Source organism: Roseofilum capinflatum BLCC-M114 (assembly GCF_030068505.1).
Lineage (GTDB): Bacteria > Cyanobacteriota > Cyanobacteriia > Cyanobacteriales > Desertifilaceae > Roseofilum > Roseofilum capinflatum.
On sequence record NZ_JAQOSO010000109.1, the window covers coordinates 1 to 57,671 of the forward strand.

The 57,671-nt window shown below is 47.3% G+C and carries 54 protein-coding genes (1 of these 54 running past the window's edge); 32 read left to right on the forward strand and 22 right to left on the reverse strand.

The genetic code is table 11. The features are described 5' to 3' along the window. Positions 1-272 precede the first annotated feature (272 nt). Together PMG25_RS20880 and PMG25_RS20885 are read left to right on the forward strand one after the other, a co-directional pair. Entirely contained in the window at positions 273-986 is a 714-nt protein-coding gene (locus tag PMG25_RS20880) for a PEP-CTERM sorting domain-containing protein (RefSeq protein WP_283768829.1), read from the forward strand. Positions 987-1,204: 218 nt separating this feature from the next. Beyond that, entirely contained in the window at positions 1,205-2,350 is a 1,146-nt protein-coding gene (locus tag PMG25_RS20885) for a Fic family protein (protein WP_283768830.1), read from the forward strand. Positions 2,351-2,598: 248 nt separating this feature from the next. Here the strand turns inward: PMG25_RS20885 and PMG25_RS20890 are convergent, their stop codons facing one another. From PMG25_RS20890 to PMG25_RS20910, 5 genes are all read right to left on the reverse strand, one after another. Further along, the gene (locus PMG25_RS20890; protein ID WP_283768831.1) at positions 2,599-3,072 is read right to left on the reverse strand and encodes a type II toxin-antitoxin system VapC family toxin; all 474 of its coding nucleotides are present in this window, start codon (positions 3,070-3,072) and stop codon (positions 2,599-2,601) included. Positions 3,073-3,195: 123 nt separating this feature from the next. After that, positions 3,196-3,579, reverse strand: coding sequence for a type II toxin-antitoxin system VapC family toxin (locus PMG25_RS20895; protein WP_283768832.1), 384 nt, complete (start codon positions 3,577-3,579; stop codon positions 3,196-3,198). After that, positions 3,576-3,815, reverse strand: a complete 240-nt coding sequence (locus PMG25_RS20900; RefSeq protein ID WP_283768833.1) for a type II toxin-antitoxin system Phd/YefM family antitoxin — start codon at positions 3,813-3,815, stop codon at positions 3,576-3,578. Before PMG25_RS20900 ends, PMG25_RS20895 begins: the two co-directional genes overlap by 4 nt. A 111-nt stretch (positions 3,816-3,926) precedes the next feature. Further along, a complete protein-coding gene (locus tag PMG25_RS20905; protein WP_347178899.1) occupies positions 3,927-4,310 on the reverse strand; it encodes a type II toxin-antitoxin system VapC family toxin in 384 nt (127 codons plus the stop codon). After that, a complete protein-coding gene (locus PMG25_RS20910) occupies positions 4,303-4,605 on the reverse strand; it encodes a hypothetical protein (RefSeq protein WP_283768834.1) in 303 nt (100 codons plus the stop codon). Before PMG25_RS20910 ends, PMG25_RS20905 begins: the two co-directional genes overlap by 8 nt. A gap of 181 nt (positions 4,606-4,786) precedes the next feature. Between PMG25_RS20910 and PMG25_RS20915 the strand changes: the two genes are divergently transcribed. Continuing rightward, positions 4,787-5,140 carry a DUF433 domain-containing protein gene (locus PMG25_RS20915; RefSeq protein WP_347178902.1) on the forward strand — a complete coding sequence of 118 codons (354 nt, stop codon included), beginning with the start codon at positions 4,787-4,789 and terminating at the stop codon, positions 5,138-5,140. 172 nt (positions 5,141-5,312) lie between these two features. Here PMG25_RS20915 and PMG25_RS20920 read toward each other — a convergent pair whose 3' ends face one another. Together PMG25_RS20920 and panB are read right to left on the reverse strand one after the other, a co-directional pair. Beyond that, the gene (locus PMG25_RS20920) at positions 5,313-6,221 is read right to left on the reverse strand and encodes a glycosyltransferase (protein WP_283768836.1); all 909 of its coding nucleotides are present in this window, start codon (positions 6,219-6,221) and stop codon (positions 5,313-5,315) included. Between the two features lie 128 nt (positions 6,222-6,349). Next, positions 6,350-7,123, reverse strand: a complete 774-nt coding sequence (gene panB, locus PMG25_RS20925) for a 3-methyl-2-oxobutanoate hydroxymethyltransferase (protein WP_283768837.1) — start codon at positions 7,121-7,123, stop codon at positions 6,350-6,352. A gap of 300 nt (positions 7,124-7,423) precedes the next feature. Between panB and PMG25_RS20930 the strand changes: the two genes are divergently transcribed. The 7 genes from PMG25_RS20930 (at position 7,424) to PMG25_RS20960 (ending at position 12,930) form a co-directional block, all read left to right on the forward strand. Further along, positions 7,424-8,221, forward strand: a complete 798-nt coding sequence (locus PMG25_RS20930; RefSeq protein WP_283768838.1) for a DUF928 domain-containing protein — start codon at positions 7,424-7,426, stop codon at positions 8,219-8,221. Positions 8,222-8,455: 234 nt separating this feature from the next. After that, entirely contained in the window at positions 8,456-8,608 is a 153-nt protein-coding gene (pirA, locus tag PMG25_RS20935) for an arginine synthesis PII-interacting regulator PirA (RefSeq protein ID WP_283768839.1), read from the forward strand. A 288-nt stretch (positions 8,609-8,896) separates the two neighbouring features. Then, the gene (locus PMG25_RS20940) at positions 8,897-9,595 is read left to right on the forward strand and encodes a hypothetical protein (protein ID WP_283768840.1); all 699 of its coding nucleotides are present in this window, start codon (positions 8,897-8,899) and stop codon (positions 9,593-9,595) included. A gap of 1 nt (position 9,596) precedes the next feature. Then, positions 9,597-9,803, forward strand: a complete 207-nt coding sequence (locus PMG25_RS20945) for a hypothetical protein (RefSeq protein ID WP_283768841.1) — start codon at positions 9,597-9,599, stop codon at positions 9,801-9,803. 51 nt (positions 9,804-9,854) lie between these two features. Next, positions 9,855-10,424 (forward strand): GNAT family N-acetyltransferase, encoded by a 570-nt coding sequence (locus PMG25_RS20950; RefSeq protein WP_283768842.1) that lies wholly within the window; start codon positions 9,855-9,857, stop codon positions 10,422-10,424. A 12-nt stretch (positions 10,425-10,436) separates the two neighbouring features. After that, complete coding sequence (locus tag PMG25_RS20955; RefSeq protein WP_283768843.1) at positions 10,437-11,564, forward strand: HetZ-related protein 2; 1,128 nt, start codon at positions 10,437-10,439, stop codon at positions 11,562-11,564. Positions 11,565-11,760: 196 nt separating this feature from the next. Beyond that, positions 11,761-12,930, forward strand: coding sequence for a GspE/PulE/PilB domain-containing protein (locus PMG25_RS20960; protein ID WP_283768844.1), 1,170 nt, complete (start codon positions 11,761-11,763; stop codon positions 12,928-12,930). Positions 12,931-13,266: 336 nt separating this feature from the next. Here the strand turns inward: PMG25_RS20960 and PMG25_RS20965 are convergent, their stop codons facing one another. Further along, a complete protein-coding gene (locus PMG25_RS20965; protein ID WP_283768845.1) occupies positions 13,267-14,898 on the reverse strand; it encodes a CocE/NonD family hydrolase in 1,632 nt (543 codons plus the stop codon). Between the two features lie 414 nt (positions 14,899-15,312). Between PMG25_RS20965 and PMG25_RS20970 the strand changes: the two genes are divergently transcribed. The 4 genes from PMG25_RS20970 to PMG25_RS20985 all read left to right on the forward strand — a co-directional run bounded on the left by PMG25_RS20970 (position 15,313) and on the right by PMG25_RS20985 (position 19,353). After that, on the forward strand, positions 15,313-15,990 hold the full coding sequence (locus PMG25_RS20970) for a response regulator transcription factor (RefSeq protein ID WP_283768846.1): 678 nt from the start codon (positions 15,313-15,315) through the stop codon (positions 15,988-15,990). Beyond that, the gene (locus PMG25_RS20975) at positions 15,956-17,311 is read left to right on the forward strand and encodes a sensor histidine kinase (protein WP_283768847.1); all 1,356 of its coding nucleotides are present in this window, start codon (positions 15,956-15,958) and stop codon (positions 17,309-17,311) included. The genes PMG25_RS20970 and PMG25_RS20975 overlap by 35 nt, the downstream gene beginning before the upstream one ends. A 69-nt stretch (positions 17,312-17,380) precedes the next feature. Further along, the gene (locus PMG25_RS20980) at positions 17,381-17,950 is read left to right on the forward strand and encodes a hypothetical protein (protein ID WP_283768848.1); all 570 of its coding nucleotides are present in this window, start codon (positions 17,381-17,383) and stop codon (positions 17,948-17,950) included. 149 nt (positions 17,951-18,099) lie between these two features. Further along, entirely contained in the window at positions 18,100-19,353 is a 1,254-nt protein-coding gene (locus PMG25_RS20985) for an adenylate/guanylate cyclase domain-containing protein (RefSeq protein WP_283768849.1), read from the forward strand. Between the two features lie 50 nt (positions 19,354-19,403). Here the strand turns inward: PMG25_RS20985 and PMG25_RS20990 are convergent, their stop codons facing one another. Then, positions 19,404-20,261, reverse strand: a complete 858-nt coding sequence (locus PMG25_RS20990) for an NAD(P)-dependent oxidoreductase (RefSeq protein ID WP_283768850.1) — start codon at positions 20,259-20,261, stop codon at positions 19,404-19,406. A gap of 46 nt (positions 20,262-20,307) precedes the next feature. Here PMG25_RS20990 and PMG25_RS20995 point away from each other — a divergent pair, with 46 nt between their 5' ends. Genes PMG25_RS20995 through PMG25_RS21005 form a run of 3 tightly spaced genes read left to right on the forward strand, consistent with a single transcriptional unit; the run spans position 20,308 to position 23,663 of the window. Continuing rightward, positions 20,308-21,627, forward strand: coding sequence for a TMEM143 family protein (locus tag PMG25_RS20995; protein WP_283768851.1), 1,320 nt, complete (start codon positions 20,308-20,310; stop codon positions 21,625-21,627). Between the two features lie 44 nt (positions 21,628-21,671). Then, positions 21,672-22,331 (forward strand): ABC transporter ATP-binding protein, encoded by a 660-nt coding sequence (locus PMG25_RS21000; protein ID WP_283768852.1) that lies wholly within the window; start codon positions 21,672-21,674, stop codon positions 22,329-22,331. A 48-nt stretch (positions 22,332-22,379) separates the two neighbouring features. Beyond that, complete coding sequence (locus PMG25_RS21005) at positions 22,380-23,663, forward strand: hypothetical protein (RefSeq protein ID WP_283768853.1); 1,284 nt, start codon at positions 22,380-22,382, stop codon at positions 23,661-23,663. A 60-nt stretch (positions 23,664-23,723) separates the two neighbouring features. Here the strand turns inward: PMG25_RS21005 and PMG25_RS21010 are convergent, their stop codons facing one another. Further along, a complete protein-coding gene (locus PMG25_RS21010; RefSeq protein ID WP_283768854.1) occupies positions 23,724-24,914 on the reverse strand; it encodes a murein hydrolase activator EnvC family protein in 1,191 nt (396 codons plus the stop codon). Positions 24,915-25,040: 126 nt separating this feature from the next. Here PMG25_RS21010 and PMG25_RS21015 point away from each other — a divergent pair, with 126 nt between their 5' ends. Then, a complete protein-coding gene (locus PMG25_RS21015; protein ID WP_283763224.1) occupies positions 25,041-25,490 on the forward strand; it encodes a tellurite resistance TerB family protein in 450 nt (149 codons plus the stop codon). Between the two features lie 284 nt (positions 25,491-25,774). Here PMG25_RS21015 and PMG25_RS21020 read toward each other — a convergent pair whose 3' ends face one another. Further along, positions 25,775-25,900, reverse strand: coding sequence for a hypothetical protein (locus PMG25_RS21020; protein WP_283768855.1), 126 nt, complete (start codon positions 25,898-25,900; stop codon positions 25,775-25,777). A 661-nt stretch (positions 25,901-26,561) separates the two neighbouring features. On the opposite strand from PMG25_RS21020, the gene sds reads away from it, so the two are divergent. Beyond that, positions 26,562-27,533 (forward strand): solanesyl diphosphate synthase, encoded by a 972-nt coding sequence (gene sds, locus PMG25_RS21025; RefSeq protein WP_283768856.1) that lies wholly within the window; start codon positions 26,562-26,564, stop codon positions 27,531-27,533. 92 nt (positions 27,534-27,625) lie between these two features. On the opposite strand, the gene PMG25_RS21030 is transcribed toward sds, so the two are convergent. Then, positions 27,626-28,111 (reverse strand): hypothetical protein, encoded by a 486-nt coding sequence (locus PMG25_RS21030; RefSeq protein WP_283768857.1) that lies wholly within the window; start codon positions 28,109-28,111, stop codon positions 27,626-27,628. 181 nt (positions 28,112-28,292) lie between these two features. Here PMG25_RS21030 and PMG25_RS21035 point away from each other — a divergent pair, with 181 nt between their 5' ends. The 5 genes from PMG25_RS21035 (at position 28,293) to PMG25_RS21055 (ending at position 38,262) form a co-directional block, all read left to right on the forward strand. Continuing rightward, on the forward strand, positions 28,293-29,414 hold the full coding sequence (locus PMG25_RS21035) for a hypothetical protein (protein WP_283768858.1): 1,122 nt from the start codon (positions 28,293-28,295) through the stop codon (positions 29,412-29,414). A gap of 27 nt (positions 29,415-29,441) precedes the next feature. Further along, complete coding sequence (locus tag PMG25_RS21040) at positions 29,442-30,488, forward strand: hypothetical protein (RefSeq protein ID WP_283768859.1); 1,047 nt, start codon at positions 29,442-29,444, stop codon at positions 30,486-30,488. 102 nt (positions 30,489-30,590) lie between these two features. Then, the gene (locus PMG25_RS21045; protein WP_283768860.1) at positions 30,591-32,933 is read left to right on the forward strand and encodes a transglutaminase TgpA family protein; all 2,343 of its coding nucleotides are present in this window, start codon (positions 30,591-30,593) and stop codon (positions 32,931-32,933) included. A gap of 177 nt (positions 32,934-33,110) precedes the next feature. Then, positions 33,111-34,559, forward strand: coding sequence for an efflux RND transporter periplasmic adaptor subunit (locus tag PMG25_RS21050; protein WP_283768861.1), 1,449 nt, complete (start codon positions 33,111-33,113; stop codon positions 34,557-34,559). A 349-nt stretch (positions 34,560-34,908) separates the two neighbouring features. Continuing rightward, positions 34,909-38,262, forward strand: coding sequence for an efflux RND transporter permease subunit (locus PMG25_RS21055; RefSeq protein ID WP_283768862.1), 3,354 nt, complete (start codon positions 34,909-34,911; stop codon positions 38,260-38,262). Here PMG25_RS21055 and csaB read toward each other — a convergent pair. The 3 genes from csaB to PMG25_RS21070 form a co-directional block, all read right to left on the reverse strand. Further along, positions 38,259-39,326, reverse strand: a complete 1,068-nt coding sequence (gene csaB, locus PMG25_RS21060; RefSeq protein ID WP_283768863.1) for a polysaccharide pyruvyl transferase CsaB — start codon at positions 39,324-39,326, stop codon at positions 38,259-38,261. The two genes, PMG25_RS21055 and csaB, sit on opposite strands and share 4 nt — an antisense overlap. A gap of 69 nt (positions 39,327-39,395) precedes the next feature. Continuing rightward, positions 39,396-41,366, reverse strand: a complete 1,971-nt coding sequence (gene acs, locus PMG25_RS21065) for an acetate--CoA ligase (RefSeq protein ID WP_283768864.1) — start codon at positions 41,364-41,366, stop codon at positions 39,396-39,398. Between the two features lie 153 nt (positions 41,367-41,519). Next, positions 41,520-42,200, reverse strand: coding sequence for a PleD family two-component system response regulator (locus tag PMG25_RS21070; protein ID WP_283768865.1), 681 nt, complete (start codon positions 42,198-42,200; stop codon positions 41,520-41,522). A gap of 267 nt (positions 42,201-42,467) precedes the next feature. Here PMG25_RS21070 and PMG25_RS21075 point away from each other — a divergent pair, with 267 nt between their 5' ends. From PMG25_RS21075 to PMG25_RS21085, 3 genes are all read left to right on the forward strand, one after another. Then, positions 42,468-44,003, forward strand: coding sequence for an ammonium transporter (locus PMG25_RS21075; RefSeq protein WP_283768866.1), 1,536 nt, complete (start codon positions 42,468-42,470; stop codon positions 44,001-44,003). A gap of 64 nt (positions 44,004-44,067) precedes the next feature. Further along, positions 44,068-45,114 carry a M42 family metallopeptidase gene (locus PMG25_RS21080; RefSeq protein WP_283768867.1) on the forward strand — a complete coding sequence of 349 codons (1,047 nt, stop codon included), beginning with the start codon at positions 44,068-44,070 and terminating at the stop codon, positions 45,112-45,114. 230 nt (positions 45,115-45,344) lie between these two features. Continuing rightward, positions 45,345-45,644 (forward strand): hypothetical protein, encoded by a 300-nt coding sequence (locus tag PMG25_RS21085; protein ID WP_283768868.1) that lies wholly within the window; start codon positions 45,345-45,347, stop codon positions 45,642-45,644. A 7-nt stretch (positions 45,645-45,651) separates the two neighbouring features. Here PMG25_RS21085 and PMG25_RS21090 read toward each other — a convergent pair whose 3' ends face one another. The 4 genes from PMG25_RS21090 to PMG25_RS21105 form a co-directional block, all read right to left on the reverse strand. Further along, positions 45,652-47,547 (reverse strand): ArsA family ATPase, encoded by a 1,896-nt coding sequence (locus PMG25_RS21090; protein WP_283768869.1) that lies wholly within the window; start codon positions 47,545-47,547, stop codon positions 45,652-45,654. Positions 47,548-47,589: 42 nt separating this feature from the next. Further along, positions 47,590-48,150, reverse strand: a complete 561-nt coding sequence (pyrR, locus tag PMG25_RS21095; RefSeq protein WP_283768870.1) for a bifunctional pyr operon transcriptional regulator/uracil phosphoribosyltransferase PyrR — start codon at positions 48,148-48,150, stop codon at positions 47,590-47,592. 126 nt (positions 48,151-48,276) lie between these two features. Then, complete coding sequence (gene cbiB / locus PMG25_RS21100; RefSeq protein WP_283768871.1) at positions 48,277-49,245, reverse strand: adenosylcobinamide-phosphate synthase CbiB; 969 nt, start codon at positions 49,243-49,245, stop codon at positions 48,277-48,279. Between the two features lie 11 nt (positions 49,246-49,256). Continuing rightward, positions 49,257-49,700 (reverse strand): Rrf2 family transcriptional regulator, encoded by a 444-nt coding sequence (locus PMG25_RS21105; protein ID WP_283768872.1) that lies wholly within the window; start codon positions 49,698-49,700, stop codon positions 49,257-49,259. Positions 49,701-49,927: 227 nt separating this feature from the next. Here PMG25_RS21105 and PMG25_RS21110 point away from each other — a divergent pair, with 227 nt between their 5' ends. Both PMG25_RS21110 and PMG25_RS21115 read left to right on the forward strand, forming a co-directional pair. Then, positions 49,928-50,320 (forward strand): AbrB family transcriptional regulator, encoded by a 393-nt coding sequence (locus tag PMG25_RS21110; RefSeq protein WP_347178901.1) that lies wholly within the window; start codon positions 49,928-49,930, stop codon positions 50,318-50,320. Between the two features lie 205 nt (positions 50,321-50,525). Further along, positions 50,526-50,924, forward strand: a complete 399-nt coding sequence (locus PMG25_RS21115) for a hypothetical protein (RefSeq protein ID WP_283768874.1) — start codon at positions 50,526-50,528, stop codon at positions 50,922-50,924. Here PMG25_RS21115 and PMG25_RS21120 read toward each other — a convergent pair. Next, positions 50,913-52,586, reverse strand: a complete 1,674-nt coding sequence (locus PMG25_RS21120; RefSeq protein WP_283768875.1) for an ArnT family glycosyltransferase — start codon at positions 52,584-52,586, stop codon at positions 50,913-50,915. The two genes, PMG25_RS21115 and PMG25_RS21120, sit on opposite strands and share 12 nt — an antisense overlap. A gap of 142 nt (positions 52,587-52,728) precedes the next feature. Here PMG25_RS21120 and PMG25_RS21125 point away from each other — a divergent pair, with 142 nt between their 5' ends. Together PMG25_RS21125 and PMG25_RS21130 are read left to right on the forward strand one after the other, a co-directional pair. Beyond that, positions 52,729-53,130, forward strand: a complete 402-nt coding sequence (locus PMG25_RS21125) for a hypothetical protein (protein WP_283768876.1) — start codon at positions 52,729-52,731, stop codon at positions 53,128-53,130. A gap of 93 nt (positions 53,131-53,223) precedes the next feature. Then, on the forward strand, positions 53,224-53,967 hold the full coding sequence (locus tag PMG25_RS21130; protein WP_283768877.1) for a DUF561 domain-containing protein: 744 nt from the start codon (positions 53,224-53,226) through the stop codon (positions 53,965-53,967). Between the two features lie 188 nt (positions 53,968-54,155). Here the strand turns inward: PMG25_RS21130 and PMG25_RS21135 are convergent, their stop codons facing one another. Continuing rightward, complete coding sequence (locus PMG25_RS21135) at positions 54,156-55,508, reverse strand: hypothetical protein (protein WP_283768878.1); 1,353 nt, start codon at positions 55,506-55,508, stop codon at positions 54,156-54,158. 52 nt (positions 55,509-55,560) lie between these two features. Further along, positions 55,561-56,781, reverse strand: coding sequence for a glycosyltransferase family 4 protein (locus PMG25_RS21140; protein ID WP_283768879.1), 1,221 nt, complete (start codon positions 56,779-56,781; stop codon positions 55,561-55,563). A gap of 110 nt (positions 56,782-56,891) precedes the next feature. Here PMG25_RS21140 and PMG25_RS21145 point away from each other — a divergent pair, with 110 nt between their 5' ends. After that, positions 56,892-57,671, forward strand: partial view of a metallophosphoesterase family protein gene (locus PMG25_RS21145; protein WP_283768880.1) — the 5' portion only. 471 nt of this gene lie beyond the right edge of the window; 780 of the gene's 1,251 nt are visible here — the first part of the coding sequence; its start codon is at positions 56,892-56,894; its stop codon lies beyond the right edge, outside the window.

Genomic DNA, 57,671 nt, shown 5'->3' on the forward strand with positions numbered 1-57,671 from the left:
CGGTTTTGAAGTAGAGGTGGGGTAGGTGACTACCTCATCGACTATAACGAATGGAGCGAAGCGGAATGAAGCAATCTCCCCTATCCCGGTAAACTCGGCGATTGCTTCCCTGCGGTCGCAATGACAACGGTTTAAACGGACATGATATTACGACGGCGTTTAGATCCGAATAAAGCAATACCCGCTAATCCAAAATTGAGTCAAAGTGAGTCATTCTGCATAAAAATATAGATTATGATGATCTTGATATCTCACAAGAGAACATAAACATGATGAAACGACCTTCAGTGGTCTCATTTTTGACCTTTATTCCAGCCTTAACCCTGATGAGTCTGGTAAGTCAACCGGTTAATTCCGCCTATGCTGCTAGTCTTGGTGCTGAACTGATTCAAAATGGTAATGCAGAAACCGGAGATACCAGTGGATGGCTCACCACAGGAATTGAGATAATACCCGCTCAAAATTTTGGTTTCTTGGGATTGTCAGAAAGTACAGACCTTGGCAATTTCTCGTTTACTGGAGGGCTAGGGCCTGCTCACTCTCAATCTTTAACTCAATCGATTGATGTTAGTAATCTTGCTGAAAAGATTGATAGCAGCCAGATATTTTCTACTTTCAGTCTTTTTATCCAATCCCGATTAGTTGCGCCCTTATCTGACTTGGGTACAGCAACCTTATCGTTTTTAGATGAGAGTGATAATCTTCTCATGTCTGAGGAATTTCTAGATATTCCTGTAAACAATGTATTTGATTGGAATTACTTTGGCGACGAAAGGATACTACCGGTGGGCACTCGCCAAATTCAAGTCGTTCTTGATGCCAGTCGTAACGGAGGCGGTTCTTCCGATAGTGCATTCGATCAAGTTTCGCTGACTCTAAACACTGTTCCTGATGCAAAATCTGTACCTGAACCTTCTTCTATACTTGGTTTACTGGCTTTGGGTAGTGTCTGCGCGACTTACCGGTTACTCAAGCATCGAAACTAATATCAATGCAGGGATGTTAGTCCTGTAGATTACCAAATGGCGATCGCCTCTTTCTGAGCTGTGGGGGAGCGATCGCTAGTGTCACAATTTATCTTAATACACTACATATAGCGTGTTACTTGGGATAAAACGTCCTGAAACTCCCCTTATTAACGAAAATCGACTCTTTTCGTTAATATAGAAGTGAAATCAATGCAGTATTAACGAAACTGATAATAATGGTTCACTTAACCAGAGCAGGTCAATATGTACACCAGATAGAAGGATACCAAGCCTTTATACCTAATCCTCTACCACCTCAGCCAGAAATTTTGATGGATCAGGAGATGTGGCATCTTTTATCTCAAGCCGATCGCGCTCTGGGTCGTTTAGACGGAGCAACTGATGCTCTCCCGAACCCAGATTTGTTTGTCTTTATGTATGTCCGTAAAGAAGCCGTTCTCTCCAGTCAAATCGAAGGTACACAAGCATCTTTAATGGATGTTCTAGAATTTGAATCCAAGGCATTAGAACCACAGAATCCACAAGATATTGCTGAAGTAGTCAACTACATTGATGCAATTAATTATGGTCTTGAGCGACTCAAAGACCTACCAGTTTCTTTACGATTAATTCGAGAAATTCATGAAAAATTAATGCGAGGAGTCAGAGGTGCTGAACGCGATCCAGGTGAGTTTCGTCGTAGCCAAAATTGGATTGGTACAGGAGGATGTTCTTTAAAAGATGCAACTTATGTACCACCACCTCCCCATGAAATGCTCAAAGCTTTAGATAATTTAGAAAAGTTTTTGCATAGCTCTCAACCCATGCCTACGCTGATCAAAGTTGGATTAGCTCATGCTCAATTTGAAACGATTCATCCTTTTTTGGATGGTAATGGCAGAACAGGACGGCTTTTAATTACTTTTCTATTGTGTGAACAAAATATCCTTCAGCGTCCACTACTTTATATTTCTTACTACTTTAAGAAATACCGATCTCAATATTACAATTACCTTCAGGACATTAGAGATCGTGGAAACTGGGAAAATTGGCTCAAGTTTTTCCTGCGTGGAATTTATGAAGTAGCTCAAGAAGCTGCTGCTACTGCTCGAAAAATAGTTAACTTGAAAGAAGAACATCGCCAGTTGGTACTCGCGCAAATGGGGCGTAGAGCTGCTAATGCGATCGCATTGCTTGAGAGTCTTTACTTCAAACCTATTTTTACTGTAGAGAGCGTCATAGAAATTACTAATATAAAATATCAAAATGCTAATGCTTTAATCAAGGAGCTTTGTGGTATTGGAATTCTGCAAGAAATTACTGGAAAAAAACGAAATCGAGCCTTTTCCTATGCTCCCTATCTAGATGTTTTTCGAGACTAGAAGTTATAAGCAGTAACAGTGGCGATCGCCTCTTTCTGAGCTGTGGGGGAGCGATCGCTATGATTCTGCTGTAGAATGAGCAACATTAAGATTCTTGGTTGATTCCAAAGAAACCAACTCCTTACCGCTACTCTCCTGTCTCTTCTGCCAGTCAGCAAAGATAGCATTAAAATCATAGTTGAACGCTTTAGAATGTTCTTCTCGAATTTTGTACAATTCTTCTAAAACTTCATCTTCCCACATAAATTCTACTCTGCCATTAACTCATAGGGTGTACAAACTACAGGTAGCTGATATCCAAAATCGCTACAAATTTCCGCCAGTTTTCTCTGAATCTGGGCATTTGCAATGTGTTTACAATTCCAGGTTAGCATATAATCCAATTGGTGAACCGTAGCCACTGCAATATGTATGGCATCATCAGATGCTTTAGCTGGTAAATTACTTCTCGTTAAAAATTGTATTCCTAATTCCCGTGCTGTTTCGGTAATGTTGAGTAATGGAATATCCTGTATAATTTCTAGTCTCCTTTTTACCATTTCACTATCCCCTTGACTCGCTTCATCCCAAACCACCTGCGAAATATAAAGGTTAAACTTCTCTCGACGTTCCTCCCACCACCTTCGGGTAATTTCCATATTTGCCATAACAATCAGATTATTGCTGGGTCTGACGGTTAGATAACCCACACAACTGGTTTCAATATATACAGTTTTAGCCATATCAATCTAAATGTATTAGTCAAACTATAGCATTGTATGATGTGGACAAGGAGCGATCGCCACTCTCAGACCTGCAAGGGAGCGATCGCCTATACTAGAAGCAGCGAATGACGTGCGATCGCCTTAAATTGTATTGATTGGGTAAGGATAAAGTGTTGCATCGATGGTCAAAAGAGTTAAATTGTGGTGTAGAGCTTGACAAATTAGCATCCGATCAAAAGGATCGCGATGTAGAGGAGGTAAGTTAACCAGTTGAACAACACTCGCTTGATCCAGATCGAGGTTAATGATTTGATGCCGATCACGTTGTTTGGGAAGATAGATAGCAGGATTTTCTGGAAAGGGTAGCTTTCCCAACTGGTACTTGACAATTGCCTCCCAAATAGACACGACACTTAAGTAAATCTGATTATCGAGATTGCGAATAATTTCTAGGTGCTGTATGGATAATCGGCGATCGCCACTAATAAACCACAAGAAAATATGAGTATCGAGTAGAACTCTCATTTTCCCTCAAAAGCACTTAGGATATCTTCAGGTAAGGGTGCATCAAAGTCATCGGGTACAACAAACTCTCCAGCACATAAACCAAAGGGTCGTAACTCTCCCTTTTGCGGTTTAATCGGTTTAAGCTCGGCAATAGGTCGATCGCCACGAACAATAACTAATGCTTCACCAGCTTCCACTTGGTGTAAGTATTTTAAAGGATCTTGCTGGATTTGCTCGACAGTGACACTGACCATAATCTCGGTAGTCTAAGTGTGGGTAACCCAATTCTAGCATCATCTGTGGGCATCATCAGCAAGCCAGGCGATCGCCTATACTAGAAGCAGCGAATAACGTGCGAGAGTCCACTAACGCACGAGCTGAACGTCAACATTGAGATTTAGATGACTCCATTGGCGATCGCTCGTCAGAACGGGTTGATGAAGAGAAATACCCAGTGCCAGACAAGCGCGGTCTCCTAATGATAAACCCAGTGACTTCGTAACGGGACGCAGCATACCCGCTTGTAACGCTTGTTCTTCACTAAACGGAATCACTTCAAGCCTTAAATTCGACAAAATTTTGGTAATTACATCTTCAGGAATATTCAATTCTGCTAACTTAGCAATTACTTCAGATAAATTCACGCTACTAATGGCTGCCTTACCGATAAATCGCGTAACTTCTTCACTACCCTTTTCTTGATTGAGCAACGCTAAAATAGCCGAAGCATCAACCACCACTTCACTCAACGCTCTTCTCCTGTTTCCGTTCAGCAATCAACTCTTCAGAAAGAGTTCGACCTTCAGGAACATACTGTCTAAACAGAGCTTGAGCTTTTTCTACAGAAGTCAGCATCTTAAAGATTTCATCGCGACTGACGACTTCACTGTTCTCTCCTTCCTTAATGGCCTTTTCCATGGCAATATCTTCTAGCGCTTCTACCAGCAGTTCAGAAAACATCTCTCTTTCTTCTTGGATTAATTCCCGAATGGTAGCTTTCAGGAGTTGCTTGAATTCCGGTTTGTCTAAGGTAAGTTCAGTCATTCTTCCACTTAGTGTAAGTATTTTAAAGGATCTTGCTGGATTTGCTCGACAGTGACACTGACCATAATCTCGGTAGTCTAAGTGTGGGTAACCCAATTCTAGCATCATCTGTGGGCATCATCAGCAAGCCAGGCGATCGCCTATACTAGAAGCAGCGAATGACGTGCGATCGCCCAATACCATGCAACTAGAAGACTTTTTTAACATCCTTACCCCCAACGATATCCGCATTAAAGGCTCCCGTATCGGAATTGAAAGCGTACTCTACGAATATATCTATCGTCATCGGACAGCAGAGCAAATTGCTAAAACCTATCCCACTTTAACCCTTGACCAAGTTTATGCCACGATCTTGTACTATTTGTGCGATCGCGAAAAGATTAGCCAATATATGTCAGATTGGCTCGATTATTGTGCAAAATCAGAACGGGAACAAGACGAAAATCCCCCAGACTTTATCCTCAAGCTTCGCCAATTGAGAGAAGAACAAAAACGCCAACTCAAGAGAAACCATGACTATTCAGTATCTCCTTGATGAAACTTTAGATGATCTGGTTCTAATCGCTCTAGCTGGAGATCCTGCCGATTATGAAAACCGTATTGTTCATGTTCCACTGTAGCTGGGGGAGCGATCGCCCCAAAGGTTCATGATCGCACAAGCCGAACTTCAACATTGAGATTTAGATGACTCCATTGGCGATCGCTCGTCAGAATAGGTTGATGAAGATAAATACCCAACTTGATCTCAAAAATTGCTGTAATCCTTGCCAACGTCCTTGGTATTGATCGCCATTTTGCTTCATCCAATCAGCGATCAGTTTTAGGCTCAGGTATCCTAAATTTAAGAGTAAGGCTAAAGCGGTTCCATGTTGCTGTAAGAAGTAGAGTTTGCTATAGGTGGCGTGATGGAGTTTGGCTTTGATATTTTTTTGGCTCGTAGCAGAGACTTGATGAGTGACTAAAATGGCTTGAGTGACGGCGATCGCGTATCCTTGCTGAAAATAGCGCTCGCATAGATCATTATCTTCATAGTAGAGGAAGTAATGGCGATCGAATTGGGGACAAGAGGGAAATCGAGCTAAATTGAGAATTAGGCTACATCCAGATACCCAGCGCGAGGGGAAGATTTTAGAAGTCGGGTGTTCTGAGGGGGAAATAGGGTGTTGATGGGGGAGCGAGCCAAGCCATCGATTAAATTGTCCTTGGGTGAACCAGGGGTTGCCGTGGCTGTCTTGAATTTGAGTGCCTAAAATGGCTAGGTTCGGATGCTCTTGAAAGCAGGTTTGAATGTAGTCAATGGCAGCATCGGCTAGGGTGGTATCAGGATTAATTAACCACACTAAGCTCTGGCGATCGCGTTCATAGATCCAATTTAAGCCTAAATTACAACCGCCCCCAAAGCCCAGGTTTTCCGGAGCAGTGAGCAGGGTTAAGTTGGGGTAGGTTTGGCTGAGGGGGTGCAGGGTGCGATCGCCAGGAGAGTTGTTGACGATGATCATTTTCAGGTTAGCGCGATCGGCTTCTGGAATAGACTGGAGTAGCGCCAGAATTAAGTCGCTGGAGTAATAGTTAACGATCAGTAGATAGAGCATTTTGATAGATTGGTCAATCAGCAAAATCTTGCCCTCTCCCTATATCCCTCTCCCACTGGGAGAGGGACTTTCCCCCTTCTCCTGCGGGAGAAGGGGTTAGGGGATGAGGGGCCATGGTTGATAACTGATTTAAAAATGCTATACAGGATAGGTTAAGGGAACTGCCGATCGCGCACCTCCTGACTAAAGGTTTTCACCGCATCAGTAATGGTCTTTTGGAGATTCGTATAGACTTTAGCAAACGGCGGTTGCCAACTGGAGAGTCCTAAAACATCGCTGGTGACCAAAACTTGGCCATCACAGTGGGGCCCTGCGCCAATGCCAATGGTGGGAATAGGAACAGTTTGAGTAATTTTTTTTGCTAACTCATAAGTGATATTTTCCAGGATAACCGTAAAGGCTCCAGCTTCCGCAAGGGCGATCGCCTCCTGTAAAATCCTTTCCCCTTCCGCTTCTTCCTTTCCCTGTCTTCGATAACCCTGTCGATGGACAGATTGAGGCGTTACCCCCACATGACCCACCACCGGAATACCACTTAAACTCAAACGGTGAACCACCTCGATCATTTCCGGATAGCCCCCCTCCAGTTTCACCGCCCCCGCTTCAGTTTCCTTCAACACCCGACCCGCCGACCTTAAGGCCTGAATGGGGCCTTCCTGATAGCTCATAAACGGCAGATCGCAGACCACCAAAGCCTGTTTTACCCCTCGACAGACCGCTTGAGTATGATAAATCATCTGGTCTAGGGTCACCGGTAAGGTAGTCGGGTGACCTAAAGCCACCATCGCTAGAGAATCTCCCACTAAAATCAAATCCACTCCAGCTTGATCCAGCAATTGGGCAAATGGATAATCCCAGGCCGTCAGCATCACAAGGGGATGACCTTGATGTTTACGTTTTACTAATTGGCTGGTTGCGATCGCCATTTACGATTACCCTTATGTCACAATTAAAGAAAGGAACCCTGGGCCAGTCTATGGAGTTTTCCCAGAAGCCCTTCTTATTTTAGAAGTTTTTGCCCCTCCTGGGAAAAAGGCTTGACTCTCTTGCCCTCCAATTCTAAAGAGATCCTTAACTTTCTGAGAAAATCCTGTAATTTTCCGGGCAAGTGCTGTAGTTAGCAATTAAAGACGCTTCAGTGCTGACACGGGGAATGATAAGATCTCCAGGGTTAGCAGGGTTTATGCGCTTCAATTGTCTTTCTTTTGCTCAGTGGAAATCTACCTATGTTTGACTTCCTTTCTTTATCCTCAACCTTATGCCGACGGTGTATGGCGATCGCCACTATTTCCTCCTTAGTTGGTTTATCCTTAAACTTGGATGGATCGCCCACATTCGCCCAGCCCTCTTCAGAAGGTGAACAAGTGGTCTATGTTCCCCAACAGCAAAACTGGGAAGAGCCACCTCCGGGTCTCCCAGGCCGTCGCGGTGCTGCGGGGAGTCGTACCGGCTGCGTGGGAACTGCCAATCATGACTATCAACCCTTGACTTCCTTAGTGCCCATTAATGTCTTTGGTCTGACCACTCAAGCTTCTCCTACCCTGTATTTCTATGTTCCTCCCAATCAAGTAGACCTTGCGGAGTTGGTTTTGGAGGATGAAATGGGTAATCGGATTGATAAAGCAAAATTAGCTCTAAAACAACAGTCCGGATTGGTCGCGGTTAATCTCGCTGACTTACCCAATTCACCGACCTTGGAGGTTAATCAGGTCTATGCTGTCTCTTTCCAATTGAACTGCCATGGACAATGGGTTGATTATGTGACGACAGGGATCAAACGGATTCCGCTAGAGGCAACCCAACAACAAGAAGTAGGAGAAGGGGCGATCGCCGATAAAATTCGCTTCTATACCCAAAATGGCATCTGGTATGACCTCCTACAAACCCTCATCGAAGCTTATCCCCATAACCCTAACATTCCCCTGAACTTAAATACCCTATTTGCGGCTCAGGAAATCGAACTTCAACATCTATTACCCGTTATTAATCCTTCCCAGCCAAAAGTTCTCAGTTTAAGCCAATAGTTCAACTCCCCCCATTCAACTCTTAATCTGATAGTGGGTATATATCCGACTGAGGCTCGAATCAGGCCAGCGATCGCCCCATTCATAGGTCGGCTGAATAGCATTTTTTGTCTATTTAGTCAAGACTGGGAGACTTTTATTAAATTTTTGTAACTTAGGCTACGGTTTAACCTTAAATCAGTTATCTTAAAAGAAAGCACCTTTACCTTATCGAAGCTAAAAAAAATGTTTACCATGAACAAAAAACGTCAAAAACTCCAAGAAGCGGCACAAGCCCATAAAGACAACCTACGGAAAAACTTACAGCACAGATTAGAAGTTGCTCGCACGAAAGGCGATATGTCTTTAGTCCGTCAGCTAGAAGCTGAAGCTGACTATCTAGGTTAAAGCTCGATTGTTAGCAATCCCCTGATTCACAATCAAAACTTAATCAACACTGACGCATAACACCTGTAGCTTGTAGGGGCGCTTCCTGTCTAGATATGATAGGAAGCGCCTCTTTAGTTCGCCAATGGATTACCAATCCTGAGTTCTCAGCGATACAATAAACCATGAGTTTATCCTAACCACCAAAAACGTGACAACATGGCTTAATCAAAGAAATATAGCTACCATAGTTTATTGCCTATTCCCCATTCCCCATTCCCTATTTGCAAGCTTGAGAGCAACAAAGCAATGGATTTGCCCCAGTTTCCTGAAACCCAGCATCCCCTAATTGAGTCCCTGGCTCACTACAGCGATCAAGAATTGCTCACCTTATTTCAGCGCCATCCGGAGTCAGGGCGATACTTTACAGCCATCTTTTGTCGCTATAACCCCATTGTTTATACTCTAATTTCCCATTGGGCGCGATCGCCCGTACAAGCAGATTATCTATTTGCTTGCACCTGGCGACATATCTACTATGAACTCGGAGGACTCCATTTACATGGAGCCACCCCTCAACCGGGTGAGTCGCCCCTCACCTTACAAAATGCGCTGATTAACTTCACTGCCTTCTGTATAAACAATATGGAGCTACCTCCAGTTGAATCTATTTATTACAACCTCCAAGAGTGTTCCCCCCCCCTCTGGTGTTATGTCGAGCAAGCGATGGATCAATTAGAACCCATCATGCGGTTAATGATTCTGCTCTCTCAGACCTTCCACTGGAGTGAAACCCGGATAGCCGCTTATTTACAAGCAGAAGGAGAATCCATTTCTCCCTTCCAGGTAAAAACCCAATTACAACAAGGACTAGCTTCCCTAGAAGCCACCTTACCCACCGATATCCGAACCATATACTTCAACGTAAACCCTCAAGCGTCAGGAGCTACTGATGAATCCTTCTCCCCTAACTTTTCACCCACCCCTGAACCGATGCAAACCTTTTAGGATGCCATCTTCTGCTCGGCTAGAATTTACGCCCCTCTTGTGGGTGATGGTGATCGGATTACTCCTACCCTATTATGGTAGTCTTCCTTTAGGATTACCTGGTCGGCCGGTCGGGCAGTCCCTCGAAGAACAACTTCAGGAGAGTTTACCCCTGCGTTGTCATATGCAGGCGATCGCCTTGGAACAAGATCGATCCCCTCACTCCTGACCTTCCCTTCTCCTGAAACTCGGTCACAATGCCATAAAATCCTAATTCTGAATGCCTGATCCCTATGCCATCCGTATGGCTCAAATCCAAGATCTTAAAGGTCTCAGTGACCTCTTAGCTGAATGTTTCCACACTTTCAAAGGGTGGAAAATTTGGTTTCGTTGGTTGAGCCTGTTGGTTCGTTGGGGAATTTATGAAGATTTGAAACAACGATGGCGCACCGCTTCTCCCTACTATGGTTGTTGGGTAGCTGTGTATCAAGGACACTCAGGCAAACCCGAAGTCAGTCGAGAGCAACCAGAGCGGTTAGCGGGAATGGTAGAAGTTTCCTTGCGGTCTTGGTCAGATTGGAGTCAATGGTCTCAATATCCTTATATTTCCAATTTAGCGGTCAAACCAGAAGACCGCCATCAAGGGTTAGCTCAACAACTGCTGGAGCATTGTGAACAAACGGCGTTGAAATGGGGATGTGAAGAAATTTATCTTCATGTTTTGGAGAATAACCATCCTGCGCGGTGTCTCTACTATAAGGTGGGTTATCGTCTGCACCAGGTGGAACTCAGTTGGAGTACCCTGCTGCTGGGGAAACCGAAACGTCTATTTTTGCAAAAACGTCTCTAAGCGGTGAGTCTGATGAGCGTTCTGAAACAATTAACAGATGATTGGCGATCGCGTCTTCAAGTTGAATGTTCTGATTATTCTCAGGAGGTTCATCAGAGCATTATTGATTGGTTAATCGGAGAAAATCCCGATCGCTTGCTGGATCTTAATTCAGAAGATTGGGAGATTGCCGTAGCAGCCATGGATTATCGTTATCGAATTTTACAAAAAAGATATTTAGGAGTGCCCCCGGAAGTCGCTTACAAAAAGCTGATGAAGCGGTTAGCCAGCTTATTTTTAATTCGTAACAAAATTCGCACCTGGGTTGCCTTAAGTCGCGATCGCCAGCGCAGCGTCGTAGATGTGCTTCAAGAAGTAATTCAGGAATTATTACAGAGCGATCACTACCTCAAACAACAAATGGGATTAATCCAACAGATTACCCCCCAGCGATGGCTCCAAAACACCCTCATTTTAGCCACCTTAGAAGAATATTGCCTGCGCCCGATCCGCAATCAACCCCTGCTGCTCTATCGGTTTCTGAACTATCTGCGGCGTACCCAGCGCGGAGGAATGACCAATATTCCCACGGGTAACTTAGTGCGGCTCATTTCCGAAGAACTGACCTCAGAAGACAGTGACGATCCCATTAGTCTCTTAGATCGGCAGGCGATCGCCGAATACAAAGACACCCAAGCCTATCTACAACAACAACGTTATCGAAAAGCCGTCGCCAAAGAATTTCAAGCCTACCTCTATGAAACCCTAGGAGAAAAAGCCGCGAATTGGCTGCAATTCTATCTTCAAGGACGCACCCAAGAAGAAATTTCTACCCTCCTGGATCTCTCAGTTAAACAAGTCTATCGCCTGCGAGAAAAAGTCAGCTATCATGCCATTCGCATCTTCGCCCTTAAACAGCAACCCGAATTAGTCAGCCATTGGCTAGAAATTTCCTTAGAAGACCACAGTCTAGGCTTAACCCCCAGCCAATGGCAAACCTATTGGGACAGCCTTACCCCCACCCAAAAACAGTTACTCGAACTGCTCAAAGAGCAAACCCCACCCCATGAAATTGGCGAAATCTTAAACTGGAAAACCACTCAAGTCATAGCAGAATGGAGTAAGCTATACTTAGCCGCCCAATCTCTCCGGAATCCCTAAGTGTTTTTACCTTAAATCTCTCAGTTATGCGATCGGGGTGCAAGTTCTCAAGGGTGCGTCACAATCCTATTAACTAGCCATTAAGCAGCCCTTGGATCGGGAAAATCAGGGCATCGATCCCAGTTGTGCGATCTACTTGAATAGATAACTGTCAACACTCAACTATCCCTTACCCTTGCCCAGCGTCCTCATCATTATGCCAGCACCGATCATGAGCTTACCCTCTCCTTCCTTTCATTCTTCTTCCACTTCTCATCTGAATATTGACAGCGATCGCATTTTTCCCCTACTCGATCGCGCCCTGTCCTTTGAAGCCTGTTTGTATCATCAAGTGCTTCCCCTAGCCTTAGAAGGAAGTCGGCTCAGATTAGGGATGGTCGATCCAGAAGATAACAGCGCCCTCAATTATTGCCGTCAAATTCTATCTTACCTGCGATGCTCCATTGTGACGCAGAAAATTTCCTCAGATCTACATCAATCGATCCTCAAAGCCTATCTCAATCATATTAGCTCCCAACAACAACCGCCTCCTGCCCTGCCAGAACTCTCTTCATCCCCAGCTCCCCCCTCTAGATACCAGGGAAATGCGGAATCAGACCATTGGCAAAATCGACCGACGTTAGTCTTAGATGCAGACGAGGGACTCAATTTAGTACAGAATGAGGCTCCTGAGTCTGACTCAACGGCTAAACCACCTCCTTCCGTTGCGCCCCTCAAACCGATTAAAGGCTTACCCGAATTAAACATCCAAGCTCAGTATTTATCCAGTCCAGTAGAAAGACTGGCTACCCTACCCCCCTCCATCCTCTGGCAAGAATTGCTCAGTCGAGTCTTAGTGGGGGGGATTGGGCGACTATTTTTTGAGCGCCATCCTCACCATGGGCGAGTATTATGGAGCTTAAATGGTGTCGTCCAATCTGTATTAGATAATTTACCTTTAGACCAGTTTCAGGGCGTGATTCATGAGCTAAAATTACTCAGCCGCTTACCGTTAATTCCGGTGAAAACGGTCAAAGAGGTAGAACTCGAACGGTATTATAACCAAGAGCGCTTATTATTACGTTTGCGGGTGATGCCCGGTAAACATGGGGAAGATGCAACGCTGCAAGTGTTGCGAGGAGCTGCGTTGAAATTTCACCAACGGCAGCAGATTACGACGATGGGTAGAGATGCTTTGACGATCGCCCAACAGTTACAGAAGAAGTTAAACGATCTGCGCGATCGCGCCCATGGCGATACCCAGTTATCGGGCAAAGAATTAGAATCCCTCACCAGCTTAAATCAGATCTTAGTTCATTTAACGGCACAAGTTCAGGATTTACAAGCGTTACGCTCTGAAAAGTTAAATCAGAAATCCGAGACTTAGATCCAATTCAGCCGGATTGGATCTAATATCAAATCCGCTTGAATACCATAATTAAAAATGTAGGGAGCAAGATGCTCCCACTCCAGTAATATCAAATAATTGAGGGAGTGCGGGCATCTTGCCCGCTAGTTTAACTCATTTTCATGTCCGCTTGCGGAAACCGGACTTGATATAACGAATTAGCCCAAAGCAGTGAAAAACAACTGCCTCCCCTCTATAACCAGAAGGAGGCAGTTGTTTTCGAGCTTATCCTGTAGCCACAGCTATCTTAGCTCCCCCTCTTCTGAGATATAGTAACAATGACTACGGGGATCGAAGGGAATTGGGAAAAAGAGTTTAAAAACTTGATTCTAGGGGTAAGAGGAGTCGGGAGGGACAAGCGCCACCTGATTGAAGGGTGAAGGTAATCACCTGAGCATCAATTAAACGACTTTGGGCCCCACATTGTCCTGTACCCGGATTCACCGGGTAAGCAGGGAAACAAGCCCCACTTAAACTTAAACGCAGACTACTGCCAACAGGTAATTGTATACAGGTCGATTGTAAGTGGATTTGTAGGGGGGTTTGGGTTTGATTGACACAGAGATAGCCTTGGGTAAAGTTATAAACTCGACCATCGGGTTTGACTTCCGAGAGGATGGCGCACAGGTCAAAGCTGTGAGTCGAGGCTTGGGCATAAACTTCAACGATCGCCTCTCCTAAAATACAGACAGGTTCTGTTAAGGGTTCGCTGGTATAGGTCACGGTATCGGTGCGACATTCGAGTAAGGAGCGATCGCAAGCTCCAAAGGGACTATACACATGGCCTCCCAAAGCCGGAAACGGTCGCCAGGGGTCATGAACCCAGCGATCTACACTGTCATTAGGGGGCAGATTTTCGATCAAAAAGCCCTCTTTATCGCTGATATTGGCCAGTCCCGTACTGGAGAGATAATAGGACTTTGGGGAATGGGAGGGCCATTGAGAGAGCGATCGCCATCGGTTACTTCCCATCTCAAACACCGAAATTGGAGGCATATCCAACCGTCCCGTATCCTGACCCTTGAGAAACTGATTAAACCAATTCACCTGAATCATATCAATAGGACTCCCGGCGGCCGCCCCATAATCCAATTCTCCCACCTTACGCCCCCAAGGGAGATGGGCCCAGGGGCCGATGATGAGATGTTGGGGATAACTACTGCGACCAGCCAACTGATGATACCAGCGCAACGTGCCCCGCAAATAGGGATCGAACCAGCCCCCAATATGGAGCATGGGTAAATCCACACCATCTAAATTCGGCGATAAGTCTTGCCAATACTCATCCAGTTCCGGATGCTCTAACCACCGGTGATAAAAAGCATCGGGGCAATATTTCCGCAAGGTTTCATCTAAGCGCGGTTCTCGGCCATGGATGGGAAGATTTCGGGAGGCACTGTAGAGAATTTGATGGGCGATCGCATCTTTTTTTAATCGTGCCGTTTCAGCCGCTAATTGCAGGGCCCAACCTAAATTACCCGCCAAACAAAAGGCTCCCCCTTCATAGGCCCAATCTGCATATAAATCATAAGCAATCATCGCCGGACAGAGGGTTTTAAGCGCTTTCGGTTTCCCTGAAGCCGCATACAATTGGGTCATTCCCTGATAAGAAAACCCATACATACCCACCTCTCCCGTACTTCCAGGCAGTTGGGCCGCCCAATTAATCGTATCAATACCATCTTCGACTTCATGGGTAAACAGGTGAAACTCCCCTTGGGACGTTCCCCGACCGCGCACATCTTGAATCACCACAATATAGCCATGGGCCGCATACCATTGGGGGTGAGCATAGACCACCGTCGAGGCAATTTCCCGACCATAGGGTTGCCGCATCAGCAGCACCGGATAGGGGCCCTCTCCTTCCGGTTGATAAATATCAGCATCGAGTCTGACTCCATCACGAGCGATCAGGGATGCTGTTTGTTTGGGACGCAGAGTTAACATAATTGCCTAGAAACGTTAGGACTGGAGAACAGTGCAGCCACTACACCTAATAGATAGTGTACGGTGGGCAAGGCGATCGGAGTAAACCTTACGTTTCTCACTTGACCTTGCTCATCCTACCCAGCCGTAGGGTGGGCAAGGTCAAGGGCGTAAATTCTCAACCCTCCCCTGAGACCTTGCCCACCTGACTTGTTCAGTGAATTTAGCAGGTCAGTGTAGGGTGGGCAGGAATAGAAAAGAAAATGTGTATACTCATCAATATATCCTGCCCACCTTATCCTTGACTGGAGGCTGTACGGTGGGCAAGGTCTAATGACCAAATTCCAGATTTTCTGCGATCAACTTGCCCACCCTACTGGATTATTACTTGAGGTCGGGGAGTGTCAACGCGTGAAGCGCTGTAACTAGATAAAGATGAAAATTTTGTTGGTAGAAGACGACGATCGCATTGCCGAAGCCTTAGCGGAAGCTTTAAGGGATCGCCATTATACCGTGGATATTGCCGAAGATGGGGAACTCGGTTGGGCATTTATAGAATCAGCCGCGTATAATCTGATTTTGTTAGATGTAATGCTCCCCAAACTTGATGGCATTGAATTGTGTCAGCGACTGCGACAAAAGGGCTATACCATTCCTGTACTCATGCTCACCGCTAGAGATACTAGCACCGATAAAGTGATGGGCTTAGATGCAGGTGCAGATGATTATGTGGTGAAACCCTTTGATTTACCAGAACTGATGGCGCGGGTGAGGGCACTTTTGCGCCGCAATCATGATATCTTACCGCCGATTCTGGAATGGGGAGAACTGCAACTTGACCCCAATACCTGTAATGTGGAATATGCAGGGCAATTGCTACAACTTACGCCGAAAGAGTATAGTTTATTAGAATTATTTCTTCGCAGCCATGGTCGGTGTTTAAGTCGGAGTATGATTTTAGATCAAGTCTGGTGTTTTGAAGAACAACCAGGGGAAGAAACAGTAAAAGTTCATTTACGCTCTTTGCGGCAAAAATTAAAAGCTGCGGGAGCGCCTGCGAATTATATTGAAACGGTTTATGGCTTGGGATACCGACTCAATCAAAATATCTAAGCGTCCGTTTAATCGTTTGCGCTGGCGGTTGTTGCTTTCCTATTTAGGGGTGATGATGGCGATTTTGGGTACTTCAACTTTGGCGGTTTATGAGTTTTTTGCGAATAGTTTATATGCCCAATTGGATCATCAGTTGTTGACGTTGGCAGATGCTGGGGTGCATGGTTTAGAGGCGGTGAAAGAACGATACGAGGAGGAGGAGGATGATGATGAGGATGATGATGATTATGAGGCGATCGCCCCTCGGTTAGATAATGATGGCGATCTCGATATTCCCTGGCAAAACTTTCGCCAACCCGCTCAAGGCATTGAATGGTTTGATGAACGGGGCAATCTCTTAGCCAAACAAGGGCGCATTTTTCCCCCTGTACCCCTCGTTCTGCGGAGTTCTAATGAGGGTTCTGGACATACCGTTAGGGGGGGAATTCGTACCCTGACTTGGGTGGCTCATGAGCAGGATGAGGACGATCTCGACATTGAAGGCTATGTGCGCGTCAGTCAATCTACAGAAGCGGTAGAGGAGGTGCTGGTAAAGTTGCGCTGGGGAATGCTCTTAGGAGGAGCGATCGCCGCCAGCTTAACGGCAGTCGGAGGCATCTGGTTAACCGATCGCTCCCTCAAACCCATTGAAGCCAGCTTTAACCAACTCAAACAGTTTACCGCCGATGCTTCCCATGAATTGCGATCGCCCCTAACTGCCATCAAAACCTCCGTCGATGTCATGCTCTCCCATCCAGAGCGCATCCATCCCGCCGATATCAAGAAATTTGACGCAATCGCCAGCGCTCTCAAGCAAATGATCCGCCTAGTCGAAGATCTCCTCATCCTCGCTCGCACCGATCAAAGCAGTCATCCCAGTCAATGGGTAAACCTACCCCTCGAAGAACTCTTAGAAGACTTAATCGACTTATGGCTACCCCAAGCCGAAGCCAAAGACATTATCCTCCGAGCCGATGAGATCGCCCCAGTCACCATCCAAGCAGATCCCTTTTTATTACAGCGCCTATTTGCCAATCTCCTCGAAAACGCCTTAAACTACACCCCCCCAGGCGGAAAAATCACCCTTTCCCTAGAGCAACAAGAAGACTGGATTACAGTTTCCATCCAAGATACCGGCATCGGTATTGCCCCCGAACACCTGCCCCTCGTTTTCGATCGCCTCTGGAGAGCCGACAAAGCCCGCACCCGTCGCGCAGGCGGTTCCGGCTTAGGCTTGGCGATCGCCAAAAGCATCGCCGAACACCATCAAGGACACATTCTCGTCACCAGTCAACTCAACCTAGGCAGTTGTTTCCAAGTCCTCCTACCGATTAATTTCTAACCCTTTCCGAGTTTTTTACTTTTCATCCCTAAAGTGAATCCTAGGTCAAATATTAGAGGACGAAACCCCATGAATCAGCGCACCTTTCGCAAAATTCATCGTCAAGTTGCCCCCATCTTATTCTTGCCCCTCATGATTTCCGCCTTAAGCGGCATCGGCTACCGCCTAGGAAAAAGTTGGTTTGGCATGTCTGGAGAAGCTGCCGATATTTTCATGATCTTCCATCAAGGGGAATATCTCGGCGACGCACTCAAACCCATCTATGTCTTGCTTCTAGGCATCGGTTTAATCGGCATGATTGTCACCGGCGTAACCATGAGTCGATTTTGGCAACCTTCCAACCCCAAAGCCTCCAGTTCCCTACCCGCCTTTCGGCAAATTCACCGCAAATTTGCCCCCATCATCTTTCTGCCCTTAGCCCTCAGTGCATTTACAGGTATCTTCTATCGCATTGGCAAAAGTTGGTTCGGTATGTCTTCCGAGCAAGCCGAAATTTTTATGGACATTCACCAAGGTGAATATTTTGGCGACTTCGGTAAACCCATTTATGTGCTTTTAGTCGGGTTAGGATTAATTGCCATGTTAGCCACAGGCATTAAGATGACCGGCATTTTTCGCCAACGTCGCCCCCAAGAGTAACTCGAATTTCTCCCTTTTTATCTCCTGGCTAAAATTGACCCATTTTGCCTCTATGTCTGTTGACAATCCACTTAAGCTAAGATGAGAGCATCCACCTGTACATCAGGCTTGTCAATAGAAAGATGGTTTATTCATAGAGGTTAACTGCCATGGCGCAGGATAGAAGAGCCAAATCCAAATCGTCAATTCGTCCCCCATCTCAGAGCATCTTAAGGCAACGGCTAAATGATAGCCAATGGACAAGATTTATCAGCGAACTTTTAGGAAATAGTGGACATTTTCTCATCGTTAAGATTTTAACGGATATCATCTTAGATGGCTGGTTTGACTTTATTCATGACCCGACTGAATATATCTTAATTGCTGCCATGATGGTGCAAACTTGGTATTTGTCTCGACCCAATGCCCATCGGTTGTGGGGCAATATTCTAGGCGTTTCTATTTACACTATTATTGATGTGCCCGCAGACGGTTTAGGCTTTTTCCAAGATTATATTCATATCATTTTCTGGTCGTTTTCTTTAATCATTGCTATCTTACAGCACCTGCGCTTTGAAGGGAATAAAAACCGAGAAAACTGGATTATTCCCTTAGAAAGCTTAGTCCGCAGTGGCATGGTGGTGGCTTTCTATGTGGCGGTGGAAGTTAAATCCTATGAACTTCCTCTGTATTGGGACTTAACCTCTAATTTTTGGCAAGAAAGCTCCCATCTTTTCTTGGTCGTCAGTATGCTATTGGTGGGAATTCTCTTAGGCTTGCAATCTTTACAAATTACCAAACAACGAGAAGAACTGCAAGAGACCGCCAAACTTTTAGGGAATATGGCAGAATGGGGCATGGGCGCTCATGTGGTGGAAACGGCTCTGAGTAATCCAGAGGCTTTAGCGTTTCAAAAGTGCGATCGCACGATTATCTTTATGGATATTCGCGGCTTCACCCATTGGTGCGAAACCACCTCACCGGATTTAGTCGCCGCCGTTCTCAATCAATATTATACCCAAGTTGAACCGGCTGCCTCTCGCTATCAACCCCTGAGAATCACCTTTACAGCCGATGAAGTGATGGCCATTTATGCCACTCCAGGACAAGGCGTTGCTGCTGCCAAAGCCATGCAAAAAGCAGCTTTAACCGTCCTCACTCCCTATAAGATTGGTGCGGGATGTGCTGTCCATTGTGGTCAAGTGACCGAAGGCTTATTTGGGAGTCAAGATGTACGCACTTATACTGTGATTGGAGATGTCGTTAACACGGCCAAACGACTAGAAAGCGCCACGCCAGCCGGAGAAATCACCCTTTCTGATGCCGTCTATCATGCCATGAGCCAAGACTTAAAAGTTCAACCCTGTGAACCCATTAGCGCTAAAGGGAAATCGGAGAAATTAATCGCTTGGCGATTAGGGTAATACAGTGCAAAGCGCTGTAAATGCCTCATATCAAGTCCGTTTTTAAATTTTTAATTGATAATCCCTTCAAAGAGGGCGGAATAGTCATCATCGAAATGGCCGCGATCGCCGGATTTTTCTAAGACTTTGCCGATTCCCTCTAGCAAACTCGCGTCTAACCCTAGCTCTCTGGCGGTTTGCAGAAATAACCGGGTATCTTTGAGCAGATGTTTCACCGGGAAATTGGGGTTACTGTACTGGCGATCGAGCATTCGTTGCAGTTTCTTGTCAAATGTGGGAGCATAGAGGGCACTTTGGCGCACCAGTTGCATGAAGGCTTCTGTGTCGATTCCTTCCTGTCGAATTAAATGTAAACTCAGGGCAAAGGCGGTGGTGAGGGAGGCAATTAACTGGTTCATGGCTAATTTGACTGTGGCTGCACTGCCTACAGGGCCAAGGTGGAGCGGCTCCGGGCCGAAGGTTTGCAAGAGGGGTAGCCAGGTTTGAAAGTCCGCTTCAGATGCGCCTACCATCACCAACAGCGTCCCTTTCTTCACTTCCGGAATACTGCCTAATACGGGCGCTTCTAAGTAATTTCCTCCGGCTTGGCGAATTTGTTGATCTAGGGTTTTGGTTTCTGTGGGGGCAATGGTTCCCATCTGGATAAGGGTGTGGCCTTCTAATCCTGATTGGGTGGTAGGATTGAGGATAACCTCGGCGATCACCTCAGCATTGGTGAGCATCAGGAGCGTACAGTCCGATGATTGTAGGACTTCCAGGGGAGAAGAGGCGATTTTCACCCCTTGTTCTGCTAAGGGTTTGACCTTCTCTGGTGTACGATTATAGGCAGTGACCTGATATCCGGATGTTTGTAATTTCAGGGCCATGGGACTACCCATTAGTCCTGTGCCTATGATACCGACTCTCACAAGTGTCCTCCTCAGTTCCTTTTGATTCTTGACTGTTCTCTGACCTATGGCTCATTATAGCGATCGCGAAGCCCATATTCCCTTTGACCGCCATCATCTGATTGAATTATGTCTCAGAGATGGGAAGCTTCCCAAACGCGATCGGGAAAAATTCCGCCAATTTTGTCAGCTTCTATCCGCCTATTATCATTTTCACTTCCACTCAATTGTAGAAGATCTAAAAGACTACTACACACCCTTTAATCCCTATGAGAAACTTTCCGAGTTTCAGAGCTTTACAGCCACCGAGCAGCAACAGATGGAAGCTGACTTCTTTAATCGTTTTGAGCAAGTTTTAGAACGGGCTAATTATTTCCCCCTCTCCCAAGAAACTCTAGAGAAAGCCTTTGCCCAACGCTCCCTGATTGAACTGAAAACCGATATTGATTTTAAAGACTTCGATCGAATGCTCTTCTATTGTCAGGGAGACATTTATGAGCTAATAACCCGTAAGAAATGGTGGTTTCGCACCGTTACCGAAACCCTGGATATCTTCGAGCGGGTTGTAGTGGCCATAAAATTCAAAGACGAGTCCTATTTTACCGAAGCTGAAAACCTCAAGTTTACTCCAGGAAAAATTTATCTCTTTTATTATCAAAATGTCCCTAAATTTGACTTAGAATTCCTATTTCCCAACGTCAAAGTGAGCATGACCTGGAAAGACCGACTGATCCTAATCGGATCGGCTATTGGTGCAGCTATCCCCCTGATGATCAAGATTTTACCCCAAGTGGTGATTATTGTCGGTGTTATCCTATTTTTTACGGGGACTCTGCCGGGAATGGAAAATATGAAAGCGGATGAAGAAGACGTGCGAAATTTAACTCCAGCCTTGTTAGCCACTCTGTCCCTGTTGCTGGCCTTTGGAGGATTTGCATTTAAACAATATAACAGCTACAAAAACAAAAAAATTAAGTTCCAGAAAAAAGTGACTGAAACCCTGTTTTTCAAGAACTTAGCCAACAATACCAGCGTTTTTCATGCCCTCATTGATACCGCAGAGGAAGAAGAATGTAAAGAGATTATTCTAGTCTACTATCATTTACTCACCAGTGGCAAACCCATGACTCCAGAAGACTTAGACGATCGCATTGAGTCCTGGATGGAAACAACTTGGAATTGTCAGATTGACTTTGATATTAATGGCCCCTTGAAAAATTTATACAATATTCGGGGAAGATTAAATAATATGCAGGGTAAACCCCAATCAGATATTCCGTTATTGAGCTATGATGAGTGGGGTAAATGTCAAGTTAAATCCTTAGATGATTCCTTGGAAATTTTAGATTATTTATGGGATAATGCTTTTCGATATAGCCATGGTTAGATCGATGCTAGACACTGGGGGAACAATTACCCATTACCCAAGACATGAATACTCATACTTGTTTATCTGTGCATCAAATTGGGCGCAAAATTCAAGAAAAATGGCTATGGAGAAATTTAACCTTTAGTTTAAAACCGGGATCTCGCTTGGGGTTAGGGGGAGCATCGGGAACAGGAAAAACTCTCTTATTACGCGCTCTAGCAGGACTCGATCCTTTGGATGAAGGCCAGATTTTATGGTCTAAACAGCCGGGAGAAGACTGCAATATCACCCCGAAACTCTTACCTTATTATCGTTCCCAAGCCATTTATATCCATCAACAACCTAGCCTATTTGAAGGAACGGTAGAGGAGAATTTACAGGTTGTTTATACTCTGAAAATTCATGAACATAAAACCTATAATTTGGAATATATTAAAATGTTACTGAGCCAACTGAATCGCCCTTCAGACTTTTTGCAACGACCAGCCACAACTTTATCGGGAGGAGAGCGGCAAATTCTGAGTTTTATTCGCGCTCTACAACTGCATCCAATGATTTTGTTTTTAGATGAACCGACGGCATCTCTTGACCCGCAAACGACGGAACAAGTGGAAAATTTAATCGATCGTTGGATTCAGGAAAATCCTCACAGGTGCTGTATTTGGACAAGTCACGATAGTCAGCAAATGGAGCGGGTAACGAGCGATCGCCTAGAATTGTAGAAGGACGGATAAACCAACGAGCAAGAGAGACACGAAGAGGTAGTAGACATGGCTGTTCCTAATCTGAAACTGATGGAAGCTGTGGAAAATTTGGGGTATCGGGTAACTGTGGGGGATGTGGCGGCTCGCACAGGGTTGAATGTGGAGGAAACCCAACAGGGACTGTTAGCTCTGGCTGCGGATGCGGGTGGACATCTCCAGGTGGCTGAGTCGGGGGATATTGCCTATCTGTTTCCCCAGAATTTTCGCACGATTTTACAAGGGAAGTTTTGGCGCTTGCGTTGGCAAAAGACGAGTCAACAGATTTGGCGGGTGTTATTTTATCTGATTCGGATTTCTTTTGGCATTCTGCTGATTTTGTCTTTGGTCTTGATTTTAGTGACGATCGCCGTCATTGTCATCAGTCTGCAATCGTCCCAAGACGGAGATTCCGATCGCGGAGGAGGCGATCGGGGGCGATCGTCGGTGCGTTTCTTTTGGTTTCCCCTCAATTTAGGGGATTGGTGGATGTTTTATCCTGACTATTCCAGTCCAAACCGTCACCAGCGCTCCTCGTCAGACCTGAACTTTTTAGAGGCGATTTTTTCCTTTTTATTTGGGGATGGTAACCCCAATGCCTATTTAGAAGAGCGGCGTTGGCAGGCGATCGCCTCAATCATTCGTTCTCAACAGGGCGCTGTAGTGGCAGAACAAATCGCCCCCTATTTGGATGATTTAGGCAAGGGGTACGATCGCGAATATGAGAATTATCTCTTACCCGTTTTGGTGCGCTTTAATGGTCGTCCGGAAGTGACTCCAGAAGGAGGAATCGTCTACCAATTTCCCGATTTACAAATTACGGCGACTGCGGAAGAAGAGGAAAAACACGCTTCCTACCTCAAGGAAAAGAAATGGCGATTTAGTACCGCGAGTTCCACCCAAATTATATTGGCGATCGGTTTAGGAGCGGCGAATCTGATTGGGGCATTAGTTTTGGGGAGTTTATTAGCAGATGGCACAGTGGCGGCTGAATTGGGGGGATTAGTGGCGTTTGTAGAGTCCATTTATGGGATTTTGTTAGCCTACGGTATTGGCTTTTTAGCCATTCCCCTGGGTCGCTATTTGTGGTTAGGACAAGCCAATCAGAAAATTGAACACCGCAATCAAATGCGCCGCGATCGCCGTTCTCTGCTCCACAATCCTACCCCAGAAATTCAGCAGAAACTCGACTATGCCAAAGGTCTAGGCAAAAAACAGGCGATCGCTCCTGACGATCTAGCCTATACCACCGAAACCGATATCCTAGAGCAAGACATTAACCAACTTACAGATAGAGAAGACCCCCAGACCTAGCAGGGAGTTTTTATTAATTACCCGGACTTGATATCATTAGTTTGCTGGATCGATCAGGTACTACGTGAGATAATGCATCGGATCGACAGGCGTACCATTTTCCCGCACTTCAAAGTGTAAATGCGGCCCGGTAGAGAGTCCAGTTGAGCCAGTAGAGGCAACTACATCCCCTTGAGTCACATTTTGTCCTTCCTGCACATAAACCTGACTGGCATGGGCGTAGAGCGTTGTTACCCCATTACCATGATCGAGAATCACCGTATTACCATAACCCCCATACCATCCGGCAAAGAGAACCACCCCATTTTGAGCAGCATAAATGGGACTGCCATAATCAGCAGCAAAATCCATCCCAGCATGAAATCGTTGATAGCCAAAAATGGGATGAATACGCCAACCAAAATTACTGGAAAACTCCCCATAACTGGGAGTTAGCATTTTGCCAGGTTTGAGCTTTAAAACTTTGCGTAGAGATAAAGAAGCTGTTTGTAAGCGCTGGCGAATTAGCTCTTCTAGACCTTGGGAATCTTTTTGTAATTGCAAATAGGCGGCTTTGAGAGCGTCTCGATCGCTATTCAAGCGTTCAATTAATTGGGTTTGCACTTGGCTTTGAGTTTTATAGTCGCTTTTTTGATTCACCAATTGTTGGCGCATCAGCAACAGTTGATTATAGGTTTGTTCAACGTCTAGGGTCTGCTGTTGAGTTTCATCTAAAGCCGTTTTAACCGTCAGCAAGAGTTGGCGATCGGCTAAGGCCAATTGTTTTAAGCGATGACGACGACTGAGAAAGTCGGTCAGGGTTTCACTCTGAAGCAATACGGAGAAGCCAGAGTGACGCGGTTGCTTCTGGAGAAATTGGAAGCGGGCGATCGCTCCTTGAGCTAAGGCTTGATACTCTTGTTCTTGGGTTTCTAGCTCTCCTTGGAGGCGATCGAGGTTGGTGGTGGTCTCGTCAATTTGCGCTTCAATCCCCTTGAGTTGATCGTCTGTGAGCTGTAACGTACTTTTCAGACCTTTCAGGTGTTCTTGAGCTGCTTTCTCTAGGTTTTTCAACCGCTCTTGTTCCCCAGAAATCAGTTTTTGATCCTGTTCCAGTTGTTCCTGTTGTTGTTGAAGCCGATCGATGGAGGGGGAAGCCTGGGCGATCGCACTGAGGGATAACCATAGACAAACCATCATCCAACCCACAAAAAGTAACTTTAGAACCCTTTGCTTCACCCTAGCCCACTCAATCACTTGACCCCACTCCATAACTGAAACACTCAATCAAAACTTATAGCGTACAATCATGCTATTGTAGTCAATAACTCAGACTCTAAAAATTTAATTGACCACAAAAAATAGTTCACACCCTCTCAATCATTTGGAGCCAGCACTATGGGATTATTTGATGCCTTTCGTAAAGAAGGTGTAAAAAACAGCCAAGTTACCCTCGGCCCGGCGGAATCCTTTGCTGCCATTATGTTATTAGTGGTTGCGGCTGATGGCTATTTAGCCGATGATGAAGTCCGCCTTCTCAATACTACCCTCAGCCGTATGAGGCTCTTTCGTAGCTATTCTGAGGATGTCATGCGCCGCATGTTTGATAGTCTTTGTGGTACGCTACGGCGTGATGGGGGCAAAGTTCTGTTTGATGCGGCGATCGCCACCTTACCCCATGATTTGTACGATACCACCTTTGCGATCGCCACTGACTTGGTTCTCGCTGATGGTCAAGTTACAGACGAAGAAGAAAACCTCCTCGGTAGTCTCTGTCGCGCCCTAGAATTACCCGATACCCTCGTCAATCAAATCATTCAAGTCATGATGATTAAAAATAAAGGATAAGTCTTTCTTATTACTGGATTCAGGCCAAAAGCCCATGTCGGAAGATCCATCACTCTAATTCAAGGGGAAACCTCCGTCAACAAAGTCATCACCATTAGCGGTTTAACTCTAGAGGAAATTAAACAGAAAATAGACCGCCAACTCACTTAAATTCCCATAGACTCGATTGACCTGTAAGGGTGGGTGTACTCAGATCTAAGCAACCCAAGATTGCGTCCATCCACCCTAACCGTCAACTCCCCTATCAACTTCCAATCGGCAGTGAAAGGGGATCTCAAACTAATCTAACGAGCGCTACTACGAGATCTCGACAATCCGGCAGTGCGTTTGGCAAACGTCAACAGCACATACACAGACATTAGATACATAGCAGCTAAAGCAACGATGATGAGGGGCAAACCAGTGTACATAGGGCATCAATATTAAGTAGCGGAAAAGGAACAAGTACAAGGATTTCAAAGCTGAGGTAACCTCCAGTTAAGCCAGCGGCCAGTCTGACTCTGGAGATAGACTTAAACCAGTCCACTTGATCGCTTTCAACTGCTTTACCAAAGACTCTTCGTACTCTGAAATATATGGGCTATATCAAGAGGAACAAATTGTCCTGGCACACCTAAAAAATATACAAACGACAGCCCAAGTTCTGATAACTCCTCGATCGAAATAGACTCGGAAAGACACTTAACTCTACAAGAGTTTAGGGTAAGACTTAAAAGCCTTACCAAAACAGAATCCTTCCACCAACAAGACTTGATTGAGGTTAACTTGTATCAGACCTGACTTGTACGACTTTGCAGTTTTCCAGTTGGGTTCCTGAGTGATTTGAAATCCTTATTATTCAATCTAACACAAAAGTTTCAATTTGCTGAGGGAATAGTGCCAAATTTTGAAAAAAATCCCAAAATCGGTAAACTTGCCCCTTATCGGCTCCATAGAGCGTCCCTATGGTCTCTTTCGCTCGGCAACCCGTATCGGTAGAAGGGTCTCGATTCCAATTCCCTGACAAACGACAACATGGTATTAGAATAAATATGTAAAGTTTCGTAACTAACGGCAGAGTCAGCTTAATTCATGACCTCAACGACCTCCTTATTCCATCCAGTTGAAGCAGATGTACATCTGCTAACGGAAAACTTGAAACAGTTGGTTAGTGCGCGTCATCCGATCCTGTTTGCAGCCGCCGAGTACCTCTTTGGAGCAGGGGGGAAACGACTGAGACCCGCAATTGTCCTATTAATCTCTAGGGCAACCACGACCAACGAAGACATCACCGATCGCCATCGGCGTTTAGCGGAAATCACCGAAATGATCCATACCGCCAGCCTCGTCCATGATGATGTCGTCGATGAATCCGATCTGCGCCGGGGTCTTCCCACGGTTCACAGCAGCTTTGGCAACCGCATTGCCGTCTTAGCTGGAGATTTCCTCTTTGCCCAATCCTCCTGGTATCTGGCCAACTTAGATAATCTTGCCGTCGTCAAGCTTCTCTCAGAAGTGATTATGGACTTAGCAGAAGGAGAAATCCAACAAGGACTAAGACGATTCGACACCACGTTATCCCTGGAAGACTATTTAGAAAAAAGTTATTACAAAACCGCATCGCTGATCGCCAATAGTGCAAAAGCAGCCGGAGTTTTGAGCAATGTGTCTGAAGAGATGGCCCAAAATCTCTATCTGTATGGGCGCAATTTAGGATTAGCCTTTCAAATTGTGGATGATATTCTCGATTTTACCGGTTCTGACGAAGCCTTGGGGAAACCCGCAGCATCAGATTTGAAAAGTGGCAATCTCACAGCTCCCGTATTATATGCCCTAGAAGAACAGCCCGGTTTAGAAGCCCTGATTGAGCGAGAATTTAAGGAACCGGGAGATTTAGACCAAGCATTAGATTGGATTAATCACTCTGAAGGATTACCTCGTTCTCGCGAACTGGCAGCCGAACATGCTCGCCGAGCGCGTCAAGGTTTAGTCGATCTGCCAAAAACCGAATCTTACGAAACGCTAATCAACTTGACGGACTATGTACTGCGTCGTTTATATTAGATGTCTTTCAGAAGTGAGAGGATAGGGGGATGGGGAGATAGGGGAATGAGCGATTACCCATGACCCATAACCCATTACCCATTACCTCCAATTCAAGCCATATTGGGAGGAATATTAGACATGGGGGGAGCTGAACCCGAAGAGAGTTGAGCCAAATAAGACTGAATTAAATTTTTCACATCTTCAGAGCGCACTTCTACAGCAGCTTGCAAATTGCCTGGAGTTTCAAAGAAAACTAAACTATCAATCGGCAAGGTCACTATTTGAAACAGAAGGGCAGTAATGGCGATCGGGACAGCCATCAAGTTAGGCTCGTCTTTAGCTGAAGGAGACTGAGCCGCATCTTTGAGGGAGGGAAAGGCATAAATCACCTTCTTGGTGAATCCCGGTTCCTCATTATTGCTTAGGGTGGTGAACACCCACTCCTGGTTGACCGATTGCAAAATATAATATTGAGAATGTTGAAGTTGTTGGGCTAAGGCTTTCAGGGCAGGAGCGATCGCCGCTATGATCTGGGGTGTTGTACCATCTTGAGGGGCTTGATCGATTAAGGCTTGAATCTGGTCATCTAAATCCATAGGTTGAGCTTGGGTAGCATCGTGTCTTTAGTCTAGATTCCCAGTCTAGCCGATCGAAAGAGCAAAAAGACCAGAATTAACCAAATCTCAAACTCTTCAACCTATTCTCACAACACTTCAACCCAAGCTATGTTACCTTCATCTAAGCAAATCACTCTGGTTAGGGGGGATAAAGGAACTTGTGGAGCAGATTTATACAACTATCTTTGAACTCCTATGGGAGCAACTCCAAAAGTCAACCCAAGCGGGAGAGCGCAACTGTCGGCAAGTCGCCCATCGCATCGCTGGAGAAGTGACCCGCATTTGCATCGAGAGTCAACGGATTCAAGCATCCGGGGAAATAGAAGAGTGGGCGAAAAAGCTGGCTCAACTGCGCCTCAAGCAATGTTTACACTATTACCAGCAAGGTTCGGTTAAAGGTCGCCGAGATCTCCATAGCACCTTAGCGGCGATCGTCTATGGCTATATTAATCCATCTTATCGGTCAGCCAGTTATGCGGCCCGCACCACTTTAATTGAGGATTTTTTACAAGCCTTTTACCTCGAATCCTTCAATGCCTTCCGCCGAGAGACTGAACTACCCTTTAGCTATCATCCCAAAACCCGATTAGAAATTGGCGAATTTATGGCCTTTGCCGAGCGCTATGCCAAACGCCGCATTCGTCTGAGAGGCAACCGCTCGCAACAACTGATTATTTTACGAGCGCAAACCTTTTCTCAACAACAACCTCCAGAAGATTTAGTAGACATTGAAAGTGCCTCAGAAGGGGGAAGTGCGGACTCAGAGTCTGAACGGCCCAGTCCCGGACTCTCCCAAGTCCGCAAGGCCATCAGTAATCAGGAGCCAATCCCGGAAGCCGATGAGATTACCGAAAAAGTAACCCAAATGCTTTTAGCGTATCTAGAAGAACGAGGGCAACAACAGTGTGCAGATTATTTTGTCTTCCGTTTACTCGATTTAGCCACCTCACAAATTGAATGGATTTTAGAGATTACCCCTAGGGAACGGGATTATCTGCAACAACGGTTCAAGTATCACTTAGAACGGTTTGCCCTTGGCCCCCATTGGGAATTAGTGCATGAATGGTTAGAAGCGGGCTTAGAACAAAATTTAGGCTTAATGCCCCAAGAGTGGGAAACGTTTACCAAGCAGCTCTCGGAAGAGCAGCAGCAACATTTAAATTTGAGACAAAATAACTTTAATGATGAAGCGATCGCCGATCGACTCGAATGTACACTAACTCAAGTGCAAAAACGATGGATAAAGATCCTAGCGCAAGCTTGGGCGATCCGCAATGCTTAAATTAATCCGGAGAATTCACAATTTGCCATGAATAGAGACCCAGAAGCCAAAATTGAAGCCCTGTTTAGTTGGCTCCTCAATCCTCCAGTGGATGACTCTTCTCCAGATTCAGAAGAAGGGATATCTAACCCCAGCCCCAATGAACATTCATCCCGATGGATGGCTCAATCCGATGAATCATCTGGGGATGGGGAGGAACTCGATCCTTTGGAGTCCGAAGATATTGATGGCATCTATCCCCCCCATTTAAGTTCCCAGGGCCAACCTTTAGAGATAGGAGAGATACCCGCCGTGCAAGATCGTTTCCAGGCTTTATTAAAGCGACGCATTCAAGCTGAAATGCAATCCAATCTTCCCTTATTTCCTTGGGAGACCACGATTATGGACTATGAGGATGACCCCTGTGAGGCAATTTCCTCTCCTCCTGTCCTTTCTCAACCTTGGATGCTACAGCTCAAACAATTGAATCTTCCTGTTCCAGTAGAATTTCCTGAGTCTTTACTTGCCCAATTACTCGATCGCTGTCAACAGGTTGCCCAGTCTACCCTACAAGAGCCAGCTAAACTGGTGCAAGCGGTAGAAAATTTATTTCCCAATGACTTTCTGGCCTTGAATCAGATTACCAGTCGGTTATTGTTCGTCTATCGTGACCCCAATTCTAACCCGACTGAATCTCGTTCTCCCTTGGTGTATGAGGAAGCTCAACCCTCGCAAAAAATGCGGCTTTCTCTATTAGCGGCCCAAAAAATTCTCGAAACCCTCACCTTAGCTCCCGTGGTCAATCAAGCCCCAACTGAACGGGAATGGGAAACTGAAGTAGGATTACTGAGAGTTTGGGCAAATTATACTCAAGGTGAAAAGGGGTCGCAACTGCAAGTAGAAGCCCTGCTTCCTTGTGCCGGAAGTGTGCAGATCCAGGGTGAGGGTGGACAGGCGATCGCCAAACGCAATGCTCCAGGATATGTGAGTGTAGACTTATTTGATGTGATAGCAAATGGCCCCTATAGCTTAATTATTGAGCTAGAAAATAATCCCGAAGCACCCTTGATGTTTGCCATTCAACCCAGCCCCTAGAGCTTCTTAGCTCCAGCTCGGATACAAGAACAAAAAAATCTTGTTACACTAGCTTTTAGCTTAAAGTGAGCTTTTTTGAGCAAGCGTAACCAGAAATAGACTATGGCAAACTCATCAGGGACGCGCCAGAGAGCAAACCTGCCCTTCTTATCCGATCTGTGGAAACGTTTAGAGCGTCTTCCTAAACCCGTGGCTGAAGAATCCATGTTCTTAAGAATATTGGTTCAAGCTTTAGTCAGTGTGGGAATTATGGCCACCGATGTGGCCGCCGGAACCCAAATGAGTCTGTGGGCCGTTCCTGTGGGGATGATCGGGGCCCTGTGGAGTTGGTATCGACGCAGAGATCGCAATGTAGTCACGAAATTTGCGATCGCCATTGGCATGTTAATTGCCCTATTTGTCTTCTTCGGAAACCTGTTTACCCAGCTCAATGATACCCGCTTGGTTCTGGCTGAACTGCTGGTTCATCTCCAAGTCTTACATAGTTTCGATCTACCGCGCCGCAAAGACTTGGGCTATTCCATGATTATTGGGCTAATTTTAATTGGTGTGGCTGCCACTCTGAGCCAAACCCTAGCCTTTTCTCCCCTATTATTTGTGTTTCTGGCGATCGCCCTTCCCACCCTAGTCTTAGATTATCGCTCACGCCTCGGATTATCGCCCCTAACCTGGACTCGAAAGCGCAGATCCTCTTCAGATAACCGGCTCTCCTTAGCACCTGAACTGGCCCCCAAACAACTGGGCTTGATGCTGTTAGTAATTCTGGGATTAGGGATGGCCCTGTTTGCCGCTTTCCCTAGAGTTCCGGGCTATCAATTCCGCAATTTCCCCGTTAGCGCTCCTCCGATGATGGAAGAAGAAGACCAAAGCTTTCAGGGACTACCGGGAACCATTACCAACCCAGAAACTGCCGAAGACGGAGAAGGTGAGGGTGCAGGGGAAGGGGGAGATGCTCCTAGGGAAGGAGCGGGTCAGATGGATGAGACCTTTTACTATGGATTTAATAGCCAAATTAACCAGAATTTGCGAGGTGAACTGACTCCCCAGGTGATGTTGCGGGTTCGCTCTCAGGCCGAAGGGTTTTGGCGAGTTCTAGGGTTTGATCACTACACAGGCCAAGGATGGGAAATTCGCCAAGAGGATACGGCATTGGTGGAACGTCCGGGTTGGTCGTATAAGTTCGATCTCCCTCGTAGTCACTCTCTAGCTAGAAGTCGGGAAATAGTGCAAACCTATACAGTGGTTGAACGTTTACCCAACTTAATTCCCGCCTTGTATCAAGCTGAGGATCTGTATTTTCCCACGCGGGAAGTAGGGATGGATAAACATGGAGGGTTGCGATCGCCCCTAAACCTACGGGAAGGCTTAACTTATACGGTCATTTCCGAGGTTCCCTATCGCGATCGCTCTATCCTGCGGGAAGCTTCAACCGACTATTCTCAAGAGATTCGCGACCTGTATCTGCAAATTCCCCCAGAAATTGCCGATCGCATCCGTCAGAAAACTGAGGAAGCCTTAGCGACTTCAGAAAATCCCTTAACCGATCCCTACGAAAAATCCCTCTATCTGGCTCAATATCTGAAACAACGCTATAGTCTACAGCCACAACTCCCCTTTTTTGATGAGAGTGAAGACCTGGTAGAAGCCTTTTTATTTAAGTATCAAGGGGGCTATCCCGATCACTTTTCCACCACCTTAACGGTTATGTTAAGAGCGATCGGCATTCCTGCCCGTCTAGCCGTCGGCTTTGGGCCAGGGGAATTTAATCCCTTTACCGGACTGTATGTGGTTCGCAATACCGATGCCTTTGGCCTCACCGAAGTCTATTTTCCAGAGTATGGCTGGTTTGCCTTTGACCCCATCCCCGGCCATCCCCTGATTCCCCCCTCTATTGCTGACTATCAGAGCTTTAGTGTCCTGCGCCAGTTTTGGAACTGGGTGGCGGGTTGGTTACCCTCTCCGGTGAAAAATGCATTTACGGCGATCGGGGCGTTTATTATGACCGTTTTAGTCAGATCCCTGATTCGCCTCTGGCAACTGATTTCTAATGGTTGGACAGGATTCTTTATTGGCGCAATTTTAGCGATCGCCCTCTCCTTTGCTGTCTGGGTTTTATTCAAACAATGGCAACAATGGCGGCGACAAAGATGGCTCTCCAAACTCCATCCCATGGAGCGCATTTATCAAGAATACTTAGGCATTCTCAGAGAAGCCGGTTATCCCAAACATCCCGCCCAAACCCCCCAAGAATATGCCCACAGTTTGCGCGGCAAGTATGGCTCAGAAGCAGCGCAAGTAATTGACGAGATTCCCCAAGCCTATGTGAAATGGCGCTATGGCGGCATCGAAACTCAGTCTATTCCGGATTTGCAGCAGGGTTTGCAACAGTTAAAACAAAGGTCTCGACAAAGAAAATTACAAACCCAGGATGCAATTAAAAACTAGCCTGACCGGTTAAAATAGAAGACGATCCTCCTCCCTTATTCTATGCATATATTTGATACCTCTTGCCTCTTGCCTAGCGCGAAGGGCTATATCATACATTACCAAATTATCTTTAAGCAATGGGGCCTCTTGAGCAGGCAGAGGCTAAAATAGTTGGCGTTAAAATAAGGCTCTAGCATGACCCCTGCCATGAATAATCATCCGATTCATAATACTTTTAAGATTCTTCCCCTGATTGCCAGTGCCATGGTGTTAGCCTCTTGTGGCAAAGAGCAAGTACAGGCAACAGCAACCGCTCGTCCGGCGGTTCCCGTCGCTTTTGGAGAGGTGGAATCGGGGCGGGTCAGCGATGGCACAGAATATAATGTGGCCTTAGTGTCAAGGGAAATAGCCAATGTGCGCCCTAGGGTGAGTGGAAATATTTTAGAGCGCTATGTGGAGTTAGGCGATCGCGTCACCGCCGGACAACGAATGTTTGTCATCGATCCCATTGAACAACAGGCTGCCGTGAATTCCCAACTGGCGCAAGTCGGATCGGCAACAGCCGCCGTAGAGACCGCCAAAAGTAATCTGCAATCGGCGATCGCCGAACGGGCCCGCATTGCCGCCGAAAAAGACCTCAACTCCGCCCGCGCCAACTGGGAAAACGCCAAATCCACCCTCCTCTCCCAAGAAGCCGAACTCACTCGCAGGCAAGCCCAACTCGACTATCAAACCCTAGAAAATGAGCGCTACCAAGCCCTCGCTGCCGATGGAGCCGTTTCCCAAGAAACCGCCGATCAAACCAAACGCTCCTATCTGCAAGCCCAAGCCGATGTCAAAAACCAAGAAAAAGTGATCGAAGCCGCTCAATCTCAAGTCGAGAGTACCCGCCGAGCCTACGATCGCCTCATTGCCTCCGTCGATGCCCAACTCGCCGCCCAAGATCAAGTCATCGCCGGAGCTAGGGCCGAAATTGCCCGTGCCGAACAAGACCTGCAACGCACCCGGCAACAAGCCGCCGAAGCAGAAGCCCGGTTAGGATTCTATGAAATTAACGCGCCCTTTTCCGGAACCGTGGGCAACGTCCCCATCAAAGTCGGGGATTTTGTCGATAGCCAAACCCTTCTAGCCACCGTCAGCCAATCCCAACCCTTAGAAGTGCTGATTCAAATTCCCATTGACCGGTTGGCCCAAGTCCGTATTGGCACAAAAATCGAACTCAAAACCCAAGATAATCAACCCATTACCACCATTCCCGTCTCCTTCATTTCCCCCCAAACCGATCCCAATACCCAAACCATTACCATTAAAGGCATCTATGCCAACGCCCAAAACCAACTCCGAACCGATCAATTGGTCAAAGCCAAAGTCGTTTGGGAAGATCGACCCAGCTTAACCATTCCCACCACTGCTATCAAGCGCATTGGGGGCCAAGCCTTTGTATTTGTGGTCAATGAATCAGAAGGGCAACAAGTCGCGACCCAAACCCCCGTCACCCTAGGCAGTATCACCGGGCAAAACTTTGTCGTTCAAGAGGGCTTACAAGGAGGAGAAACCATCGTCACCGAAGGGGTGGTTAAACTCTTCGATGGGGCTGCCGTGGTCGATGCCAGCACCTTGCCCAATTCTGCGGAACAATCTTAAGCCAGAAATCTTAAGCAATGTAACAGGCTTCTCTTGTGAAAATCCAGCCTTAAGATAAACTGAAGGCATTTACGAGCGATTTTTTAATGAAGTCGGGTTACCCTAAACCTGTTATATCAAGTCCGATTAAACCGCTATGATTACAAATCATATCAAGTCCGGTGAATGGGAAAAAACAAGCGGGCAAGATGCCCGCACTCCTGGAATCCCTTGATATTACTGGAGTGGGAGCGTCTCGCTCCCTAGACTTTGAATTGTGGGGTTTCCGCTTCGTGGACATGAATAACCGGACTTGATATGCAACATTCCCCATTCCCTATTCCCCATTCCCTATTCCCCAAAATGACCCATGCTCCTAAGTATTGCTGACAACTTCATCAAGCGACCTGTCTTAACCACCGTTTGCTCCATCCTCATCGTCCTGGTGGGGGGCATTTGTTTGCCTTTACTGCCGATTTCCCAATTGCCCCAGTTGGCGAATACGGAGGTACAGGTGACTGCCAGTTATACTGGCGCAGATGTGCAAACGGCGGAAACGACTACCACTACCATTATAGAGCGAGAAATTAATGGGGTGGAGAATATGAAATATATGTACTCCAACACCAATAATGGGGGGTTGACCTCCATTCGGGTGGCCTTTCCCCAAGAAGTAGACCGGGATATTGCTCAGGTGAATGTGCAAAACCGGGTTGCTGTGGCTGAACCCCAACTCCCCGCAGAAGTGAAGCAAACCGGGGTGAAAACGGATAAAGCTTCACCCAATATTCTTTTGGTGCTGGGATTTTCCTCCGATCGCGATGAGTCGGGAGATTATTTTTACGATGAGATCTTTATGAGTAACTATATCGATCTCAATATTCTCGACCAACTTAAACGACTTCCAGGGGTAGGACAAGCCACACTATTGGGCGATCGCAAATATGCCATGCGAATTTGGCTCGACCCCAATAAAATGGCAGCACGGGGACTGGCAGCTTCAGATGTGGTCAATGCTCTGAGAGAACAAAACCTGCAAGTGGGAGCCGGGAAAATAGGTCAAGCCCCAGCCCCAGAGGGACAACTGTTTGAAATTCCCCTGCAAGCCACTGGTCGATTTGCTGATGTTAGCGAATTTGAAGAACTGGTGGTCAAGGTTGGCTCTGGGGGAACTTTAGTCAAGCTTAAAGATGTGGCGCAAGTGGAATTAGGGGCACAGGATTATACGGTAAATGTACTCTTAAATACTGATCCAGGGGTGGGGATTGCCATCTATCAGTTGCCGGGATCAAATGCTTTGGAAACCGCTCAAGCTGTGAAGTCAGAGATGCAAAGATTATCGGCAGACTTCCCTCCAGGCATGAATATGGTCGTTGCTTATGATACGACGACATTTATTAATAAGTCTTTGGAAGAAGTGGTCATCACCCTCTTCCAGGCGATCGGTTTGGTGATCCTGATTCTGTTTGTGTTTCTCCAGGACTGGCGCTCAACTCTGGTTCCGGCGATCGCCATTCCCGTTGCCTTAATTGGGGCGGCTGCGGGTTTAATGTTTGCGGGCTTTGAAATCAATACCCTCACCCTGTTCGCCTTCACCCTGGCTTCCGGTTTAGTGGTGGATGATGCGATCGTAATTGTAGAAGCGGTATCGAGCAAAATAGAAGAGGGAATGCAAGCCAGACAAGCCGCCCTCGATGCCATGGAAGAACTCACCGGCGCAACGATCGCCACCTCAGCCGTACTCATGGCCGTATTTATCCCCGTCTCCTTCTTCCCTGGAACCACGGGCATTATCTACAAACAATTCGCCCTCACCATCGCCTTTGCCGTCGCCTGCTCCACCTTTAACGCCCTCACCTTCTCCCCCACCATGTCCGCCTTGCTCTTGCGGCGCAAAGAAGAACCCCATGGGCCCCTGGCTTGGCTATTCAACCAATTTAACCGAGGGTTTGGTTGGGTGCAGGCTCGCTATGGGAATTTGATTGAATTTCTCACCCGCATCAATGCCCTAGTCATCGGCGTATTTGTTCTTGGTTTAGTGGCCACCGTTTGGATGTATAACACCGTTCCCAGTGGCTTTGTGCCCGAAGAAGACCAAGGCTATTTTCTGGTCATTTATCAAGCTCCCGATGGCGTATCCCTAGACTATACCGCCGGAGTGGCCAAAAAAGTCGAGGAAAAAATCCGTTCTGTGCCTGAAGTCGAGCATACCTTTGGCGCAGCCGGTTATAGCTTTGATGGTCAAGACCCCAGTAAAGGGATCTTCTTTGTCAACTTAAAATCTTGGGATGAGCGACCCACCGCCGAGCAGTCAGTGTATGGCGTTTTGCAAAAGGTTAATCGCTCTTTAGGCACGATTCCCGAAGTGTTTGCCTTGGCGGTCAATGCCCCTCCAGTCCAAGGGATGGGGAATACCGGGGGCTTTGAGTTCCAACTACAAGACCGCACCGGTAATGCAACAATTCAAGACCTGCTCAATAATGCCAACCGTTTAATTGGGGCAGTCAACTCAGATGAGTATCCGGCGGTTGCTGGTGCATATACCCAGTTTACGGCCGATAAAGCCCAAAAAAGAGTCGAGGTATTGCGCGATCGCGCTAAAGCCCTAAATGTAGATGTCAATGAAGTCTTTGCTACCCTCGCCACCTATCTGGGATCGAGTTACGTTAATGATTTTGTCCTCGGACAGCGCCAATATCGGGTTTATGTGCAAGCCGATGCTCAATATCGCTCCGATCCCGAAGATATTAATCAGCTTTATGTGCGATCTAGGGACGGCACAATGGTTCCCTTGGGGAGTTTAATTAAGCTCACCGAGTTTACCGGCCCGGAGATTATTCAACACTTTAATGTCTTCCGGTCGATTAAAATTCAAGGTAACCCAGCTCGTGGCTATAGTTCTGGACAGGCGATCGCCGCCATGGAACAAGCCGCCAGCGAAGTCCTAGACCCCGGTTTTGGCTACTCCTGGCAAGGAACCGCCCTAGAAGAAAAAGCCTCTGGAGGCAGCGCCCCCATCATCTTCGGTCTCGGCTTTATCATGGTATTCCTGGTCTTAGCTGCTCAGTATGAGAGCTACATTGACCCCACCATTATCATGCTGTCGGTTCCTCTCTCTGTGTTAGGGGCCCTCTCTGCCATTTGGTTCCGCGCCAATGTGGTGCAAGCGGGAGGCCTTTGGCCCATCGTCACCAACGATGTGTACTGCCAAGTTGCCCTGGTCATGCTGATCGGGTTAGCCTCCAAAAACTCCATTCTGATCGTCGAGTTTGCCAACCAACTCCATGAAAAGGGTCTAGACTTCACCAAAGCTGCTACCCAAGCCGCCGAGCAGCGTTTCCGTCCCATTCAAATGACCGCCTTTTCTACCCTAGTGGGCTTTTGGCCTCTGGTAACAGCCTCTGGTGCAGGGTCGAGCAGTCGTTGGTCTTTGGGAACCGCTATTTTTGGGGGAATGCTGGTGGGAACCATTCTCAGTTTGGTGATTACACCCAACTTGTATATTGCCGTCAAAACCCTAGAAGCCCGTTTACTCAAGGGTGAAAAACCGCAAAAACCGACCGGAGGTTCAGGAGGTTTAGGAGCGCTGGGAAGTTTGTCTGGTTTATTGAAAAAACCCATGGCCAAGAATGGCCACAGCACTAATGGGACGACCGAAGATCAAGCAGATGAGCCGACGGAACCAGAGACCTTATCGGAAGAGTCCGAAAGCGGTAAACGCTAACGGGTGATGAGATAACGATGTAGCATCTGTTGATGTTGCATCGTTTGCCCCCGAATCTCTTCAAGGTGTGCAGGGGTTAGGGGTTGTCGATGTTTGTAGAAGTCGATCCAAGTTTGGCTAATTTGGCTGGGGTCTTCTGGGAGCCGATCGAGTTCCCAGCCGGGAAGATTAAACTGTTCCATCAGTTGGGTGACCTTGGGATCGTAACTGAGGGCAAAGCAAGGACACCCCATGGAAGCGGCCATGATTAAACCGTGGAGTCGCATGGCGATCGCCATTTGGACTTGACTAAAGATACTTTTATACTGTTCTGGGCGATCGCCCATCCAAATTTCACTGACCTGGGGAAGCGCTTCATGGACTCTTTGGGCCAGGTCTAAATCGCTTTTGGGCTGGAAGGGTAATAAGAGGAGATGACTTTGGGTGCCCCGTTGTAGCTCAATTAAGGCTTGGGTCAGGATTTGCAGCCGATCTGCTGTCAGTTGGGGATGGGGACGCAACACTACGGCAATTCTCGGATGGGGTAAATGATCTAGACTTTGAACAGGGAGAGGGTCTAAGGCCCAAACTGGATCGGGAGCCAGGATATGAGGAATTTTCCAATCTGTTAAGAGTTGCGCCGACTGGCGATCGCGCACACTAACTGCCGTACATCCACCAAAGAGCGATCGCGCCAGTTGGCGAGTCAGAGCAGAATTTAAGGGGCCGATCCCTTGTCCCCAAGCCAGGGTCACTTTCCCCATCCGTTGCGCTAGGGCCATGAGGGCAAAATAATAAAGGGGCGATCGCCAACTGGTCACATCTTGTATTAAACTTCCTCCTCCCCAGATAAACCCATCCGCAGAGGCTAAGGTGCGCCAGAGATCGGCGATCGAAGTGCGATCGCGCCAGCGATGCGTAGCATTATTGCAGGTTTCCACCCCATACTGTTGCTGTGTTTCCTCGCAGTTGGCTGACAACACGACCGGAGTCACCGTTTCCGGTAACATCTGCAATAGAGTCACCAACAGGGCTTCATCTCCAGCATTTCCCTGGCCATAGTATCCACATAACACCACACGCATATCAATTCAAGATTAAAAATGATTGTGTCGGGGCGGGTTCCCCCATTGGAGATAACCCGCCTTGCTTGATTAACTATCTTCGCGCAATTTGTCGAGTACACTACGGTCTTCTAAGGTCGAAGTATCCCCGGCAATTTCTTGACCTCCCGCTAGGGAGCGCAGTAAGCGACGCATAATCTTACCCGATCGCGTTTTCGGCAGAGCATCCGTAAAGCGGATCTCACTGGGACGAGCTAGGGCCCCAATTTCAGCCACCACATGCTGCTTTAACTCTTTTTCTAGCGCTTCTGAACCACTATAGGTTCCTTCTAGGGTGACAAAGGCAACAATTTCTTCCCCTTTGAGTTCATCGGGTTTACCGACTACAGCCGCCTCAGCAACGGAGGGATGGGAAACCAGTGCCGATTCAATTTCCATGGTTCCTAACCGGTGACCGGAAACATTCACCACATCATCAACCCGGCCCATCACCCAGTAATAGCCATCTTCATCCTTACGCGCTCCATCACCGGCAAAGTAGAGATATTGGCCATCTTTGGGGGGTATATGTTCCCAATAGGTGCGCCGGAAGCGATCGGGATCGCCGTAAACCGTCCGCATCATACTCGGCCAAGGATGGCGTACCACCAAATAGCCCCCCTGATTATCCTCTACTGGATTGCCTTCTAGGTCTACGATATCGGCCAAAATGCCAGGGAAGGGTAGGGTGGCTGAACCGGGTTTGGTGGGAATGGCTCCGGGTAAGGGAGTGAGCATAAACCCGCCGGTTTCCGTTTGCCACCAGGTATCAACAATAGGGCATTTTTCATGGCCGATAATGCGGTGATACCACATCCAAGCTTCTGGGTTAATGGGTTCGCCCACTGTGCCTAAAATCCGCAGGGAGGAGAGGTCGCGGGCGTTGGGGTGATGTTCTCCCAGTTTGATGAAGGCGCGAATAGCAGTAGGCGCGGTATAGAAGATGGTTACGCCGTATTTTTCCACTACATCCCACAAACAACCAGGGTTCGAGGCACGGGGGGCCCCTTCGTACATGACGGTGGTGGCTCCATTGGAGAGGGGGCCATAGACAATATAACTGTGGCCAGTAATCCAGCCCACATCAGCGGTACACCAGTAAACGTCGGTTTCTTGCAGGTCAAAGGCCCATTTGAGGGTCATGTGGGTGTAGAGGTTATAACCGCCGGTGGTGTGAACGACTCCTTTGGGTTTGCCGGTGGTTCCGGAGGTGTAGAGGATGAAGAGCATGTCTTCGCTGTCCATGGGTTCGGCGGGACAGTGGGCGGAAACTCCGGCTTGTAGGTCGTGCCACCAGTGATCCCGGCCGGGTTCCATGTGTACCTGTTGGTTGGTGCGCTGGACGACGAGGACGTTATCGACAGAAGGGACGGCGTTATCGGCGATCGCCTTATCCACCTGGGGCTTGAGAGGGACAATATTATCTTTACGCCAGCCTCCATCAGCAGTAATGACGAGTTTGGCTTCTGCATCCACAAGACGGTCTTTCAGGGCTTCCGCACTAAAGCCGCCAAAAATGACGGTATGGGGTGCGCCAATGCGGGCGCAGGCTAAGAGGGCGATCGCCGCTTCGGGGATCATGGGCATATAGATGCCGACGCGATCGCCTTTTTGCACCCCTAACTGTTTCAGCACATTGGCCATTTGGCAGACTTCCCGATGCAGTTGGGCGTAGGTGAGGGTGCGGGAGTCTCCCGGTTCTCCTTCCCAGATTAGAGCCGCTTTATTTTTGCGCCAGGTCTTGAGGTGGCGATCGAGACAATTATAAGAAATATTAATTTTCCCCCCCACAAACCACTGGGCAAAGGGAGGTTGCCAGTCCAGGACTTGATCCCACTTCTCAAACCAGTCTAATTCTTGCTCGGCCAGTTCAGCCCAAAACCCTTGGGGGTCAGCTTTGGCTTTTTCACAGAGCTGCTGATACTCTTCCAGGCTTTTAATCTGGGCATTTTGGGCAAATTCTGCTGAGGGGTGAAATTGACGTTTTTCTTTGAGGATCGATTCAATGGTTGGTTGTGACATGCTATGGAGGCGATCTTAAGTAAAGGTCTATCCCCTCTTTGTAATCCAGAATCACACCAATATAGATTGAGTTTCATTAAGTTTAAGATTTGCACTAGGTGCGGGTCATCTCCACCGCCCCCTGTCTCCCCATTCTCTCCATACCCTCATGGTCTAATAAACCCTGCCTCGATACACTCGTTTGTGACGGGCTTTTTCTGCATCATTTTTTCCCGATTGACTTAAAGAAGGTACAGGTTGCAGAGGGGGACGAGAATCTCCATTGATCTCGGATGGGGCAAAAGGATCAGCAGGATGCTCTAGAACTTCATGATTATTTAGAGAGTTGGCAAAGGAGGGCGTTGATAAGGATTGGGCATTTTCGAGATCTTGTTTTAACTCCAGTAGACAAGACACCAAGGGATCATTGTGAATCGCTAATCCTCCCAGAGCGGATAATACTTTTTTAGTACCCGCAATCACTTTTAGGGCTAGGGTATCGGCTTCAAAGGGGGGGAGAATATCGATCGCTCCATAGGCGATCGCCGCTTGTCGTTGCTGATGGTTAATTTCCGCCTCACTGCTTTCTAGGAGAATCACCGGCACTGGGACAGGGTTCTCTAGAGAGCTACGACAAAATTGCTCGATATCTAAATCTGGCGTTTGTCGATCCATGAGAATCACATGGGGCCGGGTTTGAGGGCTAGAGTTAATCTCCTGTAGCTGCTCCGATAAGTTGGCTACTGATGCCGACAGAATGACTGCCAAGTTTTGCGAGATTAACACTCTTTGCCATACCCACCGTTGGAAGTCGCAGGGTTGGCATAAAAGGACAGTTGCTCTTGGATTAGTCATAGAAGGATTAGACCGCTTGATTTAGAGTAACATTGTGCAAATTCAGAACTATAAGCTAAGTTTATAACTTAATCTTTTGATTAGCTGTTTTTAAAGTTTTCCTCAAGATCGGTATAACAGAAAACAGTACAAAGATTCTGTATCATTTAATGCATTTAAGAATCGGATTTTCTAGGCAAAATTAAAGCTTAAATGATTAAGATTAGATGGACTCTTCTCCTGGGACTTCCCCAAATCCGAAGAGTCCAGCCCTTGCCAAAGTTTCCAATGACACTTAAATTGTTTACCCAAAATCCGTATATTCAAGAGATGAAAAAACAGTATTCGCGATTGAAGCCAAAGGTTTTCAAGCCGGAAACTCACTCGAAAATAAGTATTAAGGAATACTCACTCTGGTTTTGGGCAAGTCTCGGAGTGATGACGGCTTTAATTCCTTTGGGATGGCAGGCGATCGCCCAAGCCCAGACTCCAAGTGGTTTGAGTAGTGACATCCCCGATCAAATGCAAATCATCCTCAATACGTTGTGGGTGATTTTTACTGGAGTGCTGGTGTTTTTTATGAATGCTGGCTTTGCCATGCTAGAAACAGGCTTTTGCCGCCATAAAAGTGCTGTTAATATTTTAGCAAAAAATCTGATTGTGTTTGCCTTATCCTCTCTAGCCTTTTGGGCCACTGGCTTTGCCTTGATGTTTGGCGATGGCAACCCCTTTATTGGACTGCAAGGGTTTTTCCTCACTGGCCCTGACAATAGTCCCGCCGTGGGAGAAGCCTATGAAGGGGTCTATCGCTCCCTCGATTGGGCTGCTATTCCCCTGAAAGCTAAATTTTTCTTTCAACTGGCCTTTGCGGGTACAGCCGCGACGATTGTCTCTGGAGCCGTGGCCGAACGGATTAAATTTGCTGCCTTTATTCTGTTTAGCGTGGGCTTAGTAGGATTGGCTTACAGCGTCATTGGTCATTGGATTTGGGGCGATGGATGGCTCGCCCAACTGGGCTTTTGGGATTTTGCTGGCTCGACCGTTGTTCATTCTGTGGGTGGATGGGGGGCTTTTATGGGGGCAGTTTTATTGGGGCCGCGCATCGATAAATATCCAGATGGGCAAATTGCTGCTATTCCGGGCCATAATTTAGCGATTTCTACCCTAGGGTGTCTGATTTTGTGGTTGGGATGGTTTGGATTTAATCCGGGTTCGACGTTAACGGCTGATCCAGAAGCGATTACCCATATTATTTTGACTACGAATATGTCAGCGGCCGCTAGTGGGGTCACGGCTACGGTGGTGTCTTGGCGCTATTTTGGTAAGCCAGATCTGACGATGATTATTAATGGGATTTTGGCTGGGTTAGTTGCTGTTACGGCCTCCTGTGCTTATATCAATATGGGGAGCGCGATCGCCATTGGTACGATCTCTGGCATCATTGTGGTCTTTTCTGTCGTGTATTTGGAACAATGGCACATTGATGATCCGGTTGGGGCGATTTCTGTCCATTTGGTCTGTGGGATCTGGGGAACGTTGGCACTAGGTTTGTTTAGTGTGGGGCCCGATATTTATCCCTGGTATGGTGAAACGGCGGGCCCCTTGGCAGGCTTGCTTTTAGGGGGTGGGTATTCTCAGTTACTCAATCAGTTATTGGGGGTGCTTGCCGTTGGGTTTGCCATGATTGCGTTTAGTTTGCTGTTGTGGTTGAGCCTTAGTTTTACAGTGGGGATACGAGTGAGTCCCATGGAGGAACAAGAGGGCTTGGATCTGAGCGAACACAGTATGGAAGCCTATAGTGGGTTTGTGAAAGAACAGGAGTGAAAGCACAGGAGTAAGATCAATTGACAATTCAAAATGGGTGTAGGTAGGGGGAACGTTGATTCTTATGAACTGGGATAGCTGGTTTAAGCGGATTGAAGATCTGGTGATGCTCCATTCTCCAAGTGGGGTGGAGGGAGAAATGAATCAGTTTCTGTTGGCGGAGTTTAAACGCTTGGGGGTGGAGGTGACGATGGATTGGGCCGATAATGTGATTGCTAAAATTCCTGGTCAAGAGGGGAGTCGGGCGATCGCCATTACGGCCCATAAGGATGAAATTGGCGCAATAGTCAAGCGGGTTCAATCCCAGGGACGGTTAGAGGTGGGCAAGCTGGGAGGCTCCTTTCCTTGGGTGTATGGGGAGGGGGTGGTGGATATTTTGGGCGATCGCCGCACAATTTCCGGTATCCTCAGTTTTGGCTCTCGCCATGTTTCCCATGAGTCTCCCCAAAAGGTGCAGCAGGAAACGAAACCTGTAGAGTGGGAAAAGGTTTGGATCGAAACCAAGCTCACTCAGGAGCAGTTACAAGAGGCTGGGGTGCGTCCGGGAACTCGTGTGGTGGTGGGGAAACACCGCAAGCGGGCCATCCGGTTGCATGATTATATTGCCAGTTATACGTTGGATAATAAGGCTTCGGTGGCTATTCTCTTAGGTCTGGCCGAGCGGGTGAAAGAGCCACCTGTGGATGTCTATTTGGTGGCTTCGGCTAAGGAAGAGGTGGGAGCTATTGGAGCGTTGTATTTTAGCCAGCACCATCGGTTAGAAGCCTTGATTGCTCTGGAAATCTGCCCTTTAGCTCCAGAATATCCGATCGCCGATGGGGTGGCTCCGGTTTTGCTCTCCCAAGATAGTTATGGCCTCTATGATGAGGGCTTAAATAAGGAGTTACAACAGGCGGCTGACGCGGCCCAAATTCCTATCCAACGGGCGATTCTAAGTGGGTTTGGCAGTGATGCCTCCATTGCCATGAAGTTCGGCCATGTGGCTCGTGGAGCCTGTTTGGGTTTCCCCACCCAGAATACCCATGGCTATGAAATTGCCCATTTAGGGGCGATCGGCAATTGTCTCGAAATTTTAGTGCGCTATGTTAGCTCCATTAAACCTTACGTCTGAGGATTGAATGGAATTTTTTAACTCTCTGGTTAGGAATCCTGATGATTCATGAGGCTTTTTGTATCTCGGTATACCAAAAAAGCCCTATATAAACCTTTCCTAAAAAACGTAAAGTTATGTAAACTGTTTATAGAGGGATGTGAACCTTAACTTTCACAGGTTTTTCACATTCACCTCCTATCATGATGAACATGAGGAACACACCAGTAAGGAATTTTTAGGAGCCGATTATGTCTGTAAGTTTACCCTCCATCATCCAAGAACAATTCGTCAAACCCTTCAAATACTGGAACGATGGTGTCCAGGAAGCGATGTCTTACCAAAATGAAATGTATACTTACGTCCGTTCTTACAGCCAAGAGAAACGTCTACAAGCCTATGGCTATGCCTGTGACATGGCTGAAAAAAACGTCAGAAGCTGCATTACTTGCTCTGAGCAAGGCTACAAAGTTTGGGTGAATCTCAAGTCTCTGGCCAATCAGCAAGTTGATGAAGCTCAAACCCTGAACCTCAGCCCCGCTTTCTCCTAATCCTCTTCTAGAACGATTCAAACAGTAATCGTGCAGCTCCTTGAATCCGCACAAGAGGTTGAATAGAGCGAGGCAAGGGAGGAAGATGAATCACAGTTTGCTCGCTATCAAAACCCAATTGGTCATGACGATCGCAACTATAGTTCCAAACCACATAGTTTTGATTAACCTCTAGATCCTTCAACGATGTACTTAATCGATGGTGTTCCGCTAAAATCGCCGGTTGATTCTGTACCACCCCAATAAATTCAGTATGCCGATCATCCTTTAGTTTTTTCTGGGCTGTAACTACCCGTTTTCTCAGGGTGCGGAGTTCGCCCATAAACTCGGTACGTCCGAGAACATCTTGATATTTAATCCATAATTTGAACACCCAGGCTAACCAGTCGGCTAAGGCTGTGGGCATTTCTAGAAATCGCAGTAAATGGCCGGTGGGTGCAGTATCCAGGATGATTAAATCTTGCTCTTGACTCTCCAAGAGTTCCATGACGGCTAAGAGGGCGAGAATTTCATCAATCCCAGGGAAGGAGAGGGAGACGAGTTTCCGCCAAGCTTCTGGGCCATAGAGTAATTTTAGGTTTTCCTGGGTGGGAGAATCGCCGCTAATCATTTCAGCCAGTTCCCAAAGATAGTCCTCGCGAAATTGATTGAGAAGCACTTGAGAATCGATTTCTGCGGCCGTTAGGTTGGGGAGATCGATCGCCTGGGGATCGTGGTCTAAAGGCTGTCCAAAGGCATCCCCCAAGGAATGGGCCGGATCGATGGAAATCACCCGGACTTGCTGTTTGGGGTGGGTTTGGGCCATTCCCCAGGCGATCGCCGCCGCTACCGTAGTTTTCCCCACTCCCCCTTTACCGCCAACGATGATTAAGCGGCGCTGTTGGGCGATAAAATCGGGTAAACCCGGTGGGATGCGATCGGGCCAAGTGACCTCAGTGGAGGCAATTTCCCCATCCTGCACCGTCACTGGGCACATCTGGGCCATGACCCGATCTAAGGCTTCACTTCCCAAGGGAGGACTGGCGCATTGGGCAATCCCCAACAGGGGCAAACTATCCACCAGTTCCTGAAATTGGGGGAGAATCTGCTGCTGCTCTGCATAGCGGTCTCGATCCCCTGGGGATAAATCTTCCGATCCCGCTACCAACCGATTCACCCAAACCCCTCCCAAGGGAATCTGCAACCCTTGTAGAGAGGTGACAAACCGCCGAGTTTCTTCTAAACTCATGGCTTCAGCGATCCCCACCACGACGCAACGGGTGCGCTCTTGATCTTGCAATAGGGCCCGTCCCGTTTGCAGATCGGCCTTCATATCTTGTAAAAACTCATCTCCTCGATCGCCCTGATAGCGACCGGTAAACGCTTCACTGATAGCCCGGTGCTTTTCCTGGAACAGATCCAGGGCTTCTAAAAACTGGTCAAGAAAATCCATTAACCCCAATAGATTCAGCGCATGGCCACTGGGGGCCATATCCACCACTACCCGGTCTACTTCTTGCTCGCGCAACAGACGCTGAATCTCTAAGATTCCCATTAATTCATCGAGTCCCGGCCAACTTAAATCCCAGACGGGGGTTAAATCTTCGGCTGCTGCAAAACTGCCCCGTTCCACCAGCAGTTGTAAGACTTCACCGTAGCGCTGTTTAAATTCTTGTAGTAGAGCTGCTGCATCGAGGGCTTGGACTTCTAGATTAGGCAGATCCGGGAGGGAAAGGCGATCGCCGCTAACCCGACATTGCAGGACATCCCCCAAGGAATGGGCCGGATCGGTCGAGAGCAGTAACACCTTCTCGTTGGGGAACTGTTGGCCCCAATAGCGAGCAAACCCACAGGAGAGGGTGGTTTTCCCCACGCCCCCTTTCCCACTCAAGAGCAATAGTTGTAGGCGATCGTATGAATTCATAGCACCAGGATCGGTTGTCCATCCCCTATGGTACTACCAGTTTTACTCTGAAACATCTCCACTGGTATTGCGAGTAATTAACTCTACCGCATCATAGCCATCCACTTCCTTTAAATACACTTTCACATTTTCTTCCCTAGAGGTCGGCAATTGTTTCCCACTAAAATCAGGATGAATCGGTAATTCTCGATGACCCCTGTCCACCAACACCACCAGCCAAATTTCTGCGGGTCTACCATAATCACTAACCGCATTCAGGGCCGCTCGAATTGTCCGCCCTTTGTAGATCACATCATCCACTAAAACTACGGTTTTGCCCGACAAATCCAGGGGAATTTCCGTTTTTGCTGGAGTTCGCACCCCAATTTGATCCAAATCATCCCGATAAAAGGTAACATCTAAGGCTCCAACTGGAACGGAGGTTTGTTCAAGCAGCGTAATTTGTTCGGCAATTAAATGGGCTAAAGGGACTCCACGGGTATGGATACCCAGGAGGACAATTTGCGATAATTCCCCGGATTTTTCTATAATCTGGGAGGCTAACCGAGTTAAGGTGCGACGAATTTCGTCAGCATCAAGAATTTCAACAATTTGAGCGGTCATGATCGCAGACAGATAGGGCGTTATTCAGGCCAGTTCGCCAAAATAGATGTTTTAATTATGGTCGATCCACCTGAAAAAAGCGAGGGTCTGCAACCAGTTAGCTCAGAGCCAGTCCAGTGGGCGATCCTAAAAGAGTAATCCCAGAGCAATCCCTAGCCCTAACCACAGCAAAAAACAAGAGCGAGTGAGGGTTAAGGCTTGCCAGATAGAGTCGGGGGTAATGGGGTGGATTGGATCGCCTAAAGGGGGTTTAATTTTGATCGTTCCTCTATAGGTATTGACTCCCCCTAATTGAACTCCTAGAATGGCTGCATAGACACATTCACTCCATCCAGAATTGGGACTAGGGTCATGGATTGCATCCCGTTGACATAGGGCCCAAACTTTTTTTAATTGACCAGATAATAGCCCCAGAGTAATCACCGTTAAGCGACAGGGAAGCCAGGTGAGGAAGTCTTCGAGTTTGGCACTAAACCAACCCATATATAAGTAGGGGGGTTCTCGATAGCCAATCATGGAATCTAAGGTGCTGGCTGCTTTGTACCCCATGGCCAGAGGGAGAGGGCTTAAACCGGGAATTAGAGTGCCTAAAATAGCATAAAAGAGGGGTGCTGTCACACCGTCAATAGCATTTTCAGCTAGGGTTTCTAGGACAGCTCGAAGAATTTCTGGTTCATCCAGGGTTTGGGTGTCTCGACCCACATACAAACTAAGCTTTTGACGGGCACTGTCGAGATCCCCAGCTTGTAGAGGATGGAGAACCTCTAGGGCAGCATGGTGTAAACTTCTGCCCGCAAAACAACTGGCTAAAAGTACACTTTCGATACTGATTCCTAGGAGGGGATGAACAGTGTTAGCCAGCCAGATGATTCTATCACTAACTAGGGCAGCCATGCCTATAACCGTAAGACCTAGGGCAACTCCTGCCCATCGTTGGCTTCGGGGAGAGTGGCAAAATTTGAGAATAAGCTCACTTCCTTGGGCGATCGATTTTCCCATTAGTTGAACAGGATGGGGCCAATGCCAAGGATCGCCGATCAGAAAATCCAGAATTGAGGCGATCGCTAAACTGATCGGGGGCCAGAAGAACACCATAAGTTTTTGCACTAAACGACAAAATTACTGGCTTCTCCTTGGGAGGCTTGCCAACTGCGAGCATCGAAGTACAGGTCTTCTAGGGAAATAGTATACAACGATTCTTTGAGTTTTTGATGTAGGCGATTCCATAAGCTATAGGTTACCCAGTCTTCCACTTGATTGTTATCGGGAGGAGAATCCGCCAGTGTCGGTAAGGTTTCTCCCACGGCTTCGAGAATTTGCCCCAGAGAAATATGGGCCGGTTGATGGGCTAAACCGTAGCCTCCTTGGGCCCCTCGAAGGGAATAAACTAGACCCGCTTCTCGCAGTTGAATCAGCAGTTTTTCTAAATAGGCCGCCGAGATCTGTTGACGAGTGGCGATCGCTTGCACAGATGAGGGGCCATATCCCGGTTGTAAGGTTAAATCTAACAGGGCCTTAACACTATAATGTCCACGGGTTGTCAACTTCATCTTTGGGGCAATCTATGGGTGGGATGGGGGGACTTACAATCTTGATGAAATCCCTAACGATGCTTCAGTTAGGATGAGGGTGTCTGAGGTCACGATTTTATTCTGACATGGGTCAACTTTTGTGCGAGGGGTTGTAATATATTGTTACTATCCGGTGAAAAGAACAACTTTTTTTTTCGGCAAATATCAGTTAAACTGAAAACAGTTCTAAATTAAGCCGTTAAGTGATGAGTAAAACAGAGAAAATGAAACCTCTAGTCGGTCAAGAGTTAGTTAACAAGGTTAAAGAGCTAGACCACCTGAGCAAAGAGGATAAAGCTAAAGAATGTGGCTACTCTACCACCACTAAAGGTGGGGTAGAGCGGGTGAATATGATGAAATTCCTCAATGCATTAATCGACGCTGAAGGAATTGAGCTAGATGGGAAAAACTCATCGAATGGGCGAGGTGGACGCAGCGCCAGCTATCGGATTAGTGTGCAATCGAATGGTAACTTACTGATCGGGGCAGCCTATACTAAGCAGATGGATCTGCAACCGGGTGATGAGTTTGAAATTTCTTTAGGCCGCAAACATATTCATCTCAAGCAAATCGGATCGGAAGAGAATGGTGAAGACTAAGCCTTGACTCCCCCTTTCGGATCAATCGATGGGTGATCTAACCTCCTGAATCCACGCCCGTGAAGGGATCTGGAGGGGAGAAATGCAGGAAAAAAAACCAGAACACACTGATTCTGGAGAAGTCCCCAAAAGAGTAAGGATTCTTAACCTGATTTCTCCCTAGGCCTGGGGTAGAATGAAAAGGGTTTTCAACGCATTAAGTGCAATGAATGCAGATACATTTAATTTTGAGAGTCACTCGCCTACCTGTCCCATTTGTCATCGAGTTCAGGTCTTACCTTTAGAACAGTTGAACAGTGGACTCTATATCTGTCCCTATTGTCAGCAACGATTAGTGGTCAGTAAGAGTGGCCATTATGTGCGCGATCCATTCATGTTGAAACCTTTTATTTCCAGTCAATTATTGCGCCGCCAAAGTCATCCCCTAGCGAGGGCGATCAGAGACTGTGGAAGTGCGAAACTCCCCTATTGGATTACAGTGATGGTGAGTATTGTCCTGTTTAGTTTGGCTTTAGCTGCGACTGAACGGGTAAAACCGGTAGAGAATCCGATCCCCCATTGGATAGAAGAAGGGAGTCAGATGATGCGATCGCTACATCCATAAGCTGGAACTCGAACCGGAAGCGGAAAAGGCTGAAGATTGGGTTACCAATGTCCACCCTTCTGCCGATCCTAACCGTTGGACTCTGTTGGGAAACCGAGCTTCGAGTTCCTGTAATCCCTGTTGGTCTAAAAGAAGATAGGGTTGGGGATATTTCGACCAAGTTTCTAGAATTTGGTCAAAGTTAGCCGGAATCAAGCGGCGATCGCTATAAAAATCGAGGGAAGGCCGACCATGGGGATAATTAGTCATAATCGGTTGTTGAACAGGAGTATGGGCAATTAACACTTGGGCAACTGGTTTAACCGCAAATCCTTCTTCAAGTTCCCACACCCAAATGGGAGAAGCCATCAATAGCAATAACGACACATAACAGCCCCAGGCCAACATGCCAATAAACTGATAATCGCGTTGTTGAAATAAAAGGCTCACCACGGTTAAGGTTACCGCAACCGATCCCACCACCGCAAGAATCATCCAACTCGACAGTCTTTGAGCGATCGCCAGATAAAAAGTAGCGCCCCAAGCGACAAAGCCCAAGCTGCAAAAACACCCGGTTAAGGCATGGATAAACCGGGGTTTTAATCGGGGAAACCCTTGGGAATAGGCCGTCCAAAACTCTGTCAGTTGTGCCCCTCCCGCTAATGCTAAAGCCGGATATAAAGGCAGTACATACCAAGGCAACTTGGTACTCATGATAGAAATAGCGGCGAAATAAACACTGGCCCAAACTAAAACTAACTTGCCCCAACTCCAACTGCGATGTTGCCAAGCTAATCGCAAACCGGGAATAAACATCAACAACCAGGGCGCTGATAATTTGAGAATTTCCAACAGATAATACCACGGAGGGCCCGATCGATTTTCTACAGACTGCCAAATGCGACTCAAGGATTGATGCACTAAACCGGTTTCTAGAAACGGGTTACCATAATGGAGCAGTTGCATACCGTACCAGAGGGTGACGGGAGTCAACCCCAGGAGAACCCCCATCCACAGATACGCCGACTTGAGTAAACGGGGGGTATCCCAGGCTAAAAAAATCAGGGCGATCGCCCCTAACAACAGGGCTAAAATACTTTTAGTCAGAGCAATTAAACCCAACCCTAACCCCACGCCTAAACTATAGGGAAGATTGCGCCGTCCTTTGAGCGCAAATAGTACCATCAGCAGCAAAAAACATAAAACTGGCCCATCTAACATGGCCAACCGGCCATGGCGAACCACGGGTAATAATGTTAAATAAATCAGCGTCGAAAAAAGGGCTGGTAGTCGTTGACGAAACAACTCTAAACCCAAACCATAAAAGAGAGGAACTGAGGTTGCACTCAGCAGGGCAGAAGGAAAACGAGTGGCCCATTCATTCACCCCCACCCCGTGATACATTAAGGCAATTAACCAATGCACCAGGGGCGGTTTATTAAAATAGGGTAATCCTGATAAGGTGGGAAAGATCCAACCCTCCCAACTCGATGAGCGGCTCATATTACGAGCAACTTGGGCGATCGTCCCTTCATCCCAATCTCTTAAGGGCACTCCCCCTAAATTAATCATAAATAGCACAAGGGCGGCTACTAAAAATCCCAACGCCCAAAAGCGATCGATCGGATGATCCACTCTCAGAAAAGGCTTGGGAGATTGAATAGACCAAAAATTACGGTACATGGAAGTCAGGAGGGGAAGTCAGCAGTCATGAGGATCGCTATCAACTGGTATAGTATACGCTTTCAGGGGAAAGAATTTCTGTTCGGCAAGCAAAGAGCTTAGTGATTATTGATTACCTGTGTATGAATGGGAGGCTGAGTCTATGGTTAAACAAGTGCATCGAGTCGAACGGCATACAGGAGGTCGAGGGTCAAAAATTGCGGCTACTGCGATTATTTGGCCCTGTGCGGTGGCGATGTTAGCCATTTGTATTCCGATTGTAAAAGTGGTCAAGAGTGAGTTTGTTCCCCTAGCGGTGATTTTAGGAGCCAGTGGCAGCACGGCTTTAGTTTGGTTTAGTCCGGCGATCGCCTCTGGAAAACAGGAGAATGAGTGGGATGGATCGGCTGAAATCCTGGCTTCCCAAGGGGTCGATCCGGCCCAATGGGCAGAAAGTACAAGCTTAGTGAAAACGGTTGAGTCAGAGGAGATGAGTCCCCAAAGCTGGAGTAATGCATCGGAATCGAATCAGGACTCGATTACCCCGATTTTGCCTCTGTGGTAGTCCGGAGGGTTTTATGAATTTTGGCCCAATTTTGTCTAAGGGACGTGGCACAATTAAGGGTACATTAACTATCGTTATCAGAGATTAGGTTTTATGGCGATTCTTCCTCAACTGCAACCCGCTTTAGCCCAAGGACGGGCACTGAAAGTGATTAGTGGGTTAATGAATTTTGATGCCGATCGCACAGCTATGGTGGTGAAGGCTGCCGATCGCGGGGGGGCAACGTTTGTGGATATTGCTGCCGATCCCGATTTGGTGCGTCTTGGCCGCAGTTTGACGAGTCTACCCCTATGTGTTTCTGCCGTGGAGCCGCAGAAATTTGTGGCAGCAGTGGACGCGGGAGCGGATTTGATTGAGATTGGGAATTTTGATGCGTTCTATGCCCAAGGACGGCGATTTGAGGCGGATGAGGTTTTGGCGCTGACGCAAGACGTGCGATCGCTGCTTCCCGATATCATGCTCTCGGTGACCGTTCCTCACATTTTACCCTTGGATGAACAGGTACAGTTAGCCCAAGCCTTGGTTGCTGAAGGTGCAGATGTGATTCAAACGGAAGGGGGAACCAGCAGTCAACCTACCCATTCGGGCACATTGGGATTAATTGAAAAAGCGGCTCCTACCTTAGCGGCTGCCTATGAAATTTCCCGTGGGGTAGAAGTGCCAGTGTTATGTGCCTCTGGCTTGTCTAATGTTACCGCACCCATGGCGATCGCCTCTGGCGCTCAAGGTATTGGCGTGGGTTCAGCGATTAACCGGTTAGATAATGAGTTGGCAATGGTGGCTGTGGTGCGTTCTCTGGTAGAAGCACTGAATTCGGCGATCGTCCTCCATTCCTAACTATAGTCGATTCGCTGGGGCAGGAAGACATAGCAGGAAGACATAATTGTAGGGGCGTTTCATGTCGCATTGGCGTAGCCTGCGCGGAGCGCATAGCGAAACGGCCGGAAAGCCCCTACAGATATCGTCGTTGTAGATAAACTGCCCCAGTATCAACCTTAATCGAATTTAGACACACTCAAAACCCCTTAAAAATCCACCAAATTCTCCTCAACGCCCTGTTCTTTGAGCCAGGCGATCGCCCCTTCCGGGCCATCCTGGGCCCGTCGCAGCAGCGCCCCCCAAGTCAGAACAGCCTTCTGCTTCGGATCAACAGCGATCGCCCCCTTAATCCGAGTCCATAAAACCCCCGTATCCGTCGCCAACAAGCGATCGATTTCCTCCCGACTCTCCGAAGCCTTATAAATCTCCAACGCCTCATCCCAGCGCCCGTCAACGATCCGCGTGAACACCTGCTGACTCGGAGAAGCCCAAGATTGCTTGGCATTATGGGCACTCAAATGGGCATGACGGTTAATCAACTCCCATTGTCCTTGAATATCTACCGACCATCCCGGTTTATTCCACAAACCATGCAACCGTTGCTTCGCCGGAGTCCATAACCCACTTTTCGCCAACTGCATGGCCTCGGCATACTCAGAACCCTTCAACAACATCCGATCCAGAGAAACCGGTTGCAACTCCACAGGAGCCGGTAAAAACGTCCTCGGTTGCACCTGATACATCTCAAACCGTGGCTCCAAACCCATCGTCTGATTCACCGTCAAAAACGGCTGTTGAGGCCACTTCGGATGCTTCGACCAGACCGGCAACTCATTGGCTGGACTCGTCCAACTGGCAAACGACCCAACATAGGTAGTCTTGGGATTGTAATAAATCATCTGACCATAGAGAATCTCTTTGCCCTCCCTCGTCACCGTCCCCGTCAGATTCACCCACTGCGCCGACTCACGATTAACCAGAGCGCCATTACTCCACTTTAACCCCGTCAACGGTAGGGGTTCATTAGACGTTTCCGTTTTTAAGTTCAAAGGCTGAAGGACAAAACTCTCTGTCGGGGACTCAATCTCCAGTTGATTAATAAACTGATACATCGGTTTCGCCCGCTCAAACGGCTCTGGATCGCTAATGCGGCGATAAATTCTTAACTGATAAATATACCGACAAGTGGGAGATCCCGGCGCATCCGGTTGACACCCCTGGCGATGGGCAAAAATCGGCAGCATCATATCCTCATAGGGGCCCACTTTCATCTCCAAGGGATAACCGGGAGTGTAACCCGATTGAATCAGCTTATCCTCAATTTCATCTAACGTTTGCAGAGACCGGCGATTGGTTTCCCCTAACTGGGTGGTTTTCGGTAAATATTGATTCACCCAAATCAGAGCATCTGGATTGACCATCAATTGTAGAGCCACCCAAACTCCAGCCACCACACTAGAGAGTCCCAAGGTCAACACAATCAGGCCAAAAATAGCCTGTAGGGAAGACGGCCGCTGAGGGTCGCTTTCAGAAAATACGCTTCCTGTATCCTCATTCATAGAGTTTCAATTCCCAAAGCTGCGGACAGCAATTCACAACCATTAATGAAAATTAACCTTGGGTTGCAGTCAGGAGCGCTTTCTCATAGCGCATACCTACCCGTTCCCAAGTGTACTCCTGTTCAATCAACTCTCGGCCGTTACGGGACAATTTTTTTCTTAAAGGCGGATTTTCAAACAAACGACTAATGTTCACCACATAATCTTCGATGGTATTAGCTCGCAGGGCCCGTTGGGGAATCTCCGGCCCATCGGCGGCCAAACCTTCTAAAGCGCGATCGCTCGCTACCACCGGAATCCCTGTGGCCATGGCTTCGAGAGTCCTATTCTTCATCCCCAAACCGGTACGAATGGGAATCACACAAACCGTCGCGCTATGCAAATATTCAACCAGAGAAGGGACTTCTCCCGTAACCGTGATTCCCGGCCGCTCTCCAAGGGCGCTCACTTCAGGTACAGGTCTAGCTCCAACCAGCTTCAGGGAAACCTCCCGATAGCGATTTTGGAGTTGGGGAAACACTTCTAAGCTCAAAAACCGGGCCGCATCAATATTGACTCGATTATCCATTGCTGCCATAAACAGCAATTGATGACCTCCGGGATCTTCGGTACGCTTAGGAAACAAGCTCAGATCGACACCATTGCCAATCACGCTAATACGGCTTTCTGGGTTCATCTCCAGCAGAGTCCGTTTATCCTCAGTGGTCATGACTACAAGATGGCGAAACTTACTCATATAGCGTTTTTCATACTGTCGCAGCAGGGGCAAACTAATTTGATCTCGCACTTGATTGTCGGATGTCTTGGTTTGTAACTGATTTTTATGCGTGCGATAGACTGAGTTATGGATATTGGCCAGGGTTCCATAATGGTTTTGCCACTCTGGACGCACATAAATTTCATTGAGCCGATGTTCACAGGCGATCGCATCAAAGCCTTGAGTCGCGACGGCTCGATCGACCCACTGCTGCATGGGTTCTGAAAATATGGACTTTACAGCGCTAGGTGTTCCTTGTTGAAAGAAGTTTTGAAAGCGCTTGAGTTTAGAGAATTTTCCGGGAGTCGGTTCTGGAGGAGGGGGAAAGACGACTAACTCATGAACATACTCGCGCAAGGCTTCAAGGTGGGCATCACTGACTTGATTGGTCTGTTGCGTAACCAGGGTGATAGAATGATCTCGACTTAAATATTTGAGTAAATGAAAAGTTCTCATCTGTATTCTCCCTTCTGTGGGAGGATAAGGAAAGGTGACAGAGAGCATTAAAATTTTCATTGTTTTTTTTAAATAGAGAGATTCAATGCTCTCTATTATTCATCATCTCTGATGAAGCATCAATGGTCAGACCCTCTTTGAAATGGTCATCTCAATTTTAATCCTTAAGTATGGCTCGATTTTTACATCTGTCTGATGTTCATCTAGGATTCGATCGCTACGATAATGCCGATCGCACGAAGGATTTCTTTTTTGCGTTTCAGGATGCTCTGGAGAAATATGCGATCGCCGAATCTGTGGATTTTGTCATCATTGCGGGAGACTTATTCGAGCATCGCCAAATTCTACCGGCAACCCTGAACCAGGCTCAGATTGGCTTAGAATTGCTGCAAAAGGCTAATATTCCGGTGTTGGCGATCGAGGGCAATCATGATAACCTCCCCTATGGCACTAGAACCAGTTGGTTGCGCTATTTAGCCGATAGTGGGTTGCTGATTTTACTCGAACCCAATGCTGACCAAGCTTACGATCGCTGGACTCCGGAAACACAGCAGGGAGGCTATATCGATCTGCCTTGTGATGTTAGGGTGATTGGATCTCGCTGGTATGGTGCATCTGCTCCGAAGGCGATCGCTCAGTTGGCAGAGTCGATTCAAAAGTTGCCCACTCCCCCCACCTATCAAATCATGTTATTTCACCATGGTTTAGAGGGGCAAATTTCGCGCTATTCGGGGGCACTCAAATATGAGGAGTTACAACCGCTCAAGGATGCGGGAATTGATTATTTGGCGTTGGGCCATATTCATAAACAGTATACGGCCGAAGGATGGATTTTTAATCCTGGCTCTACGGAAGCCAATAGTATTGCCGAAGGGCAGGATCAAAACCCTAGAGGTGTGTATTTAGTTACTCTGGAGGAGGGGGAAATTCAGGCTGATTTAAAGCGAGAC

Bases quoted from the DNA above. Each gene is read 5' to 3' on its own strand.
- PMG25_RS20880 (WP_283768829.1), top strand. From the start codon at position 273: ATGAAACGACCTTCAGTGGTCTCATTTTTGACCTTTATTCCAGCCTTA.
- PMG25_RS20885 (WP_283768830.1), top strand. From the start codon at position 1,205: ATGGTTCACTTAACCAGAGCAGGTCAATATGTACACCAGATAGAAGGA.
- PMG25_RS20890 (WP_283768831.1), bottom strand. From the start codon at position 3,072: ATGGCTAAAACTGTATATATTGAAACCAGTTGTGTGGGTTATCTAACC.
- PMG25_RS20895 (WP_283768832.1), bottom strand. From the start codon at position 3,579: ATGAGAGTTCTACTCGATACTCATATTTTCTTGTGGTTTATTAGTGGC.
- PMG25_RS20900 (WP_283768833.1), bottom strand. From the start codon at position 3,815: ATGGTCAGTGTCACTGTCGAGCAAATCCAGCAAGATCCTTTAAAATAC.
- PMG25_RS20910 (WP_283768834.1), bottom strand. From the start codon at position 4,605: ATGACTGAACTTACCTTAGACAAACCGGAATTCAAGCAACTCCTGAAA.
- PMG25_RS20915 (WP_347178902.1), top strand. From the start codon at position 4,787: ATGCAACTAGAAGACTTTTTTAACATCCTTACCCCCAACGATATCCGC.
- panB (WP_283768837.1), bottom strand. From the start codon at position 7,123: ATGGCGATCGCAACCAGCCAATTAGTAAAACGTAAACATCAAGGTCAT.
- PMG25_RS20930 (WP_283768838.1), top strand. From the start codon at position 7,424: ATGTTTGACTTCCTTTCTTTATCCTCAACCTTATGCCGACGGTGTATG.
- pirA (WP_283768839.1), top strand. From the start codon at position 8,456: ATGAACAAAAAACGTCAAAAACTCCAAGAAGCGGCACAAGCCCATAAA.
- PMG25_RS20940 (WP_283768840.1), top strand. From the start codon at position 8,897: ATGGATTTGCCCCAGTTTCCTGAAACCCAGCATCCCCTAATTGAGTCC.
- PMG25_RS20945 (WP_283768841.1), top strand. From the start codon at position 9,597: ATGCCATCTTCTGCTCGGCTAGAATTTACGCCCCTCTTGTGGGTGATG.
- PMG25_RS20950 (WP_283768842.1), top strand. From the start codon at position 9,855: ATGCCTGATCCCTATGCCATCCGTATGGCTCAAATCCAAGATCTTAAA.
- PMG25_RS20955 (WP_283768843.1), top strand. From the start codon at position 10,437: ATGAGCGTTCTGAAACAATTAACAGATGATTGGCGATCGCGTCTTCAA.
- PMG25_RS20960 (WP_283768844.1), top strand. From the start codon at position 11,761: ATGCCAGCACCGATCATGAGCTTACCCTCTCCTTCCTTTCATTCTTCT.
- PMG25_RS20965 (WP_283768845.1), bottom strand. From the start codon at position 14,898: ATGTTAACTCTGCGTCCCAAACAAACAGCATCCCTGATCGCTCGTGAT.
- PMG25_RS20970 (WP_283768846.1), top strand. From the start codon at position 15,313: ATGAAAATTTTGTTGGTAGAAGACGACGATCGCATTGCCGAAGCCTTA.
- PMG25_RS20975 (WP_283768847.1), top strand. From the start codon at position 15,956: ATGGCTTGGGATACCGACTCAATCAAAATATCTAAGCGTCCGTTTAAT.
- PMG25_RS20980 (WP_283768848.1), top strand. From the start codon at position 17,381: ATGAATCAGCGCACCTTTCGCAAAATTCATCGTCAAGTTGCCCCCATC.
- PMG25_RS20985 (WP_283768849.1), top strand. From the start codon at position 18,100: ATGGCGCAGGATAGAAGAGCCAAATCCAAATCGTCAATTCGTCCCCCA.
- PMG25_RS20995 (WP_283768851.1), top strand. From the start codon at position 20,308: ATGGCTCATTATAGCGATCGCGAAGCCCATATTCCCTTTGACCGCCAT.
- PMG25_RS21000 (WP_283768852.1), top strand. From the start codon at position 21,672: ATGAATACTCATACTTGTTTATCTGTGCATCAAATTGGGCGCAAAATT.
- PMG25_RS21005 (WP_283768853.1), top strand. From the start codon at position 22,380: ATGGCTGTTCCTAATCTGAAACTGATGGAAGCTGTGGAAAATTTGGGG.
- PMG25_RS21010 (WP_283768854.1), bottom strand. From the start codon at position 24,914: ATGGAGTGGGGTCAAGTGATTGAGTGGGCTAGGGTGAAGCAAAGGGTT.
- PMG25_RS21015 (WP_283763224.1), top strand. From the start codon at position 25,041: ATGGGATTATTTGATGCCTTTCGTAAAGAAGGTGTAAAAAACAGCCAA.
- PMG25_RS21020 (WP_283768855.1), bottom strand. From the start codon at position 25,900: ATGTACACTGGTTTGCCCCTCATCATCGTTGCTTTAGCTGCTATGTAT.
- sds (WP_283768856.1), top strand. From the start codon at position 26,562: ATGACCTCAACGACCTCCTTATTCCATCCAGTTGAAGCAGATGTACAT.
- PMG25_RS21030 (WP_283768857.1), bottom strand. From the start codon at position 28,111: ATGGATTTAGATGACCAGATTCAAGCCTTAATCGATCAAGCCCCTCAA.
- PMG25_RS21040 (WP_283768859.1), top strand. From the start codon at position 29,442: ATGAATAGAGACCCAGAAGCCAAAATTGAAGCCCTGTTTAGTTGGCTC.
- PMG25_RS21045 (WP_283768860.1), top strand. From the start codon at position 30,591: ATGGCAAACTCATCAGGGACGCGCCAGAGAGCAAACCTGCCCTTCTTA.
- PMG25_RS21050 (WP_283768861.1), top strand. From the start codon at position 33,111: ATGACCCCTGCCATGAATAATCATCCGATTCATAATACTTTTAAGATT.
- PMG25_RS21055 (WP_283768862.1), top strand. From the start codon at position 34,909: ATGCTCCTAAGTATTGCTGACAACTTCATCAAGCGACCTGTCTTAACC.
- csaB (WP_283768863.1), bottom strand. From the start codon at position 39,326: ATGCGTGTGGTGTTATGTGGATACTATGGCCAGGGAAATGCTGGAGAT.
- acs (WP_283768864.1), bottom strand. From the start codon at position 41,366: ATGTCACAACCAACCATTGAATCGATCCTCAAAGAAAAACGTCAATTT.
- PMG25_RS21070 (WP_283768865.1), bottom strand. From the start codon at position 42,200: ATGACTAATCCAAGAGCAACTGTCCTTTTATGCCAACCCTGCGACTTC.
- PMG25_RS21075 (WP_283768866.1), top strand. From the start codon at position 42,468: ATGACACTTAAATTGTTTACCCAAAATCCGTATATTCAAGAGATGAAA.
- PMG25_RS21080 (WP_283768867.1), top strand. From the start codon at position 44,068: ATGAACTGGGATAGCTGGTTTAAGCGGATTGAAGATCTGGTGATGCTC.
- PMG25_RS21085 (WP_283768868.1), top strand. From the start codon at position 45,345: ATGTCTGTAAGTTTACCCTCCATCATCCAAGAACAATTCGTCAAACCC.
- PMG25_RS21090 (WP_283768869.1), bottom strand. From the start codon at position 47,547: ATGAATTCATACGATCGCCTACAACTATTGCTCTTGAGTGGGAAAGGG.
- pyrR (WP_283768870.1), bottom strand. From the start codon at position 48,150: ATGACCGCTCAAATTGTTGAAATTCTTGATGCTGACGAAATTCGTCGC.
- cbiB (WP_283768871.1), bottom strand. From the start codon at position 49,245: ATGGTGTTCTTCTGGCCCCCGATCAGTTTAGCGATCGCCTCAATTCTG.
- PMG25_RS21105 (WP_283768872.1), bottom strand. From the start codon at position 49,700: ATGAAGTTGACAACCCGTGGACATTATAGTGTTAAGGCCCTGTTAGAT.
- PMG25_RS21110 (WP_347178901.1), top strand. From the start codon at position 49,928: ATGAGTAAAACAGAGAAAATGAAACCTCTAGTCGGTCAAGAGTTAGTT.
- PMG25_RS21115 (WP_283768874.1), top strand. From the start codon at position 50,526: ATGAATGCAGATACATTTAATTTTGAGAGTCACTCGCCTACCTGTCCC.
- PMG25_RS21120 (WP_283768875.1), bottom strand. From the start codon at position 52,586: ATGTACCGTAATTTTTGGTCTATTCAATCTCCCAAGCCTTTTCTGAGA.
- PMG25_RS21125 (WP_283768876.1), top strand. From the start codon at position 52,729: ATGGTTAAACAAGTGCATCGAGTCGAACGGCATACAGGAGGTCGAGGG.
- PMG25_RS21130 (WP_283768877.1), top strand. From the start codon at position 53,224: ATGGCGATTCTTCCTCAACTGCAACCCGCTTTAGCCCAAGGACGGGCA.
- PMG25_RS21135 (WP_283768878.1), bottom strand. From the start codon at position 55,508: ATGAATGAGGATACAGGAAGCGTATTTTCTGAAAGCGACCCTCAGCGG.
- PMG25_RS21140 (WP_283768879.1), bottom strand. From the start codon at position 56,781: ATGAAAATTTTAATGCTCTCTGTCACCTTTCCTTATCCTCCCACAGAA.